This is a genomic window from Streptomyces sp. 840.1, from assembly GCF_003751445.1.
Taxonomy (GTDB): domain Bacteria; phylum Actinomycetota; class Actinomycetes; order Streptomycetales; family Streptomycetaceae; genus Streptomyces.
Genome location: NZ_RJUU01000001.1, coordinates 1,536,609 through 1,591,029 on the forward strand (window position 1 = coordinate 1,536,609; position 54,421 = coordinate 1,591,029).

A 54,421-nucleotide genomic window follows, 5' to 3' on the forward strand; every position below is an offset into this window, starting at 1 on the left:
CTGTCCTCGGCGAAGCTCTCGGAACGGTACTGCTCGCGCATAGCGGCCGGATCGGTGGTGGAATCGGAGGAGGAATCTGCGGTGGACACACGCTCATCCTGCCGCAGCCGCCGAGTCTGCCCGGCGAGGAGGGCCGCCAACCGTTCCGGGAGTGATCCGGGAGGAATCCGGGAGAGATCCCGGGGAGAACGGGGAGCTGTGCCGGATGTCACGCTTCCCGGTCACGTCGGAACCCGCCAATATCGTGAGGCGGGCCCGTCACGGCCCGCCCGCAGCCGCCGATCCGAGGGAGCCGCCTGATGTCCGACTTCGTACCCGGACTCGAAGGAGTCGTCGCGTTCGAAACGGAGATCGCCGAACCCGACAAGGAAGGCGGTTCGCTCCGCTACCGCGGGGTCGACATCGAAGACCTTGTCGGCCACGTGTCGTTCGGCAATGTCTGGGGGCTGCTGGTCGACGGGGCGTTCAACCCCGGTCTGCCGCCGGCCGAGCCCTTCCCGATCCCGGTCCACTCCGGTGACATCCGGGTCGACGTGCAGTCCGCGCTGGCGATGCTCGCGCCCGTGTGGGGCCTGAAACCGCTCCTGGACATCGACGAGGAGACCGCGCGCAACAACCTGGCACGGGCGGCCGTCATGGCGCTCTCGTACGTCGCCCAGTCGGCGCGCGGGCAGGGGGTGCCGATGGTCCCGCAGAGCGAGATCGACAAGGCGCACTCCGTCGTGGAGCGGTTCATGATCCGCTGGCGCGGCGAGCCGGACCCCCGCCACGTGAAGGCCGTGGACGCCTACTGGACGTCCGCCGCCGAGCACGGCATGAACGCCTCCACGTTCACCGCCCGCGTCATCGCCTCCACCGGCGCCGACGTGGCCGCCGCGCTGTCCGGCGCGGTGGGGGCCATGTCGGGCCCGCTGCACGGCGGCGCACCGTCCCGCGTCCTCGGCATGATCGAGGAGATCGAGCGGACCGGGGACGCCACCGCGTACGTCAAGAAGGCCCTGGACAAGGGTGAGCGGCTGATGGGCTTCGGCCACCGCGTCTACCGCGCCGAGGACCCCCGCGCACGCGTGCTGCGGCGCACGGCCGAGGAGCTGGGCGCACCGCGCTTCGAGGTGGCCCAGGCCCTGGAGAAGGCCGCGCTGGAGGAACTGCACGCGCGCCGCCCGGACCGGGTGCTGGCGACGAACGTGGAGTTCTGGGCGGCGATCATGCTGGACTTCGCCGAGGTCCCGGCGCACATGTTCACGTCGATGTTCACGTGTGCCCGTACGGCGGGCTGGTCGGCGCACATCCTGGAGCAGAAGCGGACGGGCCGCCTGGTGCGGCCGTCGGCGACGTACATCGGCCCGGGGACGCGCAGCCCTCGGGAGATCCCGGGGTTCGATCAGCTGGCGGACCTGGGCAACTGACCGCCCGGAGCCGGGCAACACATCGGGGGCCCCGCCTCGTCGAAGGGCGGACGGCCATCGGCGGCCACCGGCTCCACGACCCGGCGAGCCGTGCCGCAGCCGTCGCACGCCTGTGGCATGCCTGTGTCATTTCCTGCCCATTCTGAGATGCGTCAGAAGCGGTGCGGCGACGGACCCCGTCGCCGCGCCGCTCCGGCACGTCCGGCCGAGTGGCCGAGTGCTCTGTCCAGTTGTTGAACGCATCGGCTGCCCTGTCGGGCGGCTCTCTGTCAGTTAGGTCGAAATGACACACAAGGGACGCATACTCCTCGCGGCTGCTCTCACCACCATGGGGCTCGGGCTCACAGCCTGCAATGACAGCGACGACTCGGCCTCGGCACCGGACTCGCCGTCGGCTTCCGCCCCGGCCTCGGCCGACCCGGCGGCGTCCGACTCGGCGGCGGCGGACCCGAGCAGCCCGTCCGCGGACCCCGGCGACGACGGTGCCGCCCCGGTCGGTGACGTCACCGCGCCGGGCACGAAGCTCAAGGTCGGCGAGAAGGCGGTGCTGCCGTTCAAGTACGGGACCGACAAGAAGGGCACCATCGCCGTGACCGTCACGGCGATCGAGAAGGGCGCGGAGGCCGACATGGCCGGATTCGGCGCGAAGGCGAAGGGCATGACGCCCTATTACATCCGGATGAAGGTGGAGAACGTCGGCGGCACCGACCTGTCGTACTCGTCGCTGAAGCTGCGCGGCGAACTGGCGGACGGCGGCCCCACGGGCATCGTGCTGATCGGCGACCTCCCGGGCAAGTGCGACAACGACGGGGCGCCGCAGGACTTCAAGGCCAAGGGCGCGTCGTACGAGTCCTGCTCGCTCAGCGCCACGAAGACGGCGCCCATCGCGGCCGCCTCGTTCGACGAGGGCGACGCGTACAGCGACAGCCCGGTCCTCTGGACCAACTGAGCATCCCCTCCCGTGCCTCGCGCGCCGGGCGTCCCGTCCCCGACGGAACGCCCGGCCGGAAGGAACCTCACGTGACCTCCCGCCTCGAAGACCTCGTCCGGCAGATGGACGGTGGCACGGAGGAGTCCATGGACGCGCGCGCCGAGCTGATCCACATCGGGCGCCCCGCCGTTCCGGTCATCGTCGACGGCCTGATGTCGCTCGGCCGGTTCGGCCGGCTGACGGCCATCGAGGTCTTCGAAGCGGTCGGGGACGTGCGCTGCGGACCCGCGTTGACCGGACTGCTCGTCAGCGAGGACAGCACCGAACGGGAGTGGGCCGCCACGGCCCTCGCGGACCTGGGCATCAGGGACGCGGTCGGGCCCCTGCGGGACGCGTACCGCGCCTGTGTGCGGCGGGCGACGCCGCCGGACCTCAGCGAGCCGGTCGCCTTGCGTGCGGCCCTCGCCGGCCTCGGCGCCCGCCAGCCGGTCCTGCCCGCGTCGATGGAGGGCCTGCGCGCCACGACGCCGCCGGCGATCGGTCCCGCGTGGCCGGCCGTCCACTGCGACGCGCTCGTGAACGCCCTCGCCGGCCTGGACCAGGTCGTCCTGCACACCGCGTTCTGGGCCGCGGACGGCGACGCCGTCCACCTGGTCCACGGCCCCCGGCTGGACTGGGACCTCGACTGGACGTCGCCGTGGCCGGAGTTGGTGGAATCGGCCCGCGAGTGGGCACTGCTCGAAGCATCCGACACCCCCGCCGGCGAGAACATCGTGGTGACCGCCGAATGGATCGACCGCACCGATCTCCATCTGTGACCGCCGCTGTCCATTCGGGCGCCGGAGCGCGGGGCCCGAATGGACAGCGCCCACAGAGAGGTCAGAGGATTTCGATGTCCTTGACCTTCGGCGGGTTGTTCGGGAACGTGATGTCGGTCCACCGGTTGATGCGCACGGAATCGCCGTTGGCGTCGTAGTAGATGAGGTCGTTGTTGCCCGTCGAAATGCGATCGACCCACCAGTTGCCGAAGCCGGTCCGGCCCTTGTTGGCGTAGCAGTCCACGCTGGTGCGGCCGTCCAGGTGGGACCAGACCTTCAGGAAGTTCTCCCCGCCGCGGCACTCGACGTGGTCGATCGCGAAGGCGTTGCTCGTCGGCGTGACCATCGTGACCGCCGCGGTGGCCGCGATCGCCACACCCACGGAACGGGCGATCCTCTTCGTCTTTGAAATCACAAGATCTCCTTCATCCGATATTCTGCATTCGGCATTCAGATTCGAACGGGAGAGCCATGCCGCCGCGAGCGAACAGAGGGACGTCGAAAACCCGTCCGATCGCTGCGAATTACCTTTACTCCCGTTCCCCTTTCCTGCATGACGAAGATCGCGCAAGGTGGCTGCACATAGCAATCACCCGCGACTCCAGGTCTGGAAATAGACCCTTAAATGTCCAGATCGAGATGTGCGGGCGCTTTGCCGGAATTTCGCCGTTGCGGGAGTTTCGATGCGCCCGGAGCTCGTCGTCCTGGTGACCGAGCCCTGCATCGCCAAGGCGCACAGCCCGGCGTTCGCGTACTACCGCGACGGGCGCCTGATCACCGCCTTCAGCTTCGAGACCCTGTCCCACTCAGTGGGCGACGAGCCCGGCCTGCTGACGGGCGGCTACTCCGCCCGGCCGTCCCCGGAGTCGAAGTCCTCCACGAAGTAGCTGTCGTGCCGGATACGGAACTCCTTCAGCTCCTCGGGGCCGCGCTGCGACATCTCCGCGACCTGCTCGAAGTACTCCTCGCGCGGGGCGCCCGGGGAGAAGAGCATGAGCATGGACATGGGGGCGTCGGTCACGTTCTTGAACGCGTGCAGACCGCCGACCGGCACGTACAGGAAGTCGCCCTCGCGGCCGGTGACCCACTTCTCGCCGTTGAAGAGCTCCAGTTCGCCGGAGAGGATGTAGAAGGACTCCGACATGGCCCGGTGGAAGTGAGTCTTCGCTCCGGCCGAGCCCGGTCCCAGCACGCCTTTGTAGAGGCCGAATTCGCCTCCGGTCGATTCCTGCGTGGCGAGGTAGCTGGTCGATCCCCCGGGCGACGAGACCTCCGGCGGGGTGTCGGCCGGCCGGAAGGACGCGTTCACTTCGCCCCCGGTGCCGTGGTAGCGGGGCTCCGGGTACCGCATGCTCTCGATGTACGACATCACGCACTCCTTCTTGGCAGGTTCAAGAAAAGAATGTCCGTCCGCTCCGGGCTGCCGCATCGGGCCCGCGAACGATCCTCGCGGGCCGGGGGCCGAGGTCCGGCGCCCTAGGACGCGGCCGGGAAAGCCGTCAGCGGTCGCTGCCGAGCCGCCCGCGTTCTCGTCCTCGAACCGGGTCTCGGCGATGCCGAAGTTGCGACGGAGAGAAAGGCTGCGCAGGCTGGAACGGGACGGGACCGACGTACCCCCCCAGTCTTGCCCGACGGCCCACCCGGTCGGACCGGTGGAGCCACCGGTCGGCTGTGAGGGCGGGCAAGCCGCGTGCGACGTCCGGCTCGAGGCCACGACGTACCGGCCTGGCCTGGGTCGCGCGTTGACGACTGCGCCCACTCGCTGCGGCGCGCGACGGCGCGGTCAATCACGCGGTCCGCACGCCCACCGTCGCGGGCGAACCCGGCCCGGTGGGGGACCGAGTCCCTCCGCAGGCCTGCGGAGGGACGGAGCAGGACAGGAACAGCCCTGGTCCGTGAGCGGACCCGGGCGCGAACCGGAGGAGGCCGGACCCATGGCACACCACCACAAGGCCAACCGAACCGTCGAGGGCGACCCCGACCACGGCCACGGCCGAGGGATGCCCCGGCGGCCGGACGAGGGCGAGATGCGGAAGCGGACGGCGCGTGACCAGGAGGAAGCGGGCCGCTCCGCCGAGCATACGGAGAGCCCCGACGAGGTGTACCGGGCCGCGCAGGACGAGGTTGACCGCCAGACGGAATCGGGCGAGATGCCCTCGGCCGCAGGCACCCGGAAGGACCGCGACCCGTTCCCTCCCACCAGCCACGGAAAGCAGTAGACGGGTTGCCCGGGTCCCTCGGCCGATCAGCCGAGGGACACGATGGTCGCGACCGTCGGCCCGTCGGGCGCGTCGCACCGAATCACCCGGTCGCTGTCCCACCAGCGCGCGACCGAGCGGGCTGTCGGCCGTGCCCAGCGTCCGGCACAGCACCTCCGGCATCACCGCGGTCCGGAACGGCTACCGCGTGCCGTGTCGTCAGCGGCCGTCAGTCGCGCACGACCTCAGCGTCGCCGCGGACGCCGCTGCTCCGCGGAACGGTCCGGTTCAGCCCGCCAGTCGGGCGAGGGCCAGCGTGTGCGCCTGGCCGAGGGAGTCGGCGGCGGCGCAGGGGACGTCCGGCTGCACGCCGACTCCCTCCCAGTTCGTGCCGGACACGGGGTTGACGGCGCGGCCGAAGGGGACGGTGGCTTCGAGATGCGGGTGCACGGTCCAGCCCTGGCACGGGTGCGCGCCGCCCCGGGTGCTCTCGCCGACGACCACGGCGCGGCCGAGCTGCTGGAGGTCGTACGCCAGCTCCTCGGCGGCGGAGAAGGTGCTGTCGCTCGTCAGCACGTACAGCGGCTTTGTGCCGCCGAAGCGCGCGCCGGGAACGTGCGGCGGGCTCCAGGACTGTTCGGTCCGCTCGCCGCCGCGCCAGTACATGGTGTTGAGGTGGGTGCGCTCGTCCAGCAGGTATCCGCAGACGAAGGCGACCGTGTCCGGGTCGCCGCCCCGGTTGCCGCGCAGGTCCACGATCAGCGCCTCGGCGCGGGAGGCCAGGGTGAGGGCGGCGCTCAGCGGTTCTGCGGCCCACTCCAGCGGGAACAGCATCGGCGCGAGCTCCACCGCGGCGACCCCTCCGTCGAGCAGTTCCACCCGGGGCACGCCGCCCAGCGAGGTGTCGAAGTCCCGGCGCATGGCGTCCAAGGTCGCCGCCCCTTCCTTCGGGGGCACCGGCTCCGCGTGGTGCTTCAGCCTCAGGTGCCGGTCACCGTTGCCGGACTGAAGGTCCGCGGTGACCAGACGGGACAGCTCCTCGGCGTCCTCGACGTCGTACGCGCCCTCGGCAAGGCGTCGTTGGAGCAGGGCCGCTATCTGTTCGGCCGTCTCGGGGAAGACGTATCGCTCGGTCAGGAGCCGGACCGTCTCGTCGATCACGAGGGCGGGCTGAAGCTTCGTCGGTGTCGTCATGGGAGGGAGTACAGCACCCCACTTGCGAAAGCGTCAAAGCTTTTAGACACTTTCGGTATGCGAGATCAGCCTTCCCACTCACCGCCCCCCGAGGACATCCTGGAGATCGGCGCGCCCGAGCAGTTCGCCGCCCTCGCCCACCCGTTGCGTCAGCGGCTGCTCTTCGCCCTGGGCCACCGGCCCGCCACCGTCAGCAGGCTCGCGGTCCAGCTCGACGCGAAGAAGGGCAACGTCGCCCACCACCTCAAGGTGCTCCGCGAAGCCGGGCTGGTCCACATCGCGGAGACCCGCCAGGTCCGCGGCGGCACCGAGCAGTACTACCAGCGCACGGCCCGCCACATGGTCGTCGCCGAACCACAGGCGGCCGGCACCGCCGCGATGCTCGCCGCGGTTGCCCAGGAGCTGGACCGCTCCCCGGTCGAACCCCTCTTGACCCTGCGCCATCTGCGCCTCAGCCCCGCGAAGGCGAGACAACTGGGAGAGGCCCTCGCCGGACTGGTCGACGACGCCGAGGAGGACGGCGCGGAAAGCGGGGCGGAGATCGGGGAGGAACAGCCTGTGCACGGCGCGTTGGTGGTGCTCTACCAGCAGGCCCTGCCGACCAGTACCATCCCGCCCGCCTAGGGCCTGTCTTCTTCAAACTGCCGTCGTCGCCCGAAGGGCGGTCGGGCGGCGCCTCAGCTGCTGACGTGCGCGGTGAACGCGGACCAGGCGGTGGGCGGGAGGGCGAGGGCCGGGCCGTCGGGGTTCTTGGAGTCGCGGACGTGCACGGCGGCGGGGTGCGCGGCGACTTCGACGCACTGGCCGCCCTCGCTGCCGCTGTAGCTGGACTTGAACCACGTGCGTTCAGTGCTCATCGTTCCCCCAGCTCTCCCAGCTCTCCCAGCTCTCCAAGCAGACGGTCCAACAGGCCCAGAAAATCTGTACAGGTCCCCTGTCGTCGGCCGGTCCGGCCGCGAGGCTCCTGGTCCGAAGCTCGCAGCTCGGGTCCCGAGCCTCGGGCTTCGGGAGGGGTGGTTCACTCGTTCGAGCGCACGCAGGGGTGGGTTCGGCCCGGGGCTCGGAGCTTGGGACCCGGGCTGCGAGCCCCGAGCTCCGAGATTCGAGCGCCTTCTTTTAACCGGTAGGGAAAGAAGGGTGGTTGGGAAAACCTCCCCACCTCCCAGACCCGCCCCCCGGCTCGTCCCCCTGACCCGCCCCTGACCTGTCGCGGGCAGCAAGTATGACTAATGGTGACGGCTTGCGACAGAGCGTGGCGACTGTCTACGGTGCGAGAAACTAAACGACCCCGACGCGGTGTAATCAGCACCGAGCCGGGGTCTGACCTCAAGATCGGGAAAGACGATCCGTGGCTGTTCAGAACTTTAGTCCCGCCCTGCCCGCGTCCGCTGTGTCGCCCCCGCACCCGATGTCCCATCCCGGTTACGGCAAGCGCACCGTGCCGGACGAACTCCCGCCCCGCGCTGATAATTTCGCGCTGTTGCCGTTGCGGGAGCGGTATGTCGCCGGGTTCATCGAGCGGCTGCCCGAGGGCGCCACGATGAGCGTGAAGGCCCTCGCCAAGCAGATCCCGCTCTACGGACAGCAGGCCGTCGGCTCGGCGCTGACCGCGCTGTCCGTGGCCGGGCACCTGCGGCGCGTGCGGTGTGCGGTCGGCGAGGGCGACCAGGTGCGGTGGGTGTTCAGGACCTACTGGTCGCGGACCCCCCGGGGCGACGCGTGGTGGGCGGCGCACCTGGCCCCCGGGAGCGTGAACCAGGAGGACTGCGCGCCCGTGGCGATGGCGGAGGCTGAGCCCGTGGAAGCTGCGGTGGCGGTGCCCACGCAGCGACCCCCCGAGCCGGAACGGCCCGCGCCCGCACCCGTGCCCGTACCGACGTCCCCGTCGTCCCCGTCGCCCCCCTCGCCCGCGTACCTCGCGCTCGCCGGGCTCGGACGGGTCGATGCGCGCCTGGCGCTCTCCGCCGCCGACTGCACGGCCATGGAAGCCCTGGCCCAGCGGTGGTTCGCACGCGGCGTGGACGCCGACTACCTCACCCGTGCCCTCACCGCCGGACTGCCCGCCCACGTCGACTCGCCCCTCGGCCTCGTCCGCCACCGCCTCACCACCAAGATCCCGCCCGCACTCCCCACCACCCCCACACCGCCACCCGCCAACACCCCCACCCGCCGCGTGATGATGGAGTGCACCCAATGCGGCACCCCCGGCCGCCCCGAAGCACTCCCCGACGGCCTCTGCCACCCCTGCCGCGAACCCGCACCAACCCCCGGCACCCCGGCGGAACCGGCAGACCCCGCGAGCCGGCCCGCCGAACGCGACGTCACCACCCTCGTCGCCGGACTCCGCGACCTCCTCAAATCCCCCTGAGGCGTGCGATCAGCGGGAGGCCGGGAGTTCGTCGGTGGCGCGGTCGGCGGGTCCGTACGGCGTGACCGGCGTGGTGGCCGGGCGGGTGCGCAGTCCGAAGGCGCTAATCAGCGCGGCGAGCAGAACTGCGACGAGGGGAACCCACAGAGCGGCCCGGTAGCCGTCGAGCAACGCGGCGGGTGAGGCCGACGAGGTGGCCGAGACGTTGACGGCGGTGACCGTCGCGAGGCCGATCGCGGCGCCGAACTGGAAGGAGGTGTAGAGCAGCCCGCCCGCCAGGCCCTGCTCCTCGTCCTTTACGCCCTCGGTGGCGACGATGGTGAGCGGCCCGTAGGCGAGGGAGAAGGCGGTCCCCAGGATGATCAGGCTGGGGAACATCGCCAGGTACGTCCAGTCGGCGCCGACCGGCAGGAACAGGGCGTAGGCGAGTGCGGCGAGGAGCAGGCCGCCGAAGATCACCCGGGCGTTCCCGAAGCGGTTCACCAGCCTGGGAGTGAGGACCGGGGAGAGGATCGCGTCGACGCCGATGACGATCATCGCGAAGCTGCTCCGGAGGGTCGACCAGCCGCGCAGTTCCTGGAGGTACAGGACGACCAGGAACTGGAAGCCGAAGAAGGCGGCCGCGAAGAGCAGTCCGGCGAGGTTGGCGCGGACCAGGGCGCCGCCTCGGAAGATACCGAGGCGGACCAGCGGGGACGCGGAGCGGCGCTCGATGACGATGAACGCCACAAGGCCGGCGAGGCCCGCGCCGAGTGTGCCGAGGGTCCAGGCGAGGCCTGCGTGGGTGGCGCGCTCCACGCCGAGGACGGTCAGGACGATCGCGGCGGTGATGCTGACGCCACCGGCCAGATCGACGCTCCGTCCGCCGCGGTCGGGGCGCGGCGACTTGGGCACGATGGCGAGCGCCGCGAGCAGGATCAGCGCGGAGAGCACGACCGGGGCGAAGAACACCCAGCGCCAGTCGACCGCCGTGAGCAGCCCGCCGACGACCAGTCCGATCGAGAAGCCGCCCGCCGCGGTGCCGGAGTAGACGAGCAGCGCCTTGTTGCGCTGCGGGCCCTCGGCGAAGCTGGTGGTGATGATGGACAGGCCGGCCGGAGTCATGAAGGCGGCGGCCACTCCGGTGACGAACCGGGCGAGGATCAGCAGCCACCCTTCGGAGGCGAAGCCGCCCAGACCGGAGAAGAGCAGGAAGACCAGGAGCCAGAAGACGAACATCTGGCGGCGCCCGAAGAGGTCGGCGGCGCGTCCGCCGACCAGCATGAAGCCTCCGTATCCGAGGACGTAGGCACTCATGATCCACTGGAGGGAGCCGGTGGACAGGCCGAGGTCGGCACGGATGGACGGCAGGGCCACATTGAGCATGCCCACATCGATGCCCTCCAGGAAGATCGCACCGCACAGGACGAGCAGGACGCCCCACTCGCGTGTGCCCAGAGCATCCGCTGATTTCTGACGACTCATGTCGGTTCGGTTCCTTGATGGCGGGAGGAAGGCTCTCGGTTCGCTCACCATCGGGCCGGGCGTGTGGGGGAACAACGGCGAAGATCGCAATGTTCGTTCAACCAGGCTTACCGATCCGATGTGACCTGGGGGAACGTCGATGGAACGCGATGAACTGGAGTGCTTCCTCCTGCTCGCGGACGAGCTGCACTTCGGCCGTACGGCTGACCGGATGCGGCTGTCCCGGGCCCGGGTGAGCCAGCTCGTGCAGCGTCTTGAGCGCCGCGTCGGCGCTCCGCTGTTCATTCGTACCAGCCGCCGTGTCGCCCTCACCTCGCTCGGCCGGCAGCTGCGCGCCGATCTCGAACCGCACCACCTCGCCATCGAAGCCGCCCTGGCACGGGCCGTCACCACCGCGCACGGCATCGACACCGTGCTGTACGTCGGCTTCTCGAACCCGCTGACCGGCGAGATCGTCATGAAGGCGACGGAGGCCTTGCGCGTCAGCCACCCCACACTCGCCGTCGAGTTCTGTGAGGTGCCGCTCGCCGATCCCTACGGGCAGCTACGCAGGGGCGAGTACGACATTCAGCTCACCGAACTACCCCTGAATGAACCGGACTTGCACGGCAGCATCACATTGATGAGGGAGAGGCGCGTCCTCGCGATCGGCTCGGCCCATCCGCTCGCCGCCCGGGACTCGGTGTCCCTTGAGGATCTGGCCGACGTGCCGCTGCTCACGATCGACGGCAAGGTGCCCGACTACTGGCTCGAACACCATGTCCCCGCGCACACACCGAGCGGCCGGCCGATCGCCCGCGGCCCCGGCATGACCAATATGCAGGAGGCGCTGATGCTGGTCACCAGCGGCAAGGGCGCGCTGATCGCACCCGCGCACACGGCGACGTACCACGCCCGCCCCGGTGTTGCCTATGTCGGCTTCGCGGACGCGCGACCGACCGGTTACGGCCTGGTGTGGCGGGCCGGGAACCTCAGCGGTGCGGCGGAGGCCTTCGCCGGAACCGCCCGCGAGGTGGCGAGGGTCATGGCACAGGGCGGGCCCGGCCTCTCAGCCGACGTGTGAAGCCCGCGCCCGCCGTCGTTGCCCCCCGTGCGGTCAGGGGCGGCTCAGCCCCCATGTCTGCAGGACGTACGGGCGCCCCTTCTCCTCGCCCTCGATCAGGGGTACGTCGAGCAGGCTGAAGCCCGCCCGCGTGGCGACCCCGACGCTCGCGGCGTTGTCGGCCTCCAGCTCCAGGATCACCTGTTCCACCCCGAGCTCCTCGAAGGCGTACCCGGACATCACGCGTACCGCCCGTGCCGCCAGACCGTGGCCCCGGTGGGCCGGGCCGACCGCGTAGCCGAGCTCTGTGCCCTCGGGGGCGCGGCGCAGCATCACCTCGCCGAGCGGGGCGCCGCCGTCGACGGTGATCGCGAGCAGGATGGTCGAGCCCTCCGTCCGCAGCCGGCGGGCCTTGTCCAGGCGGGCTCGGGCGGCCGCCTCGTCGAACGGCGAGACGATCGGGGTCCAGTGCGCGACGTCGGGGTGGTCGAACAGAGCGGGCATCGCGGCCAGGTCCGACTCCGTCCAGTCGCGCAGGACGAGGCCCTCCCCCGTGAGCTCGATCCGGTCGGGAAAGGGTGCTGCGGTGCTGCTCATGACGCGGGGCCTCCCTGGCCTGTTCAGGACGGGACAGGATATCCACGCGCGGCACGGGGCACCCCGAGGGCCGTGCCCCGTGCCGTGCCCTGCCGGGCTCCGTGGAGCCGTTTCCCTGAACGACGAGCCCTTTGAACCGCCTTGTGGCATCGCCCCCGGCGGCCCGGGAAGCGGCCTCGGAACGCTGCCATAATGCTGACCGACCACAACCGGACCGGGAGGCGTGGCGGGTGATCGAGGCGATGGCCCACGGACCGCTGCCCGCCGGGGTGGCCTTCGCCGAGGCCTTCACCGACGCGGGGGACGCGGGCTCGATACGGCTGTTCCCCGAGGAGGAGGCGTACATAGCGGGTGCTGTCGAGAAGCGCCGGCGGGAGTTCACGACGGTGCGCGGCTGTGCGCGTCAGGCCCTGCGGGAGCTCGGCAGGCCGCCCGCCCCGCTGGTGAGCGAGGAGCGGAACGCGCCCCGGTGGCCGGACGGGCTGGTGGGGAGCTTCACGCACTGCCTCGGCTACCGGGCCGCGGCGCTGGCGCCTGCCGATGCGTTCTGCGCCGTCGGGATCGATGCCGAGCCGGACGCGCCGCTGTCGGCGGAGGTCGCGGCCCGGATACTGCTTCCCGTGGAACGGGACGCCGTCGCGGCGCTGGAGCACGCCGGGCCCCCGGTGGCGTGGGACCGGCTGGTGTTCTGCGTCAAGGAGGCCGTGTACAAGGTCTGGCACCCGCTGACCGGCCGGCAGTTGTCCTTCTCGGACGTCGCGGTGGAGCCACGGGCGGACGGTACGTTCACGGCGCGGCTGCGGGTCTCTGCGCCGCCCGCCGGCGGCCTGCCGCCGGCGTTGTTGCAGGGGCGGTGGGCGGCCCGGCACGAGCTGCTGACCGTGGGCATCGCCGTCCCGGCCCCGGGCGCGGCCGGGGGCTGACCGGGTACCGCCGCTCCCGGCGTGCCCGGCAGCCGCGTCATCGCGTCCCGCTGCCCAGCGCTTCCTCGATCATCGCCGCCCACTGCTCCACCACCCGGCGGCGGCGGGCGGTGTCGTCGGTGAGGACGTTGGCCAGGCCCAGGCCGCGTGCCATGTCCAGGAGCCCCTGGACCGTTTCGCGTACGCCGGGGCGGTTCTCGTCGGCGTGCAGGAGGCCGACGGCGATGCGGTGGGTCTCGCGGCCCACGCGGGCTTCGAGTTCGGTGACGCGGGGGCGGAGCTGCTCCTCGTTGGAGGCGGCGACCCAGAGCTGGAGGGCGGCGCGGAAGAGCGGCCCGGTGTAGAGGTCGACGAGGGCGGCGACGACCGATGCGCGGTCCTGGTCGGGCAGGGCCCGCAGGGCGGCGGAGCGTTCCTCCGCGACGTACTCGACGGCGGCGGTGAACAGGTCCTCGCGGGTGGGGAAGTGGTGCTGGGCCGCGCCGCGCGAGACCCCGGCGCGTTCCGCGACGACGGAGACGGTGGAGCCCGCCCAGCCGTGTTCGGCCAGGCAGGACACCGCGGCTTCCAGGAGCCGCTTGCGGGTGGCCCGGCTGCGGTCCTGCTTGGGGCCGGGGCTTCTGCCCTGTGTCACCACACCCATGCGGGATCCCGTCGTTCGAGGAAGGCCGTCATCCCCTCGCGGGCTTCCTCGGAGGCGAAGAGGGCCGCCGATCGGGCGATGACGTCGTCCGCGTGCTGGTCGAAACTCTCCAGCACACTAGCCGCGACCAGCTCCTTCGACGCCCGCAGCCCCTGTGGGGAGGCCCGGCGCAGTCCGTCGAGCACGGGGGCGAGTGCCTCGTCCACGTCCCCGTCGGCGGCCAGCGTGATGAGGGAGATCCGGGCGGCCTCGGCGGCGTCGAAGCGTTCGCCGGTGAGGTAGTAGCGGGCGGCGGCGCGCGGGTCCATGCGCGGCAGCAGGGGCATCGAGATGACGGCCGGGGCGAGGCCCAGGCGGGATTCGGTCAGCGCGAAGGAGGCGCCGGGCCCGGCCGCCGATATGTCGCAGGAGCCGAGCAGTCCGAGGCCGCCGGCCCGGACGTGGCCGGTGACCCGGGCCACGACCGGTTTGGGCAGCGCGACGATCTGCCGCATCAGCGCGACGAAGGCCGCCGGGTCGGCGGGCGCGGTGAGGTCGGCGCCCGCGCAGAAGGTGTTGCCGGTGTGGGTGAGGACGACGGCCCGGACGGCGTCGTCGGCCGCGCACGCGGCGAGCGCGGCCGAGAGCTCGCCGACCAGTCGCGCGGACAGCGCGTTGCGGTTGGCCGGCGAGTCCAGGGTGAGGGTGGTGATGCCGCGCTCGTGCGTGGGGGCGGCCAGGGTCATGGGGTCTTCTCCGGGGTGTCGGGGGCGGTGCGGGCCTTCTCGCGGTCGCGCAGTTCGCGGCGCAGGATCTTGCCGGAGACGGCGCGCGGTACGGCGTCGATGAACTCGACCTGCCGGATCTTCTTGTACGGGGCGACGCGCTCGGTGACGTAGGCCATCACGTCGTCCGCCGTGAGGTCGACGGGGGCGACGGTCCCCCGGCGGACCAGGAAGGCCTTGGGGACCTCGTTGCCGTCGGCGTCGTACACGCCGATCACGGCGGCGTCGGCTATGGACGGGTGGCCGAGCAGCAGTGCCTCCAGCTCGGCGGGGGCGACCTGGTAGCCCTTGTACTTGATGAGTTCCTTGACCCGGTCGACGACGAACAGCCAGCCGTCCTCGTCCACCCGTCCGATGTCCCCGGTGTGCACCCAGCCGTCGGAGTCGATCATCGCGGCGGTGGCGTCGGGGCGGCCGAGGTAGCCCTTCATCACCTGCGGGCCGCGGATCAGGATCTCGCCGTCGGTGCCGGTTCCGGCGTCCTCGCCGGGGGCGTCGAGGGAGACGATGCGCATCTCGGTGTTGGGCAGCAGCGTGCCGACGGCCCCGGGCGGCGGGTTCTCCGCGGCCAGCGGGACGACGTGGGTGCCGGGCGACAGCTCCGTCATCCCGTACGCCTGGCGCACGGGCGGCAGGCCGAGGCGGCGCGAGCAGGCGGCGGCGAGTTCGGCGTCGAGCGGGGCGGCGGAGCTGACGATGTACTCCAGCGAGGACAGGTCGTACCGGTCGACGACCGGGTGCTTCGCGAGGGCCAGCACGATCGGCGGGGCCACGTACAGGCCAGTGATGCGGTGCGTCTCGATCGCGGTGAGGAACTGGGCGAGGTCGAAGCGCGGCAGGACGACGACGGTGGCGCCGGTCCGCAACGGTGCGTTCATCAGGGCGGTGAGCCCGTAGATGTGGAAGAAGGGGAGCACGGCCAGGATGCGGGCGTCGGTGCCCATGGGGACGAAGGGGCGCAGCTGCTCCAGGTTGGTGGCCATGGAGCGGTGGGTGAGCATGACGCCCTTGGGGATGCCCGTGGTGCCGGAGGAGTACGGCAGGGCCGCGATGTCCTCGGCCGGGTCGATGGTGATCATCGGCTCGGGGGCGGTGGTGGCGAGCATGTCGAGGACCGAGGTGTGGCCTTCGGCCCGGTCGCAGACGAAGATCTCCTCGATGCCGCCGACGAGTTCGGCCGCGCGGCGGGCGGTGTTCAGGAGCGGGGACACGGTGACGATCCAGCGCGCGGAGGAGTCGCGGAGCTGCCCCGCGAACTCCTCGGCCGTGGCGAGCGGGTGGGCGGTGGTGACGGTGGCTCCGGCCCGGGTGGCGCCGAAGAAGACGGCCGGGTAGGCGATGGTGTTCGGGCTGTGCAGGGCGAGCACGTCGCCCTTGACGAGTCCGGCGGCGGCCAGTCCCGCGGCGATCTTCCGGTGGAAGGCGTCGAGCTGCCGGTAGGTGAGCCGGCTGTTCTCGTCCGTGCCGTCGATCAGGGCGACCCTGTCGCCGAACTCTGCGGCGGCCTGGCCCAGCACCGCGTCGTGGATGGCCGTGTCGAGTGGCAGGACGTCGGGGTAGTCGCTCCGGAACACGTGCGCCATGACGGGGAGTCCCTTCGATGCGGAATGGCGGGGCGGCAGCGGCGGGAGACGGGCCGCCGCCCCGTACGACGCGTGGCGAGATGGCGTGCGGCGCCGGGCCGGGGCCCGGCCGCCCCGCGGTGGGTGCGGCGGGTCCCGTACGGCGTGGAGGGACAGAATGGCGGCTGTCAGTACGACTTGGGGAGACCCAGGGACTGATGGGATACGTAGTTCAGGATCATTTCCCGGCTGACCGGGGCGATCCGGGCCACCCTGGACGCGGTGATCAGGGAGCCGAGGCCGTACTCGCGGGTGAGTCCGTTGCCGCCGAGGGTGTGCACGGCCTGGTCGACCGCCTTCACGCAGGCCTCGCCGGCCGCGTACTTGGCCATGTTGGCGGCCTCGCCCGCGCCGATGTCGTCGCCGTCGTCGTAGAGCCGGGCGGCCTTCTGCATCATCAGGCGGGCCAGTTCGAGTTCGATGTGGGCCTGGGCGAGGGGGTGCGCGATGGCCTGGTGGGCGCCGATGGGCTCCTTCCACACCTGGCGGGTCTTCGCGTACTCGACGGCGCGGCCGAGCGCGTAGCGGCCCATGCCGATACCGAAGGCGGCGGTCATGATGCGTTCGGGGTTGAGGCCAGCGAAGAGCTGCAGGAGGCCCGCGTCCTCGTCCCCGACCAGCGCCTCGGCGGGCAGCCGTACGTCGTCGAGTACGAGCTCGAACTGCTTCTCCGGCGCCTGGAGTTCCATGTCGATCTGCGAGCGCTGGAAGCCGGGGGCCTCGCGCGGGACGATGAACAGACAGGGCTTGAGCTTGCCGGACCTGGCGTCCTCGGTGCGGCCGACGATGAGTGTGGCGTCGGCTATGTCGACGCCGGAGACGAAGACCTTGCGGCCGGTGAGCACCCACTCCTCGCCGTCGCGGCGGGCGGTGGTGGTGATCCGGTGCGAGTTGGACCCGGCGTCCGGCTCGGTGATGCCGAAGGCCATGGTGAGGCTGCCGTCCGCGAGGCCGGGCAGCCACTGGCGCTTCTGCGCCTCGGTGCCGAAACGGGCGATGACGGTGCCGCAGATGGCGGGCGAGACGACCATCATCAGGAGCGGCGAACCGGCCGCCCCCAACTCCTCCAGAACAATGGAGAGTTCGGCCATCCCGCTGCCTCCGCCGCCGTACTCCTCGGGGAGGTTCACGCCGAGATAGCCGAGCTTGGCGGCCTCCGCCCACAGCTCGCGGGGGTGGGCGCCGTCGCGGACGACGGAGGTCATGTAGTCGCGCCCGTACCGCTTGCCCAGGGCGGCGACGGCTGCGCGCAGGGCCTGGTGCTCTTCGGTTTCGAGGACGGTGCTCATGCGGTCTCCTCAGCAGGTGCGGATGCGGTTTCCGTGACGACTGCGTGGTCGGGCCGCTCGGTGACGACGGCGAGCAGCGCGCCGACCTCCACCTGAAGGCCGGTGGTGGCGTGCAGGGCGGTGAGGGTGCCGGTGGCGGGGGCGAGGATGCGGTGCTCCATCTTCATCGCCTCCAGCCAGATCAGCGGCTGCCCGGCCGCGACGGCGGCTCCGGCGGCCAGCCCCTCGGCCAGGCGGACCACGGTGCCGGGCATCGGGGCGAGCAGGGAGCCGGGCTCGGTCCGCTCGGCGGGGTCGGTGAACCGGGGCAGGGCGGTGAAGGCGTACAGGCCGGTGGCGGTGTCCACGTACCGCCGGTCGCCGTGGCCCCGGATGTCGAAGTGCCGGGTGACACCACCGGATTCGAGGCTGACGCGGGCCCGCCCGGCGGAGACGACACGGATGCCGTCCGTGCCGAGGGTCTGGCCGTCGCAGGCGCCGTCCGTGCCGAGGGCCAGGCCGTCGCGGGTGGGGCGGTAGGCGATCTCGTACTCGGCGCCGTCCGGTTCGCTGCGGTAGCGCCTGAGCTGGGGCTGCGAGGGGAGGTTGCGCCAGGCGCCGAAGCGGGCGGGGCCGGCCGGGGTCCCGCCGCCGGTGCCCGGCGCGGTGCCGCCGGAGGCCTCGGCGACGGCGGCGGCGGTCGCGGCCAGTCGCACCGCTGCCTCGTCGGGCGCGGGGGTCAGGGCCGCCAGGTGGCGTGCGTAGAAGCCGGTGTCAAGGCGGGCCGCCACGAAGTCCGGGTGGCGCAGGGAGCGCACGAGGAGGTCACGGTTGGTGACCGGGCCGTGCACGCGGGCGCGTTCCAGGGCGCGGGCCAGCAGGCGCACGGCCTCGGCGCGGGTGGGGGCGTGGGCGATGACCTTGGCGATCATCGGGTCGTAGTGCACGCCGATGGTGTCGCCGCCGGCGTACCCGGTGTCCAGGCGCACGCCGGGCTCGTCCGGCACCTCGAACGAGAGCAGCGCCCCGGTCTGTGGCTGCCAGTCGCGGGCCGGGTCCTCGGCGTAGAGCCGGGCCTCGACGGCGTGCCCGGCGGGCTGCGGGGGCCCGGCGGCGGGCAGCGGTTCGCCCTCGGCGGTGCGCAGCTGGAGGGCGACCAGGTCGAGGCCGAACACGGCCTCGGTGACCGGGTGTTCGACCTGGAGCCGGGTGTTCATCTCCAGGAAGTACGGCCGCCCGTCCTCGGTGACGAGGAATTCGACGGTGCCGGCGCCCCGGTAGCCGACGGCCCGTGCGGCGGTCACCGCGGCGGTGTGCAGCCGCTCGCGCAGCCCGTCGTCCAGGCCGGGTGCGGGGGCCTCCTCGATGACCTTCTGGTGGCGGCGCTGGAGGGAGCAGTCGCGGGTGCCGAGCGCCCAGACGCCGTCGTGCGCGTCGGCCATGATCTGGACCTCGACGTGCCGGCCGCGCTCCACGTACGGCTCCGCGAAGACCTCACCGTCTCCGAACGCGGACAGCGCCTCGGCGGCAGCGGCGGTCAACTCGCCTTCCAGGTAAACCAGTTCGCGTACGATCCGCATGCCCCGGCCGCCGCCGCCGGAGGCCGCCTTGAGCAGCAGCGGCAGGTCCTCGGCGTGGGCCACGGCCGGGTCGACGGGGGCGAGGAGCGGCACCCCCGCGGCGGCCATCAGCTCCTTGGCGCGGGTCTTGGACGCCATCAGCTCGATGGCCTTGACCGGCGGGCCCACCCAGAGCAGCCCGGCGTCCTGGACGGCGGCGGCGAAGCCGGCGTTCTCGGAGAGGAAGCCGTACCCGGGGTGGACGGCGTCCGCGCCCGCCGCGAGGGCGGCGGCCACGACGAGGTCGCCGCGCAGATACGTGTCGGAGGGGGCGGCCCCCGGCAGCCGTACGGCGGTGTCGGCCTCCCGTACGTGCAGGGCGCCGGCGTCCGCGTCGGAGTACACGGCGACGGTGGCGATGCCGAGGGCCCGGCAGGTACGGAAGATCCGGCAGGCGATCTCGCCCCGGTTGGCGACGAGCAGAGTGGTGATCATGGTGTGGGCCCTCACATCCGGAAGATGCCGAAGCCGCCGCGGGCGCCCTCGACCGGTGCCGTGTGGATCGCGGACAGGCACATCCCGAGGACGGTCCTGGTGTCGCGCGGGTCGATGACCCCGTCGTCGTACAGCCGGCCGGACAGGAACATCGGCAGGGACTCGGACTCGATCTGCTGCTCGACCATGGCGCGCAGTCCGGCGTCCGCCTCGTCGTCGTACGGGCGTCCCTTCGCGGCGGCCGAGGCGCGGGCGACGATCGACAGCACCCCGGCCAGCTGCTGCGGGCCCATGACGGCGGACTTGCTGCTCGGCCAGGCGAACAGGAAGCGCGGGTCGTAGGCCCTGCCGCACATGCCGTAGTGCCCGGCGCCGTAGGAGGCGCCCATCAGGACGGACAGGTGCGGGACCTTCGAGTTGGACACCGCGTTGATCATCATCGCGCCGTGCTTGATGATGCCGCCCTGCTCGTACTCCTTGCCGACCATGTAGCCGGTGGTGTTGTGCAGGAAGAGGAGCGGGATGTCGCGCTGGTTGGCGAGCTGGATGAACTGCGCCGCCTTCTGCGACTCCTCGCTGAACAGCACGCCCTGCGCGTTGGCGAGGATGCCGACGGGGTAGCCGTGCAGCCGGGCCCAGCCGGTGACCAGGCTCGTCCCGTAGAGCGGCTTGAACGCGTCGAAGTCCGAGCCGTCGACCAGCCGGGCGATAACCTCGCGCGGGTCGAAGGGCACCTTCAGATCGCCGGGGACGATGCCGATCAGCTCGCCCTCGTCGTATTTCGGCGGCTCGGCGGGCCCCGGATCGGCGTGCGCCTTGCGCCAGTTGAGACGGGCGACGATCCGCCGGGCCTGCCTCAGCGCGTCCTGCTCGTCGGCGGCGAAGTGGTCGGCAAGGCCGGAGGTGCGGGCGTGCATCCCGGCGCCGCCGAGCGACTCGTCGTCGCTCTCCTCGCCGGTGGCCATCTTCACCAGCGGCGGGCCGCCGAGGAAGACCTTGGACCGCTCCTTGATCATGACGGTGTGGTCCGACATGCCGGGCACGTACGCCCCGCCCGCCGTGGAGTTGCCGAAGACGACGGCCACGGTCGGGATGCCGGCGGCGGAGAGCCGGGTGAGATCGCGGAAGAGCGCCCCGCCCGGGATGAAGATCTCCTTCTGCGAGGGCAGATCGGCCCCTCCGGACTCCACCAGGCTGATGACGGGCAGCCGGTTGGCGAAGGCGATCTCGTTGGCGCGCAGGGCCTTCTTCAGCGTCCAGGGGTTGGAGGCCCCGCCGCGTACGGTCGGGTCGTTGGCGGTGATCAGGCACTCCACGCCCTCGACGACCCCGATCCCGGTGACGAGCGAGGCGCCGACCGCGTAATCGCTGCCCCAGGCGGCCAGCGGCGACAGCTCCAGGAACGGGGTGTCCTGGTCGACGAGGAGCTCGATGCGCTCGCGGGCCAGCAGCTTGCCGCGCGAGCGGTGCCGCTCGACGTACTTCTCGCCGCCGCCCTCCAGCGCCTTGGCGTGCGCGGCGTCGAGGTCGGCGAGCTTGCCGAGCATGGCCGCGCGGTTCGCGGCGTATTCGGAGCTCGCGGTGTCGAGCCCGGTGGGCAGGACGGTCATGCGTGCACCTCCGGTGGGAGCAGGGCCACGGGTATCTCCAGGTGGCGTGAGCGGAGCCACTCCCCCAGGGCCTTGGCCTGCGGGTCGAAGCGGTGCTGGGCGGCGACGCCCTCGCCGAGCAGCCCGTGGACGGTGAAGTTCAGGGCGCGCAGGTGGGGCAGGACATGGCGTACGACGGTGAGCGGCGCGGTCTCCGGAAGGAGTTCCCAAAAGCGCTCGACGGTGAGTTCGTGGGCCAGCCAGCGCCAGGCCGCCTCGCTCCGGACCCACACCCCGACGTTCGCGTCCCCGCCCTTGTCGCCGCTGCGGGCACCCGCGACGAGCCCGAGCGGGGCGGTACGGGTGGACTGCCCGGCCGCCAACGGTGCGGGCAGCGGCGGCTGTTCGAGCACCTCGACCTCCCGGGTCCGGGCGGCCGGCTCCTGCGCCTCGCGCCGCCCGTCGGGCAGTACGGCGAGGTGCGTGACGTCCTCGGCCGGTACGTAACGGGCCTCGAACACCCCGTAGGGCGCGCCCTTTCCGGGCGGCGCCGTGACGTGGAAGCCCGGGTAGCTGCCGAGGGCGAGCTCGATCGCGGCGCCGGACAGGGCCCGCCCGACGGCGTCGGGGTCCTGGTCGCGGACGACGAGCCGGAGCAGGGCGCTCGCGGTCTCCTCGGTGCCGGCGTCGGCCCGGTCGGTGCGGGCCAGCTCCCACCGCACCTCGTCCGGCTGCCGCCCGGCGCGCGCGAACGCGTCGGCGATCTGGTCCCTGACGAGCCCGGCCTTGGCCTCGACGTCGAGGCCGGTGAGGACGAAGACGACCTCGTTGCGCCAGCCGCCGAGCCGGGTGAGTCCGGCCTTGAGGGTGGGCGGCGGGGCCTCGCCCCGCACCCCGGAGATCCTGACCCGGTCGGGCCCTTCGGGGGTCAGCCGTACGGTGTCGAGCCGGGCGGTGACGTCGGGTCCCGCGTACCGGGCGCCGCCGGTCTCGTACAGCAGCTGGGCGGTGACCGTGCCGACGTCGACGACGCCGCCGGTGCCGTCGTGCTTGGTGATGACGGAGGTGCCGTCGGCGTGTATCTCGGCGACGGGGAAACCGGGGCGCCGCAGGTCGTGGCCCCGGAAGAAGGAGTAGTTCCCGCCGGTGGCCTGGGTGCCGCACTCCAGTACGTGCCCGGCGACGACGGCTCCGGCGAGCGCGTCGTGGTCCTCGGGCCCCCAGCCGAAGTGGGCGGCGGCGGGGCCGGTGACGAGGGCGGCGTCGGTGACCCGCCCGGTGACGACGACGTCGGCACCGGCCCGAAGACAGGCGGCGATGCCCGCCCCGCCGAGGTAGGCGTTGGCGGTGAGATACCCCTCGGGCACGGGCAGGCCGTCACCCTCGACGTGCGCGACGCGCACGGGCACGCCCACCTTCGCGGCCAGCTCCCGCACGGCGTCGGCCAGTCCGGCGGGGTTGAGGCCGCCCGCGTTGGTGACGATCCGCACCCCGCGCTCCCCGGCCAGCCCGAGCCCCTCCTCCAGTTGCCGCAGGAAGGTGGTGGCATAGCCGCGCGAGGGGTCCTTGAGGCGGCTGCGGCCGAGGATGAGCATGGTCAGCTCGGCCAGGTAGTCCCCGGTGAGGACGTCGAGGGGGCCGCCGGTGAGCATCTCGCGCACGGCGTCGAAGCGGTCGCCGTAGAACCCGGAGGCGTTGCCGATCCGCAGCGGCACGGTCGCCGGCGGCTCGGTCATCGGCGGCACGGTCACCGGCGGCTCGGTCATCGGGCCGCCTTCGGGTCGCGCCCGGGACCGGCCGGCCCGGCGAAGGCCTGCGCGATGCCCAGCCACACCTCGGCGTCGGGTCCCTCGGCGCGCACGGCGAGGTCGTCGCGGTGGGCGCGCTGCGTGACGAGCAGGCAGAAGTCGTGCAGCGGCCCGGTGACCCGCTGGGCCGCGCCCTCGGGCCCGTACGAGATCAACTCGCCTCCGGGTCCCTCCAGTTCCACCCGGAACTCCTCACCCGGCGCCTTGATCCCGCGCACCAGGAAGGCGTAGTCCCGCGCCCGCACCCCGATCCGCGCGACGTGCCGCAGCCGGGCGGTGGGCGTGCGGGTGACACCGACCGCGTCGGCCACGTCCTGGCCGTGCGCCCAGGTCTCCATCAGCCGCCCGGTCGCCATCGAGGCGACGCTCATGGGCGGCCCGTACCAGGGGAAGCGCGTCCCGGCGGGGGCCGCCCGAAGGGCCTCCTGGAGCCGTTCGCGCCCGGTGCGCCAGTGGGTGAGCAGGGCCTCGGGGGCGTACGCCGCCACGACCTCACCGGCCGCGTCGTCGACGAAGCCCTCGGGGTCCCGCATCGCCCTCGCGACCTCGTCACCGAAGCGCCCGGGGTCGGTGACGGAGAGCAGCGCCACCTCGTCCGTCCAGCTCAGGTGGGCCACCTGGTGGGCGACGGTCCACCCTGCGGCGGGCGTCGCCCCCGCCCACTGCGGGGCGCTCAACCCGGCTACCAGCAGGTCGAGTTCCTCGCTCTCGCTGCGCAGATCGTCGAGCACGGCTGAGGCATCGGACACGGTGCACTCCCTCGGGGCGTGGCGGTGTGCCCCGGAGCCTGCCAGCGGGACCCAAAACAATCAAGCATGCTTGCATTATTTTTGACAGCGGCCCCGGGACGACAGCGGCGGCACCCGGTCATCGCCCGGCCGTCACCCGTCCCGGCCGCCGATCTCCACCTGTCGTTCCACCCATGGGTCCAGGTGCGAGAGGCCCCGCGACAGCAGTCTTGAGGGCATGACAACCACGGACTGGATCACCGACATCGCCCTCGTACTGGTCGTCTTCCGGCAGCTGCGGGAGGGCCGGCTGGACCTGAAGACCTTCCTGATCCCGCTGGGGATCGTCGCCTACGTGGCGCACTCGTACCTCCACAGCGTGCCCACCGGGGGCAACGACCTGGTGCTGATCGGCGCGCTGGTGGCCATCGGCGCGGCCCTCGGCATCGCGGGCGGCATCTACACCCGCATCCGGGCCGCCGGCGAGCACCTGCTGATCAAGGCCGGCGTGGCCTCCGCGGTCCTGTGGGTGCTCGGCATGGGCGCCCGCATGGGCTTCCAGATCTGGGTCTCGCACGGCGGCGGCGCCGACGACGTGGCGCGGTTCAGCATCGCCCACCACATCACCACGGATCAGGCCTGGGTCGCCGCCTTCGTCCTGATGGCGCTCACCGAGGTCGTCACCCGGCTCGCGACGATCTACATCCGGAGCCGGCTGGTCGCCCGGCCCGAGGACCGCGCTGCGGCGACGCGGCCCGCGCCGGCCCTCGACCGTACGGTCTGACCGTGAGCTATGGTCACGCCGTGCCCGAAGCACAGAGCGCCCCCGAAGAGCGACACGAGCCCGCAGCGCAGGACGCCCCCGGAACGGGGGCGTCCTCGCGCCGGGAGTCCGGCCCCCGCCCCGTTCCCGGTCAGGACCCCCGTGTCCAGTGGGTCCTGACGCTGTTCGTCATCGGGTCCGCCTTCGCGACGGTCCGCCCGCTCGGCCTCGACGGCCGGGGCCTCGCGGTCGCCGCGCTCCTCGTGGTCAACTCCCTCGCGCTGGCGGCACGCCACCTGCCCGAGGCAAAGGTGCCGCCCCGCGCGGCCCTGGTCTGGCTGACCCTCGGCATCGTGGCGGCGGCCGCCCTGATCGGCGTCAGCCGCAGCGGTTCGAGCTATCTCTTCGCGTACTTCCTCGTGGGCCATGCCGGATTCCGGCTGCCGGTCAGGCAGGCCGTCACCCTGGCGGCGCTCTCCGGCGCGCTGTGCGGCGGCGTCCTGTACTTCCACATCGGCCCCGGCCACCACCTGCTCCCCTGGGTCCTCGGCCTGAGCACCGGCACCCCGGTCGTGATGGGCATCGTGAACCGAGGCCGCCAGCGCGCCATCCGGGCGGCGATCGACGCCGCCGAGTCCGCCGAGCGGGCCGCCCGTGCCGAGGCGAAGGCGGCCGTCCTGACCGAGCGCGGCCGGATCGCCCGCGACGTGCACGACGTCCTCGCCCACTCGCTGGCCGGCATCAACATGCAGCTGGAACTGGCGGACGCGCTGATCGAGACCGGCGACCTGGAGAAGGTCCGTGCGGCGAACCAGAAGGCGCACAGCCTGGTCAGGAAGAGCCTGGAACAGGCCCAGTGGACCGTGCGCGCCCTGCGCGAGGACGCCCTGCCCCTGGTCGGGAGCCTGACCGCGCTGATCGACTCCTCCGGCCACCGCGGCGCCCTCACGGTCAGCGGGACCGTCCGTGAGGTGCCGTCCGGGGTGACCCAGAACCTGCTGCGGATCGCGCAGGAGTCGCTGACCAACGCCGCGCGGCACGCACCCGGCAGCGAAGTCCGGGTGGGGCTGACGTTCGACGCCGCATCGACGACACTGAAGATCCGCAACAGTGCGGCGACCCGGGCGGCGCGTGCGGGCGTCGGCAGCGGAATGGGGCTGATCGGCATGCGGGAGAGGGTCGCCCTGCTGGGCGGGACGATCACCGCGGGCCCGGTCACCGAAGGACCGGACGAAGGCGGCTGGCAGGTGGAAGCGGTGATCCCGGCATGAGCGAATCCGGCAGGAGCGAGTCCGGCATGGGCGAACCCGGCGTGGGCGAGCCCGCGCGGAGCACCCAGCGGTTGCGGGTCGTCGTCGCCGACGACCAGGCCGCCGTACGCGAGCCGCTGGCCGCGGTCCTCGGTCTGGCCGACGACCTCGACGTCGTCGCGACCGCCGCCGACGGGACCGAGGTGCTGGCCGCGGTCGCCGCGGGGCCGGTGGACGTGGTCCTCATGGACCTGCGGATGCCCGTCATGGACGGCACCGAGGCGACCCGGCGGCTCACGGAGGAGCACCCGGACGTGGCCGTCGTCGTCCTGACCACCTTCGCCGACGACGACTCCATCCTGGCCGCGCTGAGCGCGGGGGCCCGCGGCTACCTCACGAAGAACGCCGGTCGCCGCGACATCACCCGGGCGATCCGGGCCGCCGCGGCGGGACAGTCCGTACTCGACCGCGAGGTCCAGGACCGCCTCCTCGCCACCGTCCGCACGAGGCCCCCGGCCCCCGGACAGCCACTGCCCGCCGACATCACGCCCCGCGAGCGCGAGGTCCTCACGCTCATCGGCCGGGGCCTGCCGAACCGGGCCATCGCGGAGCAGCTCTTCATCAGCGAGGCCACGGTGAAGACGCACATCAACAACCTCTTCGCCAAGGCGGACATCAAGGACCGCGCCGACGCCGTCCGCCGCGCGATCGGAGCGGGCCTGGCCTGACGGCCCCGACCCGACGGGCCGGCCTCCCCGGCCCTGCCCCGACCGCCCCCCGGCGAAGCCGGTGTTCAGCTCGCCGGGGTGGCGACCATGCCCTCGATCTCCTTGAGCACGAGATCGGGGCGGTCCTTCGGGACGTCGTGGGAACTGCCCTCGGCGGTGACGAGCGTCCGGTCGGGCCCGCTCTTGACGAAGAGGGTGGCGGCGTCGCGCCAGCGCTGGGCGTCCACGGGGGACGCCTCGAGCGGGGTCTTCTCCGAGACGATGTACGTGGCCGGCACTCCGTCCGGCCAGACGACCTTGTGGAAGGCACGGTGCATCGGGACGTAGCTCGCCGCGGTGGACAGGAGCTGGCGGTTCTTCGGGTCGTCGGGGTCCTTCTTCGCGGCGGCCACCTGGGGCGCGCTCGCCGCCGCGAGACGGGCGATCTCCTCGTCGGTGAAGAGCTGGGGCAGATTGGCGTCGACCAGGACGGCGCCGGAGAGCATCTTCGGGTTCTCCTTCGCGAAGTAGTTCGCGATCTCCCCGGCCTGGGAGTGGGACACCAGGGTCACGTTCCCCCTGACACCCAGCTGGTGCAGCCCCGCTTCGAGGTCACTGACCGCGCTCTCCACCTTCCACGGTCCGGGCACCACGTCGCTCTTGCCGAGTCCGGGCCGGTCGTACGTGATGACGGTGGCGCCGGTGTCCGCGTGGAGCCTGGGGACGAGGTCGTTCCAGTAGGAGGAGTCCTCGCCGCCGCCCGAGTCCAGGACGATCGTGCGGCCGTTGCCCTGGGTGACGTGAAAGGCCACGCGGTGACCCTCGTTGGTGATCATGCGCAGCTTCGACGCGCCCGCCGCGGCCGCCGGAGAGGCCGCCGGGTGCGAGGCGGCGGGCCGGGAGGCGGCGGCCGGGTGCGAGGCGGCGGACTTCGGGGCGGGGTCGCTGTCGCCACAGGCCGTGACGGCACCGGCGGTCAGGGTCAGCAGGGCGAGGGCCGACAGAGCGCGGTACGTGGACCGGTGCTTCGGGGAAAGGCGCGACATGGCTGATCCTTCGGGGACTTGGGGTGCGAGCTGCTTGCAGGTCCAATCATTCGGAAATGCGGCAGGCCGAAGAATCCGTCTGGCACGCCTGTCGGCGGTGGCGTTGAAGCCCGTGGGCACGCGGGGGTTAGCCCCCGAAGACGATCACGGGAGGAGCTGTCCGGCAGCTCCGTACCCCGTGCGAGCCGCACGGGGTACGCGCCGTGAGGGGGAGGGCCGGGCTGCCTCTTCTACTGCCCCCGGGACGCCGCCTCGGCCATCTTCGCCGTGGTGCTGGCGCCGTCCAGAGCCTCGCGGATGATGTCGGCGTGGCCGCTGTGGTGGGCGATCTCCCGGAAGACGTGCCACAGGACGTGGCGCACGGTCCAGGTGATCGGCTCCGGGGGCGACCAGGGGTACGCCGGCAGGGTGACCTGACGGTCGAGATCGGCCTCCTCGCGCACCGTACGGTCGAACTCGACTGCCGCGGCGTGGAATGCGTCGAGCAGCGCGGGCAGGGTGTCCGCCTCGGACATCCGGTTGCCGTCGGGGTCGAGGTCGGCCCACTCGACCTGAGCCGGGGCCGTGCCGTCGACCACGGCCAGCCAGGTCCGCTGCACCTGGGCCAGGTGCTTCACCAGTCCGCCGAGCGTCAGCTCGCTGTCGGTCGTACGGGTCCGGGCCCGCGCATCGTCGAGATTCGCGACGGTGTAGAGAAAGTTGGTGCGCTGATCGGTCATGAGCGCGATGAGATCATCACGTTCCGGCATGGTTCCTCCTGGTTCGGGATCCCGCCCACGTCAGGGTCTGCCTGACGGGTCGCGGCCCGCTCGGCGGCGATGTCAGTGGGCGGGACCGGCGTCGTCCTCACAGATGAGCCCGCCCGCGCCCCGACCGCACTGTGAACGGCGGGCTCTTGGCCAAGCCGTGACCGGCGGCGTCGGTTGCCGGACCTGCGGGCACGGCTCCGCCTGTGGCACATCGCTCCGCCCGCGCCGAGTACGAGGAGTTGCAGTGGTGAGTTCCGACGTCCCGCTGATGGCCGTTCCGACCGGACGGACACCTTCGAGGGGTTCACGCTGCGCCAGGTTCGATCCCGGAGCGCGGGTGTGGCGCATCTGGTGGGCATCCAGTGGCCGCCCCGGGCATTCTGGGCCATGGACCTGACCCGGAGGCCGTGACCGGGCCCCGGGCCCGCGCTCAGGCGGGTCTGCCGGCCGGGCCGCCGACGAGGACGGACCAGCCGCCGTCGACCCGCAGCGTCGTACCGGTGGCCACGGCGAGTACGGGGTCGGCGGCCAGTGCGACCGCGGCGGCGACGTCGTCCGGCTCCAGCATCCGGCCCAGCACGGACTCGCGGCCGAGGAGGGCGACGCGCTCGTCGGTCAGGAGTTCGGCGGTGGCGGGCGTCCTGACGGCCCCGGGGGCGACGACGAGCACGCTGACGCCGTGGCGTGCGCTCTCCGCGGCGACGTGGCGGGCGAAGGTGGCCAGCGCGGATTTCGCGGTGCCGTGCGCGAGCCGGCCATCGCCGGCGTAGTCCGCCGCGGTGCTGCCGAGGTAGATGATCCGGCCCGCGCCCTGCGCCCTCATCGGCCCGAGGACGCGCTTGGTGACGTGGAAGGCGCCGGCGAGCTCGTCGGTGACCTTGGCCGCGAAGTCCGCCCATGACAGGTCGCTCAGCGCGGCGAAGGGCGGCGGGGCGGTGTTGGCGGCCGCGACTACGGTGTCGATCCGGCCGTGGGCGGCGAGAATCCCGGTCACCAGTGCGTCGACGGCGGCCGGGTCGGTGACGTCGGCCCCGGCGCTCGACGCGCTGCCGCCGGTGGACTCGATGGAGCGCACGAGCTCGGCCGCTTCGGCTTCACCGGTGCGGTAGTTGACGATCACGTGGTGGCCGCGCGTGGCGAGTTGCCGGGCGATGGCCGCCCCCAGGCCACGGGCGGCGCCGGTGACGAGTGCGGTCGGTTTCATGCTTCCTCCTCAGGGCGTGAGCAGGTCGCTAACCTAGGGAGAGCGCGGATGCGGCGGAAGGCGCTCACCCTGTGGTGCGGTGCTCACCCGACGGTGAGCGCGCAGTCCAGGGGCCCGGGGGTGGCGTGATGGGTGACGTGTTCCACAAGGACTGCCCGGCGCGCGAGGTGCTGGGACACCTCGCCGGCCGATGGACGATCCTGATCCTCACGGCGCTGCTGGCCGAGCCGCTCCGCTATCACGAGCTCCGCACGGTGGTCGCGGGCATCAGCGACAAGAGCCTCGCGGCCACGCTCCGCTCACTCCAGCAGGACGGGCTGGTGCACCGCCGCGTCGGTACGGGCCAGCCGCCGTCCGTCACGTATTCGGTCACCGGTCTGGGCCGGGGTGCGGCGGCGGCGCTGGAGCCGCTGCTGCAGTGGATCCGTGCCAACGCGACGGACATCACGGCACGCCGCGAGACCTGACCGGGCCCGGCCGGGCCCAGGTGGAGCGAGCGCTCAGGACTCCCGGGCAGGAGGCCGACCGCCGCCCGGCTTCCGCCCGCCGCCCGACTTCCGCCGGCCCCCCACCTGGCTGCGTACCGCGCCCATGCTCGCGCCGATGACCAGGGCGATGGCCAGGGCGTCCGTGGTGGTGAGTGCCTGGTCGAGGATGAGGAAGCCGGCCGTGGCCGCGATGGCGGGTTCCAGGCTCATCAGGATCGCGAAGGTGGGCGCGGGCAGCCTGCGCAGCGCCATGAGTTCGAGGGTGTACGGGAGCACCGAGCTCAGCAGCGCGACCGCCGCGCCCAGGCCGAGCGTGCTGGGCACCAGGAGCTTCGAGCCGGACTCCACGATGCCGAGCGGGAGCGAGAGCAGGGCGGCCACCACCATGGCCATGGCCAGCCCGTCGGCCTGCGGGAAGCGGCGGCCGGTGCGGGCGCTGAAGATGATGTACGCCGCCCACATGGCTCCCGCGCCGAGTGCGTACGCGGCGCCCACCGGATCGAGCCGGTCGAAGCCCCCGCCGCTCAGCAGGATCACCCCGCCCAGCGCGAGGGCCGCCCAGACGACGTTGACCAGGCGGCGCGAGGCGAACACCGACAGGGCGAGCGGTCCGAGCACCTCCAGGGTGACGGCCGCGCCGAGCGGGATGCGGTCGGCGGCCTGGTAGAAGAGCGTGTTCATGCCGCCCATCGCGACGCCGAAGGCGAGCACCGTGCCCCAGTCGGCGCGCGAGTGGCCGCGCAGCTTGGGGCGGCACACGACGAGCAGGACGAGCGCGGCGGCGGCCAGTCGCAGGGTGACGACACCGAGGGCGCCGGCCTTCGGCATCAGCAGGACCGCGACCGCCGCGCCGAACTGCACGGAGAGGCCGCCCGCGACCACCAGGGCGACCGGGGCGAGCGCGACTCCGCGCCCTCCGGCGGGAGCCGGGCCGCCTGGTTCGCCGAGGGCGGTGACCGCCTCCGGCAGTGCGACTGCGGCGGCCGGTTCTGCGGCGGTGCCCTGGTCGTTCACCTGTGGCCTGACTTCCCTAGTTCACGAATACACCGGCCGCGTCGACTCGCGTCAACTCACGTCGACCCACATCGACCGACATCGGCAAGTGCAATATGCTGCACTGCTCAATTGAAGATACTGCACTCACCGCGCGCAGCCCATCCCCTTACCGTAGGCACCTGCGCGTGGCGCGTGAAATGCCGACTGGGCTCCCGTTATGCTTCCGGCGCATGAGTACTGGACAGGGCACGGGCCGGGGCGCCGGACGCGGGGTCGAGCTCCGCCATCTGCGGGCGTTCCTCGCGGTGGCCGACGAGTCCAGCGTCACCCGGGCCGCCGCCCGGCTCCGGCTCACCCAGCCCGCCGTCTCACGGACCCTCGCCGCCCTGGAGCGCCACCTCGGCATCCGGCTCGTCGACCGCTCCACCCACCACCTGGCCCTCACCCCCGAGGGCGTCGTCTTCCGCGACAAGGCGGCCGCCGCCGTGGCCGCGTTCGACGAGGCCATCGACCCCGGCGGGCTGCGGCGGTGGCCGCTGCGGCTCGGGCACGCCTGGTCCGCGTTCGGCCGGTACACCACACCGTTGCTCCGCAGCTGGCAGGAGCGGTACCCGCAGACCCCGCTCGAACTCCTGCGGATCGACGACCGCACCGCCGGGCTGACCCGGGGCGAGGTCGATGCCGCACTGCTGCGCGGCCCGGTCGAGGCGCCCGGCCTCCTCACCGAGGTGCTGTTCGACGAGGAACGGGTCGCCGCCGTGGCGGCCGACGGCCCGCTCGCCGCCCGCCCCGCGCTCCGGCTGGCCGACCTGGCGACCGGCACCGTCGTCCTGAACACCGTCTCCGGCACCACCACCCCCGACCTGTGGCCGCCCGCCGCGCGCCCCGCCGCCACCCTCACCGTCGCCAACACCGACGACTGGCTGACCGCCATCGCGGCGGGCCGGGGCGCCGGCGTCTCCACCGCCTCCACCGCCGCCATGCACCCGCACGCCGGGGTCGCCTACCGGCCGCTCACCGACGCGCCGGCCGTGCCGGTGCTGCTCGCCCGCCGTGACGCACCGGGCCATCCGGCGCTCGCCGATCTCGCCGCGCTGGCCCGGGAGATCGTGGCGCGGGACGTCCCGGAGTAGCGAGCTCCAGGAACCCGCTGCCGTCCGGGGCCCCACTACCCGGCCGAGGGGCCCGCGCCCTCGGCCGGGAACACCAGCCGGAACAGCGCCCCGCCGCCCGGAGCCGCTTCCGCGGTGAGCTCGGCCCCGTGCGCGCGGGCGATCTGGCGGGCCATCGCCAGGCCGAGTCCCGAGCCGGGCAGGGCGCGCGCCGCCTCCGCGCGGTAGAAGCGGTCGAAGACGTACGGGATGTCCTGCGCGGCGATACCCGGTCCGTGGTCGCGGACCGTGAGTTCCAGGGCGGCCGCGCGGACGGCCAGGCCCACCTCGACCGGGCTGCCGGCCGGGCTGAACTTGGCGGCGTTGTCGAGCAGGTTGGTCAGCAGCCGGGTGAGGCGGGCCGGTACGCCGGGGCGGGTCACCGGTCGCGCGGCCGGGTCGGTGTCGAGCAGGAAGGGCACCGCCGGCCAGTGGGCGCGGGCGGTCGTCACCGCGTGCTCGGCCAGGTCCGCCGGCCGTACCTCCTCGAGGAGCGGCCGGGGCTCCTCGTCCCGGGCCAGTTCGATGAGGTCGTTCACCAGGCCCGTCACCTCGCGCAGCTGGCGCCCCAGCGCCCCCGACGCCCTGTCGCGCTGTGCGTCGGTGAGCCGTTCGGAGCGGGCCAGGAGTTCCGCGTTGGTGCGCAGCGCCGTGAGCGGTGTACGGAGTTCGTGCGAGGCGTCGGCGACGAGGCGGCGCTGGGCGGTGACCGACTGTTCCAGCTCGCCGAGCATCGTGTTGAAGCTGGCGGCGAGCCGGGTCACCTCGTCCTGCCGGCCGCCGGCCGGCCCCGGCAGTTCGATGCGGTGACGGGGGTCGCGGGTGGCGGCGATGCGTTCGGCGGTGGCGGTCAGCCGGGTGACCGGCGCCAGCACGGTGCGCGCCACCCAGTAGCCGAGGCCCGCCGCCACGAGCACGCCCGTGAGCCCGACCGAGGCCAGCAGCCCGGCGGCCTGGCGGACCCCTCTCTGCACCGTGTCCGAGCGCAGCGCGACCTGGACGGCCCGCCCCCGGCCCAGGGGCGTGGTCAGCATCCGGACGGGTCTGCCGAAGAGCGTGATGTTGCTGAAGTACGGGGCACGTTCACCCGCCGCGACCTCCCGGACCGGGGCGGACACCGGCAGGAGATACGGTGCGGCCGGGTCGTCGGCCGGTGCGGCGGGGACGATCTGCGCGCAGGCGGGGGCGGACAGGAAGCGGCACTCACCCGCCAGGACGTCCGGCCCCTCGCCCCGGTGCTCCTGGATCAGCCTGGTCGCCGACTGGGTCAGGTTCAGGTCGAGCTGGTGGAACATCTCGTACCGGATCACGAAGAAGGCCGCCGTGCACACGCCGAGGGTGACCAGCGCCACCGCGGCGGAGGCCGCCAGGGCCAGCCGGGTGCGCAGCGGTCGCTGCCGGCGGCGTACCCCGGCCGGGCGGCGGCGACTCATGCCGTGTCCAGGCGGTAGCCGATGCCGTGCACGGTGTGCACCAGCCGCGGCTCGCCGCCCGCCTCCAGTTTCCGCCGCAGGTAACCCACGTACACCGCGAGGGAGTTGGAGTCCGGGCCGAAGTCCTGGCCCCAGACGAGCTCCAGGATCGTCTCGCGCGGGAGCACCTGGCCCGGGTGGCGGACGAGCAGTTCCAGCAGCGCGAACTCGGTGCGGCTGAATTCGAGCGGGCGGCCCGCCCGGAGGCCGGTGCGGGTGGCCGCGTTCAACGACAGGTCCGCGAAGGACAGCTCCTCGTCCGGCGGCAAGGGCGCCGCCCTGCGCAGCAGCGCCCGTACCCGGGCGCCCAGTTCGTCCAGTGCGAAGGGCTTCACCAGATAGTCGTCGGCGCCCGCGTCCAGCCCGTCCACGCGGTCGCTGACCTGGTCCAGCGCGGTCAGGACGAGCACCGGCGTACGGTCGCCGACCGCCCGGAGCCGGCGGCAGACCGCCAGCCCGTCGAGGACCGGCATCATCACGTCGAGCACGATCGCGTCGGGCTGCCAGGACGCCACCTCGGAGAGCGCGGCGAGGCCGTCGGCGGCGCCGCGCACCTCGTGCCCCTCCACGGTCAGCGCGTCCTCGACGGCCGCCCGTACTTCCGGCTCGTCGTCGACTACCAGGATCTTGGTCATGCCGTGAAGACTCTCAAAACGGACTCTTAGAACCTTCTTAGGCCGCTTCGTGAGTGTGGCGCCCATGCGCACACCACTCTCCGTCGTGATCGGTGCGGGCGGCACCGGCGGCCACATCTACCCCGGTCTCGCGCTCGCCGACGCACTGCGCCGGGCCGCCCCCGACGCCCTGATCTCCTTCGTCGGCACCGAGCGGGGCCTGGAGACCGAGCTGATCCCGCGGGCCGGATACCGGCTGCACACCGTCGACATGATCCCCTTCGACCCGTCCCTGGGCGCCAGGCGCTATCTGCTGCCCGCCGCGCTCCTCAGATCCGGTGCGCAGTGCCGGTCCATCCTGCGCGCCCAGGGCGCCCGGGTCGCGGTCGGCATGGGCGGCTACCCGAGCGCGCCGGTCATCCTCGGGGCGCGGATGGCCGGGCTGCCCAGCGTGATCCACGAGTCCAACGCCGTCCCGGGCCGGGCCAACCAGTTCGCGGCCCGGCTCACCGCGAACATCACCGTCGCCTTCGACCGCAGCCGCGCCCATCTGTCCGGCGGGCAGGACGCGGAGACCGTCGGCATGCCGATCTCCGCAGAGCTCGCGGCCCTGGACCGGGCGGCGCTGCGCGAGGAGGCGCGACGCGCCTTCGGGATACCCGACGGCGCCCGGGTGCTGCTGTTCAACGGGGGCAGCCTCGGCGCGGCCCGGCTCACCGAGGCCGCGGTCGGGCTCGCCGCGCGCCGGCGCCACCGGACGGACGTCCACCTGCTGATCAAGACCGGCCCCGCGGCGCTGGAAGCGACCCGGCGGCGCCTCGCCGACGCGGGCGCGGCGCACATCGCCCACGCCGTGCCGTATCTCGACCGGATGGACCTCGCCTACGCGGTCGCCGATCTGGTCGTGTGCCGGGCCGGCTCCGCGACCGTCGCCGAACTGGCCACCGTCGGGGTGCCCGCCGTCCTCGTGCCCTACCCGCACGCCCCCGGCGACCACCAGACGCACAACGCCCGCGTGCTGTCCGACGCGGGCGCCGCCCACCTGCTGCCGGACGCCGAGGCGACCGCCGACCGGCTGTCGGCCCTCGTCGAACCGCTGCTCGCCGAACCGGCCCGGCTCGCCACGATGGGCCGCGCCGCCGATCCGGGCTGTCACGGCCGGGCGGCGGACCTGCTCGCCGCCCGGGTCATCCGTCTCGCCACCCCTTCGTACGACATGGAGAACTCCGCATGAGCATCAACTGGAACGGCCGTACGGTCCTGGTCACCGGGGCCGAGGGCTTCATCGGCTCGACACTGGTCGACATGCTGGCCGACCGGGGGGCGAAGGTCCGCGCGCTGGTGCACTACAAGCCGTACGCGGAGAAGGGGCACCTCGCCCGCCACCTCGACGACCCGCACGGCCCCGTCGAGATGATCGCCGGTGACGTGGGGGACGCGGGGCGGGTGATGGACGCCGTGGCGGGCTGCGACACCGTCTTCCACCTTGCCGCGCTCATCGGCATCCCCTACAGCTACGACTCCCCGGGGGCCTACGTCCGGACGAACGTCGTCGGCACCGAGAACGTGGCGGAGGCCTGCCGCCGGCACTCGGTCCGCAGGCTGCTGCACACCTCCACGAGCGAGGTGTACGGAACCGCGCTGACCGCCCCCATCAGCGAGACCCACCCGCTGCAGCCGCAGTCCCCGTACTCCGCGTCGAAGATCGGCGCGGACATGATGGCGCTGTCGCACTGGCACGCCTTCGAGCTGCCGGTGACCGTGGTCCGGCCGTTCAACACCTACGGTCCGCGCCAGTCCGCTCGGGCCGTGATCCCCACGATCCTGGCCCAGCTGCACGCCGGGGCGACGCAGGTCCGGCTCGGTTCGCTGACGCCGACCCGGGACTTCACCTACGTCACGGACACGGCCGCCGGGTTCCTCGCCCTGGCGGACTGCGACCGGGCACTGGGGCAGTCCGTCAATCTGGGGACCGGCCGGGAGATCTCCATCGGGGACCTGGCGACCGCGCTGATCGCCGCGTCCGGGCGGGACGCACAGGTGGTCGTCGACCCGGCCAGGCTGCGGCCCAGCGGCAGCGAGGTGCAGCGGCTGCTCTCCGACAACACGCGGGCCCGCGAGTGGGCCGGCTGGCAGCCGGAGGTCTCCCTGGAGGACGGCCTGAAGCTGACCTCCCGGTGGGTCGAGGAGAACCTCCGGCTGTTCGCACCCGGCCGCTACCAGGTCTGATCCCCGGACGCCTCCGGCCCGTCCAGCCCCTCTGCCAGCACCTCCGCCAGGTGCCGCGCCCGCACGCCGCCCACCTGGCCCAGCTGCGTCCGGCAGGAGAACCCGTCCGCCAGGATCTCCGTGCCGGGCGCCGCCTCCCGTACCGCCGGCAGCAGCGCGTCCTCGGCGCAGGCGACCGATACCTCCCAGTGGCCGCGTTCGAAGCCGAAGTTGCCGGCCAGTCCGCAGCAGCCGCCGGCCAGCTCACCGGTCAGGCCCGCCCGTTCGCGGAGCCGGCGGTCCGGTCCGTCTCCCAGGACCGCGTGCTGGTGGCAGTGCGTCTGGCCGGTCACCGGGCGGTCCAGGTGCGGGGGCCGCCAGCCGGGGGCGTACTCCTCCAGGTACTCGGCCAGCGTGTGGACCGAGGCGGCCAGTTCCGCGGCGCGCGCGTCGTCGGGCAGGAGTTCCGGCAGGTCCGTGCGCAGGGTGGCCGCGCAGCTCGGTTCGAGGACGATCACCGGGGAGCCGTGGTTGCCGGCCAGCCGGTCCAGGGTGCGGCGCATCACCGAACGGGCCTTGTCCAGCTGGCCCGTCGAGACATATGTGAGGCCGCAGCACAGCCCTCGGGCGGGCGGGGTCACCCGGCGCCCCGTCGCCGCCTCGATGACGCGCACCGCCGCCCGGCCGACCTCGGGCGAGAGGTACTCGGTGAAGGTGTCGGGCCAGACGGTGGCCACCTCGTCGCTGGAGAAGAGGTACGTGCCCCTGCCCCAGCGCCGGTTCAGCCACCGGGTGTACGTCTCCCGTGCCAGCACCGGGATGGAGCGTTCGGGCGTGATCCCGGCCAGCCGTTTGGCGAGCGCCGCGAGCGGCCGCACCCGGGCCGCGGCGTTCAGGGCGCCCGCGAAGGGGGCCGCCAGGCGCAGCCACTGCGGGAGCCGCCCCAGCGCGTAGTGCGAGGCGGGGCGCAGCCGGTGGCGGTAGTGGTGGTGCAGGAACTCGGCCTTGTACGTGGCCATGTCCACGCCCACCGGGCAGTCGCTGCGGCAGCCCTTGCAGGACAGGCAGAGGTCGAGCGCGTCCCGTACCTCCGTGGAGCGCCAGCCGTCCGTGATCACGCCTCCCGCCGGGCCGGCCAGCATCTCGTGCAGCAGCCGGGCCCGGCCCCGGGTCGAGTGCTCCTCCTGGCCGGTCGCGCGGAAGGACGGGCACATCACGTCCGCTCCCGGGGCTTCCCGCGTACGGCATTTGGCGACGCCGACGCACCTGCGCACCGCCGCCGAGAAGTCGCCGCCGTCGTGCGGGTAGCCGAAGGCGACGTCGACCGGTCCGCGCGGCAGCACGTCGAAGCGGAGGTTCTCGTCGAGGCGGGCGGGGCGGGCGAGGATGCCCGGGTTCATGCCGCCGTCGGGGTCCCACAGGTCCTTGAACCGGCCGAAGAGGGTGACCAGTTCGTCCCCGTACATCCTGGGCAGGAGTTCGGCGCGGGCCTGGCCGTCGCCGTGTTCGCCGGAGAGCGATCCGCCGTGGGCGACCACGAGGGTGGCCAGTTCCTCGGAGAAGGTGCGGAAGCGGGCGATGCCGTCGGTGCTGAGCAGGTCGAAGTCGATCCGGACGTGGATGCAGCCGTCGCCGAAGTGCCCGTACGGGGTGCCGCGCAGGCCGTGTTCGGTGAGCAGGGCGCGGAAGTCGCGGAGGTAGGGGCCTAGCCGGGCGGGCGGCACCGCGCAGTCTTCCCAGCCGGGCCAGGCCTCGCTGCCCTCCGGTGTGCGGGTCGCCGTCCCGGCCGCGTCCTCCCTGATCCGCCACAGCGCCCGCTGCCCGGCCGGGTCGGTGACGACGGCGGTGGCCACGGCGTCCGGGGCCGCCGCCCGTGCGATCCGCTCCGCGTGGGACTGCGCCTCGGCGGGTGTCGCGCCGCCCGTCTCGACGAAGAGCCAGGCCGCGCCCCGGGGCAGCAGCCCGGCCGGTTCGCGTACGAGGTCGGCGGCCATGCCCTCGACGGTCAGCGGGTGGTGCGGGAGGAGGCCGGGGGCGGCCTCGGCGGCGGCGGACTCGTCGGCGTAGCCGAGTACGGCGAGCGCGCGGGCCGCCGGTGCCTCGACGAGCCGCAGCGTCGCCTCCGTCACCACGCCGAGCGTGCCCTCGCTGCCGCAGAAGGCGCGTGCGGGGTCGGGGCCGTGCTCGGGCAGCAGCGCGTCCATCGCGTATCCGGAGATGCGGCGCGGGAGTCCGGGGAATCCGGTGCGCAGCAGGGCGAGGTGGGCGGCGACCAGCTCCGCCAGCCCGGCGGGTCCGGGCGCGCCGCGTTCCAGGCGCAGGGTGTCGCCGCCGTAGCGGGCGACGGTCAGCGCGTGGACGTTGTCGGCGGTGGTGCCCCAGGCGACCGAGTGCGAGCCGCAGGAGTTGTTGCCGATCATGCCGCCGATGGTGCAGCGGCTGTGCGTGGAGGGGTCCGGGCCGAAGGTGAGCCCGTGCGGGGCGGCGGCGGCCCGCAGGTCGTCCAGGACGATGCCCGGCTGGACCACCGCACTGCGGGAGCCGGGGTCCAGTTCGAGGATCGAGCGCAGGTGGCGGGTGAGGTCGAGGACGACGCCGGTGCCGGTGGCCTGCCCGGCGATGGAGGTGCCGCCGCCGCGGGGCACCACGGGCACTCCGTGCGCCCGGCAGACGGCGAGCGCGGCGGTGATGTCGTCGGCGTCGCGCGGGGCCACGACGCCGAGGGGCACCCGGCGGTAGTTGGACGCGTCCATCGTCGTCAGGGCCCGTGCGGTGGCGTCGAACGCGACCTCGCCGCGTACGGCCGAGCGGAGCGCGTCGGCGAGTGCGGTGCGGTCGGGGCCGGTTGTTGCCGCGCGGGGTGTCATCCGGCCAGGATGCCGCCGGTCCGGGCCGGTGTGCCGTCCGTGCCTGCGCGTTTCCGCCGAATACGTCAATACGTCTGAATCTGTCGGGCTCCCGAACATATACGCAACAGAGAGCACCACAAGTTCTTCCCAAACAGATCGTCAATTCTCATATAGTGACTCAGACTTGTCTGGGAATAACCTCTTCCAGTTGTCGCATTTGATACCCACCGTACCGACTTGTCCGAACCGTCCCGTCCGCTTTCGTCCGCGTCCCAAGGACTCCGCTTGCGCCCCTCAACCAAGCCGACCGCACTGGCCCTGCTGGTCACGGTGGCCATCACCGGATCCCTGTGTCTCTGGGCCGTCGTGGCCGCCCCCGACTCGGCCAGGACCGCAGTGGCGTGGGGAGCGGGTGCCGCCGCCGTGCTGCTGTCCGCCGCCGTAGCCACCACCGTCCACGCCCGCGCCACGCTGCGCCGGCTGCGGGAGAAGCACGCGGCCGAGAGCAGCCGGTTCACCGCCGAGACCTCCCGGATGGTGTCCGCCTCCGCCTACGACGCCCAGCGCTTCACCGCCGAGACGGCAAGGATGAAATCGGCCGCCGCCGCCGAGACGGACCGGGTCAGCACGCGGGCCGCCGCCGACGCCGAACGCCTCAACGCCGAGATCGCCCGGCTCAAGGCCCGTGCCTCGCGCAGCGAGACCGAGCGCTCCGCCGCCGTCGCCGCCTGCGCCAACGCCGCCGGCCGGATGCAGGCGCTCGCCACGAGCATGCTCGCCGACCTGCGCGACATGGAGAACCGGCACGCCTCCGAGGACGTCCTGGGCGATCTGCTGCACCTGGACCACCGCACCGCCCAGGCGGGCCGGCTGGCCGACTCCATCGCCGTGCTGACCGGCGCCCGCTCCGGACGCCGCTGGGCGAAGCCCATCGTCATGGAGTCGATCCTGCGCGGCGCGATGGGCCGGATCAGCGGCTACCAGCGCATTCGCCTGCACTCCACCAGCGATGTCGCCGTCGCCGGGCACGCCGCCGAGGGCGTCATGCACGCCCTGGCCGAACTCCTGGACAACGCTGCGAACTTCTCGCCGCCCACGGCCGAGGTCCATGTGTACGTGGAGGAGGTACCGGCCGGCATCGTGCTGACCGTCGAGGACAGCGGCCTGGTCATGAGCGATGTGCAGCTGCGCCGCGCCGAGCGCGCCGTGTCCGCGCGGAACCAGGACCTGACCGGCCTCTCCGGCACCCGGCTCGGCCTCGCCGTCGTCGGCCGGCTGGCCCGCAAGCACGGGCTGACGGTCTCCTTCCGGCCGTCGGCACGCGGTGGCACCGGCGCCCTGATGATGCTCCCGCAGGAGATCATCGCCCGGACCCCGATGGCCGCCCCCGCCCCGGCGGCGTCGGCCGCCCCGGAACCCGACGCCCTGCCCCCGGCCGCGCCCCCGCGCGAGCCCGAGCCGGTCCACACCTCCGGAACCGACCGCAGCGGCGACGCCCAGGACAGCTCCCGCACCCAGGAGCTGCGGCGCTCCGACTCCCTGCCTGCCGCCGCCCAGGACACCGCCCCGGACTCCGACACCACCGGCGGCCTCCCCCGGTTCGGCGAGAGCGGCCTGCCCAAGCGCTCCCGCGGCCGCACCCTCGCCGCCGCCGAATCGCGCGCCAGAGCCTCGGCGGAAGCCGACGCCGACGCACCCGACGGACCGAACCCCCGGACCCGTACGTCCGACCCCAAGGCACAGGCAGCCCGCTTCAGCAGCTTCCGCCAGGCCGTACGGCCCACCTCCCCGCACCCGGAAGGCAACACCCGATGACCGCGACCACGGACGAGAAGCTCAACTGGCTGCTGGAGGGGCTCCTTGAGCGCACCCCCGGCGCCCGCCACGCCCTCGTACTGTCCAGGGACGGCCTCAAGCTGTGCCGTACCCCCGAGCTCTCCGTAGACCAGGCTGACCAGCTGGCAGCGATCTCGGCCGGCATCCAGAGTCTGTCGCACGGCGCGTCCGTCGAGTTCGGCGACGGCACCGGCGGCGTACGGTCCGCGATGGCCGAGTTCTACGGCGGTGTGCTGTTCATCGTGGAGGCGGGCGCGGGCGCCCACCTCGCCGTCGTCGCCTCCGAGGACGCCGACGTCGGCCTCGTCGGGCACAACATGAGCGAGCTCGTCGAGCAGCTCGGCGAACACCTCGTGGCCCCGCCGCGCGAGCCCTCCGGGCCTCCCGGCGCCCCCGGGGCCGCCGAGAACGCGGCCGTATGACGTCCCGCCCGCGTCCCGGCCGGGACGACGACCCGGACCGGCTGTACACCCTCACCGGTGGCCGCAGCCGCTCCGACTCGGCCTCCTTCGACCTGGTGACCCTCGTCGTCTCGGAATGCGAACCGGCCCCCGGTATGCAGTCGGAGCACGTCGCGATCCTGCGCATGTGCGAACGGCCCACCGCGGTCGTCGAGATCGCCGCGGGCCTGAACCTGCCCGTCAGTATCGTGCGCATCCTGCTGTGCGACCTGCTCGACACCAGCCGGATCAGCGCCCGCCACCCTCGTACCGCACGCGTCGCGGACCGGCTCCCCGACCCCGACATCCTGGAACAGGTGCTCGTTGGACTCCGCAACCTCTGACCGTGCCGCCCTGCAGGCCACGGCCGACAACGGACTGAAGATAGTCGTCGTCGGTGGCTTCGGGGTCGGCAAGACCACCATGGTCCGATCCGTGAGCGAGATCCGTCCGCTCAACACGGAGGAGACGATGACCCGTGCGGGCGAGGCGGTCGACCACCTCGACGGTGTGCACTCCAAGACGTCCACCACCGTCGCCTTCGACTTCGGCCGGATCACCCTCGACGCACGCTCGGTGCTGTACCTGTTCGGCGCGCCCGGCCAGGAGCGCTTCTGGTTCCTGTGGGACCGGCTGTTCTCCGGCACGCTCGGCGCCGTCGTGCTCGTCGACACCCGGCGCCTCGCCGACTCCTGGTACGCCATCGACCGGCTGGAGCACCACGGCACGCCGTTCATCGTGGCGTGCAACGACTTCGGCGGGCCGCTCCACACCGAGCAGCAGATCCGCGAGGCGCTCGACCTCTCCGAGGACGTACCCCTCGTGGAGTGCGACGCCCGGGACCGGTCGTCCAGCAAATACGTCCTGATCACACTGGTGGAGCACCTGTACGCCCTCTCCAGGGGCACGGCCGGTACCTCCTCCGCCGCAGCCACCCGTCCGGAGACCACGCCGGAGAAGACCCCGGAGCACGCCCCGTGACACAGCCCACCGAACCACCCCCGGGCTGCCCGGCGCACGGCCGCGTGCCGCTGTCCGGGCCGCGGTTCCAGACCGAACCCACCCAGCTGTACCGGGAGATGCGGCGCGACCACGGCGCCGTGGCACCCATCACGCTGGACGGCGACATCCCGGCCTGGCTGGTGCTCGGCTACCGCGAACTGCACCAGGTCACCAGCGACCCGGTGCTGTTCAGCCGCGACTCCGACCTGTGGAGCCAGTGGGAGCGCATCCCCGACGGCTGGCCGCTGCTGCCGATGATCGGCCGCAAGCAGCCCTCGATCCTCTACACGGTCGGCCCCCGGCACGTCGAGCGCGCCCGGATGATCAGCGACGCCCTGGAGGCGGTCGACCCCTTCTCCCTCAAGCGTCACGCGGAGGAGTTCGCCGACGAGCTGATCGACCGGTTCTGCTCCAAGGGCGCCACCGACATCATCGCCGAGTACGCGATGCTGCTCCCCGCCCGCGTCCTGGCACGGCTCTACGGCTTCAGCGACGAGACCGGCGACGCGCTCGTCGGCTCGATCAACGACATGATCGACGGCCGGGAGCGGGCCCTCGCCGGGCAGCAGCACCTGGGCACCTCCATGGCCCAGCTGCTGGCCGACAAACACGCGGCGCCCGACGACGACGTCGCGACCCGGATGCTGGCCGACCCCGGCGGCTTCACGGACGAGGAGATCGCCCAGGACCTGATGGTCATGATGGCCGCCGGGCACCAGCCGACCGCCGACTGGATGGGCAACTCGCTGCGGCTGATGCTCACCGACGACCGGTTCGCCGCCTCGCTCTCGGGCGGCCGGCACAGCGTCGCCGAGGCCATGAACGAGGTCCTGTGGGAGGACCCCCCGACCCAGAACGTCGCGGGCCGCTGGGTCTCGCGCGACACCCACCTCGGGGGCCGCCACCTCCAGGCCGGCGACCTGCTGCTCCTCGGCATCGCCGCCGCCAACGCCGACCCGCAGGTCCGCACCGACGGCTCCGCGCTGACCGGCGGCAACAACGCGTTCCTCTCCTTCGGCCACGGCGAGCACCGCTGCCCCTTCCCGGCCCAGGAGACCGCCGAGGTCATCGCCCGTACCGGCATCGAGGTCCTGCTCGACCGCCTCCCGGACATCGACCTCGGCGTCCCCGCCGAACAGCTCACCCGGCGCCCGTCGCCCTGGCTGCGCGGCCTGACCGACCTCCCCGTCGCCTTCACGCCCACCCCTGCCACAGGACCCGCCAACGGAGGCCAGCAATGACCCGGATCGTCCTCGACCCCTTCGTCGCCGATCTCGACGGCGAGGGCGCCGCGCTGCGTGCCGCGGGCCCGCTCGCCGAGGTGGAGCTGCCCGGCGGCGTGCACTGCTACGCGGTGACGCACCACGCCGAGGCGCGGCAGCTGCTGACCGACACCCGGATCGTGAAGGACATCAACGTCTGGGGCGCCTGGCAGCGCGGCGAGATCCCCCTGGACTGGCCCCTGATAGGCCTCGCCAACCCGGGCCGCTCCATGCTGACCGTCGACGGCGCCGACCACCGCCGGCTGCGCACCCTGGTGGCGCAGGCCCTGACCGTGAAGCGGGTGGAGCGGCTGCGGGCGGGCATCGAGGCGCTCACGACCGCGAGCCTGGACCGCCTCGCGGCCCTGCCCCGGGGCGAGAAGGTCGACCTCAAGGCCGAGTTCGCGTATCCGCTGCCGATGAACGTCATCAGCGAGCTGATGGGTGTCGACGGCGCCGACCACCCCCGGCTCAAGGAGCTGTTCGAGAAGTTCTTCTCGACGCAGACCCCGCCGGAGGAGGTCCCGCAGATGATGGCGGACCTCGGCGCGCTCTTCACGAAGATCGTCGACAGCAAGCGGGCCGAGCCGGGCGACGACCTGACCAGTGCCCTGATCGCGGCCTCCGACGACGGCGACCACCTCAGCAACGAGGAGATCGTCAACACCCTCCAGCTGATCATCGCGGCCGGCCACGAGACGACGATCAGCCTGATCGTGAACGCCGTCGTCGCCCTCCAGACCCACCCCGAGCAGCGCAAGCAGGTGCTCGGCGGCGAGGTGCCGTGGGAGAACGTGATCGAGGAGACCCTGCGCTGGAACACCCCCACGTCCCACGTACTGATCCGCTTCGCGACCGAGGACGTGGCGGTCGGTGACAAGGTCCTCCCCAAGGGCGAGGCCCTGATCGTCTCCTTCGGCGCACTGGGCCGCGACGAGGAGCAGTACGGGCCGACCGCGGGCGAGTTCGACGCGACCCGCTCCCCCAACCGCCACATCGCCTTCGGCCACGGCCCGCACGTCTGCCCGGGTGCGGCCCTGTCCCGGCTGGAGGCGGGGGTCGCGCTCCCCGCGCTCTACGAGCGCTTCCCGGAGCTCGAACTCGCGGTCCCGGCCTCCGAGCTGCGCAACAAGCCGATCGTCACCCAGAACGACCTGTTCGACCTCCCGGTCGAACTGGGCTGAGCAAGACCCCCGGGACGCGTGATCCGGCGTCCACCGACCGGATCACGCGTCTCATCCGACGGACAGGATGCGTAGCCGCCGTACCGAGCGGCTACGCTCCGACTCGTGGCCGACATCCAGATTCCCGCTGACATCAAGCCCGCCGACGGGCGCTTCGGCGCCGGTCCTTCCAAGGTGCGGACGGAGGCGCTCGACGCGCTGGCCGCCACCGGAACGTCCTTGCTCGGTACGTCCCACCGCCAGGCTCCGGTGAAGAACCTGGTCGGCGCGGTACGTGACGGAGTGCGCGACCTCTTCTCCCTCCCCGAGGGATACGAGGTGATCCTGGGCAACGGCGGCTCCACCGCCTTCTGGGACATCGCGACGCACGGTCTGATCGAGTCGAAGTCCCAGCACCTCAACTTCGGCGAGTTCTCCTCGAAGTTCGCGAAGGCCGCCAAGCTCGCCCCGTGGCTGGCCGACCCGACCGTCATCGCCTCCGACCCGGGCACCCACCCGGACCCGAAGGCCGAGGCGGGCGTCGACGTCTACGCCCTCACGCACAACGAGACCTCCACCGGTGTCGCCGCGCCCATCAAGCGCGTCGCGGGCGCCGACGCGGGCTCCCTGGTCCTGGTGGACGCCACCTCCGGCGCGGGCGGCCTGCCGGTCGACATCGCCGAGACGGACGTCTACTACTTCGCCCCGCAGAAGTCCTTCGCCTCCGACGGCGGCCTCTGGATCGGGATCTTCTCCCCCGCCGCACTGGAGCGCGCGGCCCGCGTCCACGCCTCCGGCCGGCACGTCCCGGAGTTCTTCTCGCTGCCGACGGCGATCGACAACTCGCTGAAGAACCAGACGTACAACACCCCGGCCCTGGCCACGCTGTTCCTCCTGAACGAGCAGCTGACCTGGATGAACACCCAGGGCGGCCTGGACTTCACCACCGGCCGCACGGCAGCCTCCTCCGGCCACCTGTACGGCTGGGCCGAGGAGTCCAAGTACGCCACCCCGTTCGTCACGGACCCGGCCAAGCGCTCGCAGGTCATCGGCACGATCGACTTCGCGGACGAGATCGACGCCACCGCCGTCGCCAAGGCCCTGCGCGCCAACGGCATCGTCGACACGGAGCCGTACCGCAAGCTGGGCCGCAACCAGCTGCGCGTGGCGATGTTCCCGGCGATCGACCCGTCGGACGTCCAGGCGCTGACGGCATGCATCGACTACGTGATCGAGAAGCTGTAACCGGTCCTCCGACACGTACGGAACGGCCCTGCACCCGCGATCTGCGCGTGCAGGGCCGTTTCTGCTTCACTCACCGGGGTGACGCGGGGCGTACGGGCCGCGAAGGGTCGGCAGTCCTACGATGATGGCCGCCGGAGGAGCCCAACCCGCCTCGGGAGCAGGAGCCGCAGTCGCAGCCGGGGCCGGAGCGGCGGCCGTCCGAGGGATGACGGCGGCCGGTGGACCGGTCAGGAACTTCGGCAGGCCTTCTGCTTCCTGAGCCAGGCGGCGGCTTCCGTCAAGGGCTCGTTGTATCCGCGGGCCTCGGGGATCTCCACGTCCGCTTCGATGGGTCCGTCGTAGGTCCGCCCGGTCCGGTCGGTCTCGCGGGCCACGGTCAGGATGACCAGCGCACCGTCGGACTGTTCGTACGACACGTTCGCGGTGGGAACGCCCGTGGTCGCCTCCCCGAACGTGCGGGTGTCCGGGCGGCCCCGGAAGGCGATGGTGACGGCCTCCCCGGCGCTCGCCGTCCGGCGGCTGGTCAGGACGGCCACCGGCGGCGCCGGGCGGGTCAGCGGCTTCGCCGGGCCCCATGTGTCCAGGTACTGGCGGGGGGTGCCCTTCGTGAGCGTCCAGGGGGACTTCTTGCCGTCCGCGTAGACGGCGTTCCCGACGGTGCCGTCGCCCAGCACCGATCCGACGGCGGCGAGCGGCCCCCACATGTCGCCGCCGTTGTTGCTCCGCACGTCGATGATCCAGCCGCAGACGCCCTGCCCGTCGAGCGCGGCGACGGTCGCCCGCGCCGAGCGGACGTAGGGGGCGGCTACCCGGTCGGAGGGCTCTGCGGGGAGCGTCAGATGGGCGATGCCGCCCGCGAGCCGGCGGCCCTCGGGGAGTATCAGGTCCTCGGCCGGTGCGTTCAGGGATTCGTCGGCCTGCTCCGGGTCGTAGAAGGTGCTGTGCCTGTCGTTCAGGTCCCGCACCGCCTGGCGGATCGCCCGATACGTCTCGGACGGCGTCTGCGCCTTCCGCGCTTCGGTGAAGGCGTCCTGACGGAGCTTCGGCCAGTCCACGTCCTTGGTGACCAGGGAGTGCTTCTCCATCGTGTCCAGGGCGGAGGTCAGGTAGGTGCGCGCCTTCGGCGACATCCCGTCCCCGGGAGCCGCGTCGGCGTCACCGCCCGCGCCGCCGCCCGTGCATCCCACCGCCGCCGCCAGTACGACGAAGCCGAGGGCCGTCGAGGAGAGGCCCCGGGGCCATCCCCTCATCGCGCGTCCAGCCGCCACCGCACCTCGCCGTCCTCCCACTCGTCCGTCCGCACCAGCCCCGCCGCGGCGGCCACCGCCGCCGACGCCGCGTGGTCGGGGTGGATGTGGGCGACGACCGTACGCACCGCTCCCCCGTCCAGCAGGTGCGCCACGAGGCCCACCGCCGCCTCCTTGGCGTAGCCCCGGCCCTGTCGGCCGGACCCGATCACCCAGGCGATCTCCGCCCGCGCCTCGCCCACGTTCACCGTCGCCTGCACATAGCCGGCCAGGCAGTCGTCATCGCGCACGGCGAGCACCCAGTTCCACCACCGCTCGGCCGGGTCCGGCGAACCGGCGCTCTGGCGTGCGTAGCGGGCCCGCAGGGCGTCCACGTCCAGGGGAGCGCCGCCGGTGAAGGTGTGCAGGGCCGGGTCGGAGAGTACGGCCGCCATCTCGTCCGCGTGCGCCACACGCAGCGGCAGGGCGTCCAGGCGCGGGGTGGAGAAGGGCATCGGCCCGTGGTTCGTCGTCATATGCGGATGATCATACTGTCGGGCCCGGCGGCGGCCAGGAAACGCTCGTCCGGCGGCCCGCCCGGGGATGACACGGCGCCGGGCCTGCGGATCATGGAAGGTATGGACACGATTGCTGAGCTCAAGCCCTTCGTGAAGCAGTACACCGTCCTGCTCAGCACCCGTCGGCAGGACGGCACGCATGCCGACACCCCCGTCAACATCGCGGTCGAGGGCGATCACGCGTACATCCGTACGTTCTCGTCGGCCTGGAAGGTGGAGCGGATGCGCAACCACCCCACCGTGCGCATCGGCCCGTGCACGCTGCGCGGCAGGCCGACCGGTCCGCAGATCACCGCCCACGCCCGGCTCCTCCAGCCGGGCTCGAAGGAGAACACCCACGCCGCCCGGATGATGTCGCGCAAGCACCCGATCGTGCAGGGCGTGCTCGTCCCGCTCACGCACCGGATCAAGCGGGACCGGACCCTGCACTACGAGGTCCGCCCGCTCGAAACGTGACCCCTGTCAGCCCTTGCGGCGTCGCCTGCCCAGGAAGAGCACCAGCCCGATCACGGCCAGGACGCCGAGACCGGTCGCCGTGGTGCCCTTCACCGGCACACCGTCGCCTCCACCGCTGCCCGTACCGGAGGACGACGACGGGGACTTGACGCCGGTACGGCCCGACTCGCCGCCGTTCTTCAGGTCCACCCGCACCACGTCGCTCTGCTCGCCCTCGGAGCCGTACATCAGCGCCGAGCCGTCGGCCGTGTACGTGACCGACTCGGCCTGCCCCAGCAGCGGGGACTCGACCGGGTAGTCCTTGCCGAGCCGGCCGTTCTTGAACACGTAGCCGCGCGCGCTGAAGTACGAGCGCAGCACCAGTTCCTTCCCGTCCGGCGAGAACGCCCCGTCCGTCACCCACGGCACCTCGCCGACCCGCCGGAAGATGTTGTCCGAGCCCGCCGTGAGCTTCGCGGGACCCTCGTAGAGCCCGCCGCCGCCCTCCTTCTTCGAGGCGATGTACACGCGCCCCGTCTTCGGGTGGACCATCAGCGCCTCCGCGTTGCGCGGGCCGTCCGCGTACTTCACATCGAACTGCGTCGCGCGGACCGTCGCGTCCCGCAGCACCTTCGGCTCGGGGAAGCGGTAGATCCAGACGTGGTCCCAGCTGCCGTTCAGGTTGTCCCCGATGTCACCGACGTACAGATTCCCGTCGGGCCCCAGCGAGATCGCCTCCACGTCGCGCGGCTCCCCCACACCCTTCATGGTGATCTTCGCGACGGTCTTCCCGGTCCTGGAGTCGACGGCGAAGACGTACGGCCCGTCGTCACTGTCGTTGTGCGTCCAGTAGATCCCCGGATGGGCCCGGCTGGCGGCCAGTCCGCTGGACTCGGTGATCCGAGGGTCCTTGATCGTGAAGCTGCGGTCGGCCCCGCCGTCGTCGGCCACGGCGGGCACCGCCACCGCGAGGGACAGGAGCGCGGCGGCGCCGAAGGCAGTCAGTCGATAGGAACGCATGGCACAAGTGTCCATCGTCACGTCGCAGGCCGGAGCCATGATCGGCCATGATGACGCCATGCGTTTCATGTTCGTCGGCGATTCCATGACCATCGGGCGCGCCGGCGACTTCACCTGGCGCTACCGCATGTGGCAGCACCTGGAGGCATCCTTCGGCGCCCCGTACGCGATCGTCGGCCCACGCAGCGAGCTGCACGACACCGGCACGGGCACCCCGGTCTCCTATGCGTACGCCGCCGAGGAGTTCCCCGTCCCCGCCCGCGCGCACCTGGCCGGCTGGGGCGAGGGCTGGCTGCACATGGCCCCGGTGATCGCGAACGCCGTCGCCGCACACCGCGCGGACATCCTGCTCGTCTCGCTCGGCCTGATAGACCTCGGGTTCTACACGGACAGCGAGCAGACCGCCCGCAACGCCCGCGCCTTCCTCGCGGCGGCCCGCACCGCGAACCCGCGCATCAGGTGCGTGCTGCTCCCCGTCATACCGAACATCCGGGCCGAGTCCGACGCCCCCTTCGCCGCCGAGTGCGCCCGCTTCAACGAACTCCTCGCCAAGGCCGTGGCAGACCTCGACGAACCGATGTCCCCGCTGCTGCTCGCCTCCCGCCCGCCGGGCTACGACATCCACACGGACACCTACGACGGCACCCATCCCGGCCCGTCCGGCGAACACCGGCTCGCGGGCGCCTACGCCGACGCGATGCACCAGGCGTGGGGGCTGGGCGGGCCGTATGCCCCGGCGCGGGACCGGCCCGAGGCGCCGCCCCTCACTGCCTCGCCGACGGCTTCGCCCGTACGTGCATCCGCTCCCCCTGTGGTCCGAACAGGCTGAGGAACTCCACCGGTTCCGGCCCGACGTTGCCCCACCAGTGCGGGGTACGCGTGTCGAACTCGGCCACCTCGCCCGCCTTCAGCACCAGGTCGTGCTCGCCCAGCACCAGCCGCAGCCGCCCCGACAGCACGTACAGCCACTCGTACCCCTCGTGCACCCGCTGCTCGACCGGCCCAGGGGGGCCCGTCAGTCCGGGCATGACCTGCTTGTACGCGTTCACCCCGCCGATGTGCCGGGTCAGCGGCACGAACGTCATGCCGTGCCGGTTGAACGGGCGGAAGGTGACCCTCGGATCACCGGTGTCCGGCGCGCCGACGAGCTCGTCCAGCTGCACCCCGTACGCCTTCGCCAGCGGGAGCAGCAGTTCCAGGGTCGGCTTGCGGCCGCCGGACTCCAGCCGGGACAGCGTGCTGAGCGAGATCCCGGTGGTCTCGCTCAGCTGGGCCAGCGTCGTGCCGCGCTCCGTCCGCAGCGCGCGCAGCCGGGGCCCCACTCCGGTCAGGACGGACGAGAACTCGTCGTCCGCCGCGCCGCCGTCTTCCACGCCGTGGTGCTCGTGGTGCTCGTGTGCTGCCATTCCTCCATGATGCCTCCGCTTGCCGGTCCGGCAAGCGGCTTTGTCAGGCGACGCTGTCGGACGGCACTGTCAGACGGAGGCCTCGGAGGTGTCGCCGGGGCCGATCATGGACAGTGACAACCGGGTCAGCTCACTGGTCAGCCAGTCACACGGCACCTGGCGCGGACGGCGCCCGTGGTGGGCGAGAAGCTCGTCGACGGAGTGCGTCAGCACCTGCACGACGACCGTGAGATCCCCGCCGAACCCATGGCCCAGTCCCGCCGCGCGCTCGGCCTCACGGGTCAGGAACTCGACCCATACGGAGCGCCACATCGCGAGGTGTTCGTCCATCGCCCGGCTCACCCCGAGCACCTCGACGAACGCCACCCGCGCCGCCTGCGGGTCCCGCGTCACGACCCGCACATAGGCGTCGAAGAGCCTTTGGAACCGTTCCGCCGTCGGACAGGCGTCAATGCCCTCGGCCGAGAGCTCCACTTCGACCGCCCGCATCCCCCCGACCGCCACTTCGTCGTACAGGTCGACGAGCAGCGCCTCACGTGATTCGAACTCACGGTAAAAATCGCGCAGTTGTACATGCGCGGCGGCACAGAGATCCTCCACGGAGGTACGGGAGTACCCGTACACGGCGAACAAGGTACGTCCGGCCGCCATCAGTTGCTCACGGCACTGCACCGGATCCCTCGCCACCCGAACTCCGTCCCATCGGTCAACCATGGCATCCACCACCGGTCCTCCTCAGTTCGTCCAGGCCCCCGGGCCCACTCTCCTCGATCCACCGCACCGGCGGTGGAACCGCCACACCGTCACACCGGCGAACGGCCGTACGCCTCAGCCGGCACCGCCGGTCCCGTCCTTGGCACCGCCGGTCCCGTCCTTAGCACCGCCGGTCCCGTCCTGCGCGAGGACCGCCGCGACCCGCTCCCGCCAGGGCAACGGCTCGGGCTCCTCGACATCCTCGACATCCTCGCCCCGACCGGGTTCGTAGACGGGCCACTTGGCCGAGTGCGCCCGCCACGCGGCCTCCTGCGCGCACGGCGGGCACACCGTCTCGTCACCCCGGGGCCGGAACATGTGCTCCCGCCCCGACCCCTCGCAGGGCACGGGCGGCCGGGCCGCGGACAGCGCAGGCGCGGATGCGGCCGCGCACACCGGCTCCGGGAGCTTCTGCAGCAACCGGTGCCGCAGGAACCCCACGGCCGACCGCACCCCGCTCTCGGGCAACTCACTGACCAGCGCCAGCCGCAGCTCCGCCGCCCGCACCCCGCGCCGCAGCCAGTCGGCAGCGACGTCTGCCAGCCCCCGGGCCTCACGGACTCCGAGGTGGAGCTGGGGGTGGGCGTGCCGGAGGGAGAGCAGTACGTGCTCGGCCTCGACGACCTCGGCGTCCCGCTCCGGGGCCGCTTCACCATCCGGCTCGGACGCTGAAGCCCGGTCCGCTTCGGAGGGTGGGTGGGACGAGTTCTTCTCCTGTCGTTCTTCCACCGGTAGTTGGCCACCGGCCGACCGAGTACCCGGCTGACCGACCATCGGAGAGTGACTGCTCGGTCCCACCTGCGCCGCTTCCGGCCCGGAGTCCCGGAAGCGGCGGGCCTCTTCGGCGGAGATGGCCACGTTGCTGACCAGTTGATCGGTCACCCACAGCCCTCCGTCCCGTTGCCGCCGCCACTCATGCACGAACTCCTGTGCCTTGAGCTGCTCCTTGGCCTTCTGGTAGGCACGCCCGGTGATCCCGAGCCGCCTGGCGTGCTCGCTGAGCGCCTTGTCCGTACGGCCCGGGGGCAGCCCCTGTACGTAGGTGATCAAGATCTTCGCGTCACTGTCGAGCTTCGGATGCCGGATGACATCGTGCGACGCCTTCACATAGCCGTAGGACGGCGAGATAGCATGAAAAAGCATTCTCGGTGGACCTCAAGCAATCCATCGCGGGGTGAAGGCCCTCGGTCGGGTGTTGGTAGCACCTCCGGGGGCCGCCCCATGCGTAGACACACACAGAGCGTGATAACGCGATCACGGTACATCACACTTCTCGGCCTCCACCACACCCATAAGCAGCTCGAACAGCAGTTCCGCGTCCACGAACGGGACTTGGGCGGTGGGGAGCGAACGCCAGTCCAGCGGATACGTCAGCCCCTCCAGCGCGGGCACCCCGACGAACGCCGCCCCCTCCCGCACCATCGCCTCGGCCCCGACAGGCCACCGGAACACGCGGGCACTCCCGGGCGGCAGCAGAAAGTACATGCTCCGCTCCCCGATCCGGGACCGGACGATGGGCCCGGCCTGGAAGTCGGTGAACTGCATGACCTCGTAGGCCACTTGTTCCCCGAGCAGCCCGATGATCCGTACGGCGTCGAAGTGGATCCCGGCATGACGCAGGGCATGCCCGCTCGCGGGAATCCAGGAGGGCATCAGGTCAGGTGAAGATTTCGGTTCCATACGTAAAGCGTCGGCGCCCGCACGTACGGTGACCAGGGACACAAGGCATCCGTGCACGGCTGTGCACTTGGGGGGTGAGCTGTGCACTCCGATGGGCGCAGTGGCAGTAACACAGGGATGTTCGGCACGTTGCTGCGGTTCTACCGCGAACGGGCCGGCCTGTCACAGGAGTCCCTGGGCGCGAAAATCGGTTTCTCGAAGTCGCAGGTCGCGATGGTGGAGCGGGGGGAACGTCCGCCGAAGGGAGACTTCACTCCGCTCGCGGACGCCGCACTCGGCGCGGACGGTGCTCTGACAGCAGCAGCCAAGGAACTGACCTTCAGCCGGGTAGCCTCCTGGTTCGAACCGTTCGCCGAGGAAGAGGCCAGGGCCAGGGCGCGCTACGAGTACGAATCCAACGTCATACCTGGACTGTTGCAGACCGAGGAGCACGCACGCGCCGTGTTCAGCGGAGCCTGCCCGCCTCTCGATGACGACGAGATCGAGGCATTGGTCGCGGGCCGCCTCGCACGTCACTCCATGCTGACCCGTAAACCGGCGCCGGACATCAGTTTCGTCCTGGAATTCAGTGCGCTCCTTCGCCCCATCGGTGGACGGCGCGTGCACCAGGCACAACTCCAACACCTGCTGGAGGTTGGCGAGCTGCGTCACGTGCACATTCAGGTGATGTCACCCCAGCGGGAGACACATGGCGGACTGAGTGGGCCCTTCGTCCTGCTGGAGACCGATGACCGGCGTCGTCTGGCGTACTTGGAGGTTCAGAACTGCAACTTCCTCGTCAGCGAACAGGCCCATCTGGGAACCCTGTTCGCCAGATATGGCATTGTGCGGATGCAGGCTCTCAGACCGGAAGAGTCACGGAAGCTGATTGAGCAGGCAGCAAAGAGACTATGAACACTCACCTCAAGTGGATCAAGAGCAGCTACAGCGGCCCGGAGGGCGGCAACTGCATAGAGGTCGCTCTCTCCTGGACTAAGTCCAGCCACAGCGGCACAAACGGCGGCAACTGCGTCGAGGTGGCCACCTGCCCCCACACCATCCACGTCCGGGACTCCAAGGACATCACCGTCCCCGCCCTCACCCTCTCCCCCGCGGCCTGGTCGGCGTTCCTCAAGCACGCTGCGGTATAGCGCCTGCCGACGTGAGGCGACCCGCTTCGTAGCGCGCCCAGCTCAGGCCCCGCCCGCCTCAGGCTCCGTCCGTCACCCCGCCGCGCGGCTCCTCGCGCGCCGTCCCCGGGTGGTGGCGTTCGCCCGATCGCGCCAGGCGGTCGGCGAACGCGACGACGAGAGTGCGCAGTGCGTCGGGCCGTTCGATGACGAACGGCCGGTCGAGCGAGGCGAGTACCGGCGGCAGCCAGTCGAGCTCCTGCGCCCGTAGCTCGACCCGTATCCACCGCCCGGCACCCGGATCCGCTCCCGCGTCCCCGGGTACGGTCTCCTCCAGCGTCGCCACACT

At 72.3% G+C, this 54,421-nt stretch carries 57 protein-coding genes (2 of these 57 only partly in view); 27 read left to right on the plus strand and 30 right to left on the minus strand.

The window, feature by feature from the left end:
• Positions 1-41: the beginning of a pyridoxamine 5'-phosphate oxidase gene (pdxH, locus tag EDD93_RS07100; RefSeq protein ID WP_123527624.1), read on the minus strand. 604 nt of this gene lie to the left of the window's left edge; the window shows 41 of its 645 coding nt (coding positions 1-41); its start codon is at positions 39-41; the stop codon falls past the left edge of the window.
• Between the two features lie 258 nt (positions 42-299).
• Here pdxH and EDD93_RS07105 point away from each other — a divergent pair, with 258 nt between their 5' ends.
• The 3 genes from EDD93_RS07105 (at position 300) to EDD93_RS07115 (ending at position 3,158) form a co-directional block, all read left to right on the plus strand.
• Positions 300-1,409, plus strand: coding sequence for a citrate synthase 2 (locus EDD93_RS07105; protein ID WP_123524344.1), 1,110 nt, complete (start codon positions 300-302; stop codon positions 1,407-1,409).
• A 283-nt stretch (positions 1,410-1,692) separates the two neighbouring features.
• A complete protein-coding gene (locus EDD93_RS07110) occupies positions 1,693-2,358 on the plus strand; it encodes a hypothetical protein (RefSeq protein WP_123524345.1) in 666 nt (221 codons plus the stop codon).
• A 71-nt stretch (positions 2,359-2,429) separates the two neighbouring features.
• Positions 2,430-3,158 carry a HEAT repeat domain-containing protein gene (locus EDD93_RS07115; protein WP_123524346.1) on the plus strand — a complete coding sequence of 243 codons (729 nt, stop codon included), beginning with the start codon at positions 2,430-2,432 and terminating at the stop codon, positions 3,156-3,158.
• Between the two features lie 61 nt (positions 3,159-3,219).
• Here EDD93_RS07115 and EDD93_RS07120 read toward each other — a convergent pair whose 3' ends face one another.
• Positions 3,220-3,573 carry a beta/gamma crystallin domain-containing protein gene (locus tag EDD93_RS07120; protein WP_123524347.1) on the minus strand — a complete coding sequence of 118 codons (354 nt, stop codon included), beginning with the start codon at positions 3,571-3,573 and terminating at the stop codon, positions 3,220-3,222.
• Positions 3,574-3,841: 268 nt separating this feature from the next.
• On the opposite strand from EDD93_RS07120, the gene EDD93_RS07125 reads away from it, so the two are divergent.
• Positions 3,842-4,045: a hypothetical protein gene (locus EDD93_RS07125; protein WP_123524348.1), complete on the plus strand. Its 204-nt coding sequence runs from the start codon at positions 3,842-3,844 to the stop codon at positions 4,043-4,045.
• Here the strand turns inward: EDD93_RS07125 and EDD93_RS07130 are convergent.
• Positions 4,000-4,527: a cupin domain-containing protein gene (locus tag EDD93_RS07130; RefSeq protein ID WP_123524349.1), complete on the minus strand. Its 528-nt coding sequence runs from the start codon at positions 4,525-4,527 to the stop codon at positions 4,000-4,002. The genes EDD93_RS07125 and EDD93_RS07130 overlap by 46 nt on opposite strands.
• A 565-nt stretch (positions 4,528-5,092) precedes the next feature.
• Between EDD93_RS07130 and EDD93_RS07135 the strand changes: the two genes are divergently transcribed.
• Complete coding sequence (locus EDD93_RS07135) at positions 5,093-5,377, plus strand: hypothetical protein (protein ID WP_123524350.1); 285 nt, start codon at positions 5,093-5,095, stop codon at positions 5,375-5,377.
• Between the two features lie 267 nt (positions 5,378-5,644).
• Here EDD93_RS07135 and EDD93_RS07140 read toward each other — a convergent pair whose 3' ends face one another.
• Positions 5,645-6,550, minus strand: coding sequence for a S41 family peptidase (locus EDD93_RS07140; RefSeq protein ID WP_123524351.1), 906 nt, complete (start codon positions 6,548-6,550; stop codon positions 5,645-5,647).
• A gap of 57 nt (positions 6,551-6,607) precedes the next feature.
• Between EDD93_RS07140 and EDD93_RS07145 the strand changes: the two genes are divergently transcribed.
• Positions 6,608-7,174, plus strand: a complete 567-nt coding sequence (locus EDD93_RS07145; protein ID WP_123524352.1) for a helix-turn-helix transcriptional regulator — start codon at positions 6,608-6,610, stop codon at positions 7,172-7,174.
• Between the two features lie 53 nt (positions 7,175-7,227).
• Here EDD93_RS07145 and EDD93_RS07150 read toward each other — a convergent pair whose 3' ends face one another.
• A complete protein-coding gene (locus tag EDD93_RS07150) occupies positions 7,228-7,407 on the minus strand; it encodes a DUF397 domain-containing protein (RefSeq protein ID WP_123524353.1) in 180 nt (59 codons plus the stop codon).
• A gap of 491 nt (positions 7,408-7,898) precedes the next feature.
• Here EDD93_RS07150 and EDD93_RS07155 point away from each other — a divergent pair, with 491 nt between their 5' ends.
• Entirely contained in the window at positions 7,899-8,918 is a 1,020-nt protein-coding gene (locus EDD93_RS07155) for a MarR family transcriptional regulator (protein ID WP_123524354.1), read from the plus strand.
• 9 nt (positions 8,919-8,927) lie between these two features.
• On the opposite strand, the gene EDD93_RS07160 is transcribed toward EDD93_RS07155, so the two are convergent.
• Positions 8,928-10,382 carry an MFS transporter gene (locus tag EDD93_RS07160; protein WP_123524355.1) on the minus strand — a complete coding sequence of 485 codons (1,455 nt, stop codon included), beginning with the start codon at positions 10,380-10,382 and terminating at the stop codon, positions 8,928-8,930.
• A 139-nt stretch (positions 10,383-10,521) separates the two neighbouring features.
• On the opposite strand from EDD93_RS07160, the gene EDD93_RS07165 reads away from it, so the two are divergent.
• Positions 10,522-11,445: a LysR family transcriptional regulator gene (locus EDD93_RS07165; protein ID WP_123524356.1), complete on the plus strand. Its 924-nt coding sequence runs from the start codon at positions 10,522-10,524 to the stop codon at positions 11,443-11,445.
• A gap of 33 nt (positions 11,446-11,478) precedes the next feature.
• Here the strand turns inward: EDD93_RS07165 and EDD93_RS07170 are convergent, their stop codons facing one another.
• Positions 11,479-12,021 (minus strand): GNAT family N-acetyltransferase, encoded by a 543-nt coding sequence (locus EDD93_RS07170; RefSeq protein ID WP_123524357.1) that lies wholly within the window; start codon positions 12,019-12,021, stop codon positions 11,479-11,481.
• A gap of 230 nt (positions 12,022-12,251) precedes the next feature.
• Here EDD93_RS07170 and EDD93_RS07175 point away from each other — a divergent pair, with 230 nt between their 5' ends.
• Positions 12,252-12,944, plus strand: coding sequence for a 4'-phosphopantetheinyl transferase (locus EDD93_RS07175; protein ID WP_260255647.1), 693 nt, complete (start codon positions 12,252-12,254; stop codon positions 12,942-12,944).
• A 37-nt stretch (positions 12,945-12,981) separates the two neighbouring features.
• Here EDD93_RS07175 and EDD93_RS07180 read toward each other — a convergent pair whose 3' ends face one another.
• The 8 genes from EDD93_RS07180 to EDD93_RS07215 all read right to left on the minus strand — a co-directional run bounded on the left by EDD93_RS07180 (position 12,982) and on the right by EDD93_RS07215 (position 23,441).
• Positions 12,982-13,587, minus strand: coding sequence for a TetR/AcrR family transcriptional regulator (locus tag EDD93_RS07180; protein WP_123524358.1), 606 nt, complete (start codon positions 13,585-13,587; stop codon positions 12,982-12,984).
• Complete coding sequence (locus EDD93_RS07185; protein ID WP_123524359.1) at positions 13,575-14,312, minus strand: enoyl-CoA hydratase family protein; 738 nt, start codon at positions 14,310-14,312, stop codon at positions 13,575-13,577. Before EDD93_RS07185 ends, EDD93_RS07180 begins: the two co-directional genes overlap by 13 nt.
• Positions 14,309-15,934: a 4-coumarate--CoA ligase family protein gene (locus EDD93_RS07190; RefSeq protein WP_123524360.1), complete on the minus strand. Its 1,626-nt coding sequence runs from the start codon at positions 15,932-15,934 to the stop codon at positions 14,309-14,311. Before EDD93_RS07190 ends, EDD93_RS07185 begins: the two co-directional genes overlap by 4 nt.
• Before the next feature lie 167 nt (positions 15,935-16,101).
• The gene (locus EDD93_RS07195) at positions 16,102-17,262 is read right to left on the minus strand and encodes an acyl-CoA dehydrogenase family protein (RefSeq protein ID WP_123524361.1); all 1,161 of its coding nucleotides are present in this window, start codon (positions 17,260-17,262) and stop codon (positions 16,102-16,104) included.
• Positions 17,259-19,295: a biotin carboxylase N-terminal domain-containing protein gene (locus EDD93_RS07200; RefSeq protein ID WP_123524362.1), complete on the minus strand. Its 2,037-nt coding sequence runs from the start codon at positions 19,293-19,295 to the stop codon at positions 17,259-17,261. The genes EDD93_RS07195 and EDD93_RS07200 overlap by 4 nt, the downstream gene beginning before the upstream one ends.
• Before the next feature lie 11 nt (positions 19,296-19,306).
• The gene (locus EDD93_RS07205; protein WP_123524363.1) at positions 19,307-20,905 is read right to left on the minus strand and encodes an acyl-CoA carboxylase subunit beta; all 1,599 of its coding nucleotides are present in this window, start codon (positions 20,903-20,905) and stop codon (positions 19,307-19,309) included.
• Positions 20,902-22,620, minus strand: coding sequence for an acyclic terpene utilization AtuA family protein (locus EDD93_RS07210; RefSeq protein WP_123527626.1), 1,719 nt, complete (start codon positions 22,618-22,620; stop codon positions 20,902-20,904). The genes EDD93_RS07205 and EDD93_RS07210 overlap by 4 nt, the downstream gene beginning before the upstream one ends.
• 26 nt (positions 22,621-22,646) lie before the next feature.
• Positions 22,647-23,441: a TIGR03084 family metal-binding protein gene (locus tag EDD93_RS07215; RefSeq protein WP_123524364.1), complete on the minus strand. Its 795-nt coding sequence runs from the start codon at positions 23,439-23,441 to the stop codon at positions 22,647-22,649.
• 217 nt (positions 23,442-23,658) lie between these two features.
• Here EDD93_RS07215 and EDD93_RS07220 point away from each other — a divergent pair, with 217 nt between their 5' ends.
• From EDD93_RS07220 to EDD93_RS07230, 3 genes are read left to right on the plus strand one after another with little or no spacing between them, the layout of a single operon-like run.
• Complete coding sequence (locus EDD93_RS07220; RefSeq protein WP_123524365.1) at positions 23,659-24,204, plus strand: hypothetical protein; 546 nt, start codon at positions 23,659-23,661, stop codon at positions 24,202-24,204.
• 20 nt (positions 24,205-24,224) lie between these two features.
• The gene (locus EDD93_RS07225; RefSeq protein ID WP_123524366.1) at positions 24,225-25,454 is read left to right on the plus strand and encodes a histidine kinase; all 1,230 of its coding nucleotides are present in this window, start codon (positions 24,225-24,227) and stop codon (positions 25,452-25,454) included.
• A gap of 26 nt (positions 25,455-25,480) precedes the next feature.
• On the plus strand, positions 25,481-26,161 hold the full coding sequence (locus tag EDD93_RS07230) for a response regulator transcription factor (RefSeq protein ID WP_123524367.1): 681 nt from the start codon (positions 25,481-25,483) through the stop codon (positions 26,159-26,161).
• A gap of 65 nt (positions 26,162-26,226) precedes the next feature.
• On the opposite strand, the gene EDD93_RS07235 is transcribed toward EDD93_RS07230, so the two are convergent.
• From EDD93_RS07235 to EDD93_RS07245, 3 genes are all read right to left on the minus strand, one after another.
• Positions 26,227-27,186, minus strand: a complete 960-nt coding sequence (locus tag EDD93_RS07235) for an alpha/beta fold hydrolase (RefSeq protein WP_123524368.1) — start codon at positions 27,184-27,186, stop codon at positions 26,227-26,229.
• 230 nt (positions 27,187-27,416) lie between these two features.
• On the minus strand, positions 27,417-27,935 hold the full coding sequence (locus EDD93_RS07240; protein WP_123524369.1) for a DinB family protein: 519 nt from the start codon (positions 27,933-27,935) through the stop codon (positions 27,417-27,419).
• Between the two features lie 430 nt (positions 27,936-28,365).
• The gene (locus EDD93_RS07245; RefSeq protein ID WP_123524370.1) at positions 28,366-29,139 is read right to left on the minus strand and encodes an SDR family oxidoreductase; all 774 of its coding nucleotides are present in this window, start codon (positions 29,137-29,139) and stop codon (positions 28,366-28,368) included.
• Positions 29,140-29,267: 128 nt separating this feature from the next.
• On the opposite strand from EDD93_RS07245, the gene EDD93_RS07250 reads away from it, so the two are divergent.
• On the plus strand, positions 29,268-29,606 hold the full coding sequence (locus tag EDD93_RS07250) for a helix-turn-helix domain-containing protein (RefSeq protein WP_123524371.1): 339 nt from the start codon (positions 29,268-29,270) through the stop codon (positions 29,604-29,606).
• A 33-nt stretch (positions 29,607-29,639) separates the two neighbouring features.
• Here EDD93_RS07250 and EDD93_RS07255 read toward each other — a convergent pair whose 3' ends face one another.
• On the minus strand, positions 29,640-30,641 hold the full coding sequence (locus EDD93_RS07255) for a DMT family transporter (protein ID WP_123524372.1): 1,002 nt from the start codon (positions 30,639-30,641) through the stop codon (positions 29,640-29,642).
• A gap of 212 nt (positions 30,642-30,853) precedes the next feature.
• Here EDD93_RS07255 and EDD93_RS07260 point away from each other — a divergent pair, with 212 nt between their 5' ends.
• Positions 30,854-31,756, plus strand: a complete 903-nt coding sequence (locus EDD93_RS07260; protein WP_123524373.1) for a LysR family transcriptional regulator — start codon at positions 30,854-30,856, stop codon at positions 31,754-31,756.
• Positions 31,757-31,791: 35 nt separating this feature from the next.
• Here EDD93_RS07260 and EDD93_RS07265 read toward each other — a convergent pair whose 3' ends face one another.
• Complete coding sequence (locus tag EDD93_RS07265) at positions 31,792-33,207, minus strand: cell wall metabolism sensor histidine kinase WalK (protein WP_123524374.1); 1,416 nt, start codon at positions 33,205-33,207, stop codon at positions 31,792-31,794.
• A complete protein-coding gene (locus EDD93_RS07270) occupies positions 33,204-33,881 on the minus strand; it encodes a response regulator transcription factor (RefSeq protein ID WP_123524375.1) in 678 nt (225 codons plus the stop codon). The genes EDD93_RS07265 and EDD93_RS07270 overlap by 4 nt, the downstream gene beginning before the upstream one ends.
• A gap of 64 nt (positions 33,882-33,945) precedes the next feature.
• On the opposite strand from EDD93_RS07270, the gene EDD93_RS07275 reads away from it, so the two are divergent.
• Complete coding sequence (locus tag EDD93_RS07275) at positions 33,946-35,094, plus strand: glycosyltransferase (RefSeq protein ID WP_123524376.1); 1,149 nt, start codon at positions 33,946-33,948, stop codon at positions 35,092-35,094.
• A complete protein-coding gene (locus EDD93_RS07280) occupies positions 35,091-36,089 on the plus strand; it encodes a GDP-mannose 4,6-dehydratase (RefSeq protein WP_123524377.1) in 999 nt (332 codons plus the stop codon). Before EDD93_RS07275 ends, EDD93_RS07280 begins: the two co-directional genes overlap by 4 nt.
• Here the strand turns inward: EDD93_RS07280 and EDD93_RS07285 are convergent.
• Complete coding sequence (locus EDD93_RS07285; RefSeq protein WP_123524378.1) at positions 36,077-38,935, minus strand: FAD-binding and (Fe-S)-binding domain-containing protein; 2,859 nt, start codon at positions 38,933-38,935, stop codon at positions 36,077-36,079. The two genes, EDD93_RS07280 and EDD93_RS07285, sit on opposite strands and share 13 nt — an antisense overlap.
• A 267-nt stretch (positions 38,936-39,202) precedes the next feature.
• Between EDD93_RS07285 and EDD93_RS07290 the strand changes: the two genes are divergently transcribed.
• The 7 genes from EDD93_RS07290 to serC all read left to right on the plus strand — a co-directional run bounded on the left by EDD93_RS07290 (position 39,203) and on the right by serC (position 45,865).
• Positions 39,203-40,732, plus strand: a complete 1,530-nt coding sequence (locus EDD93_RS07290; protein WP_123524379.1) for a sensor histidine kinase KdpD — start codon at positions 39,203-39,205, stop codon at positions 40,730-40,732.
• Positions 40,729-41,175, plus strand: coding sequence for a roadblock/LC7 domain-containing protein (locus EDD93_RS07295; RefSeq protein WP_123524380.1), 447 nt, complete (start codon positions 40,729-40,731; stop codon positions 41,173-41,175). The genes EDD93_RS07290 and EDD93_RS07295 overlap by 4 nt, the downstream gene beginning before the upstream one ends.
• On the plus strand, positions 41,172-41,537 hold the full coding sequence (locus EDD93_RS07300) for a DUF742 domain-containing protein (RefSeq protein ID WP_123524381.1): 366 nt from the start codon (positions 41,172-41,174) through the stop codon (positions 41,535-41,537). The genes EDD93_RS07295 and EDD93_RS07300 overlap by 4 nt, the downstream gene beginning before the upstream one ends.
• Positions 41,518-42,174: an ATP/GTP-binding protein gene (locus tag EDD93_RS07305; protein WP_260255648.1), complete on the plus strand. Its 657-nt coding sequence runs from the start codon at positions 41,518-41,520 to the stop codon at positions 42,172-42,174. Before EDD93_RS07300 ends, EDD93_RS07305 begins: the two co-directional genes overlap by 20 nt.
• Entirely contained in the window at positions 42,171-43,436 is a 1,266-nt protein-coding gene (locus tag EDD93_RS07310; RefSeq protein WP_123524382.1) for a cytochrome P450, read from the plus strand. The genes EDD93_RS07305 and EDD93_RS07310 overlap by 4 nt, the downstream gene beginning before the upstream one ends.
• A complete protein-coding gene (locus EDD93_RS07315; RefSeq protein ID WP_123524383.1) occupies positions 43,433-44,641 on the plus strand; it encodes a cytochrome P450 in 1,209 nt (402 codons plus the stop codon). Before EDD93_RS07310 ends, EDD93_RS07315 begins: the two co-directional genes overlap by 4 nt.
• Positions 44,642-44,746: 105 nt before the next feature.
• Complete coding sequence (gene serC / locus EDD93_RS07320) at positions 44,747-45,865, plus strand: phosphoserine transaminase (RefSeq protein WP_123524384.1); 1,119 nt, start codon at positions 44,747-44,749, stop codon at positions 45,863-45,865.
• A gap of 227 nt (positions 45,866-46,092) precedes the next feature.
• Here serC and EDD93_RS07325 read toward each other — a convergent pair whose 3' ends face one another.
• Positions 46,093-47,115, minus strand: a complete 1,023-nt coding sequence (locus tag EDD93_RS07325; protein WP_260255649.1) for a S41 family peptidase — start codon at positions 47,113-47,115, stop codon at positions 46,093-46,095.
• Positions 47,112-47,627: a GNAT family N-acetyltransferase gene (locus EDD93_RS07330; protein WP_123524385.1), complete on the minus strand. Its 516-nt coding sequence runs from the start codon at positions 47,625-47,627 to the stop codon at positions 47,112-47,114. The genes EDD93_RS07325 and EDD93_RS07330 overlap by 4 nt, the downstream gene beginning before the upstream one ends.
• Positions 47,628-47,729: 102 nt before the next feature.
• Between EDD93_RS07330 and EDD93_RS07335 the strand changes: the two genes are divergently transcribed.
• Entirely contained in the window at positions 47,730-48,125 is a 396-nt protein-coding gene (locus EDD93_RS07335) for a PPOX class F420-dependent oxidoreductase (RefSeq protein WP_123527628.1), read from the plus strand.
• Positions 48,126-48,131: 6 nt separating this feature from the next.
• Here the strand turns inward: EDD93_RS07335 and EDD93_RS07340 are convergent, their stop codons facing one another.
• Entirely contained in the window at positions 48,132-49,124 is a 993-nt protein-coding gene (locus tag EDD93_RS07340) for a WD40 repeat domain-containing protein (RefSeq protein ID WP_123524386.1), read from the minus strand.
• Here EDD93_RS07340 and EDD93_RS07345 point away from each other — a divergent pair.
• On the plus strand, positions 49,123-49,953 hold the full coding sequence (locus tag EDD93_RS07345; protein WP_260255650.1) for a GDSL-type esterase/lipase family protein: 831 nt from the start codon (positions 49,123-49,125) through the stop codon (positions 49,951-49,953). The two genes, EDD93_RS07340 and EDD93_RS07345, sit on opposite strands and share 2 nt — an antisense overlap.
• On the opposite strand, the gene EDD93_RS07350 is transcribed toward EDD93_RS07345, so the two are convergent.
• The 4 genes from EDD93_RS07350 to EDD93_RS07365 form a co-directional block, all read right to left on the minus strand.
• Positions 49,889-50,530 carry a helix-turn-helix domain-containing protein gene (locus EDD93_RS07350; protein ID WP_123524387.1) on the minus strand — a complete coding sequence of 214 codons (642 nt, stop codon included), beginning with the start codon at positions 50,528-50,530 and terminating at the stop codon, positions 49,889-49,891. The genes EDD93_RS07345 and EDD93_RS07350 overlap by 65 nt on opposite strands.
• Before the next feature lie 69 nt (positions 50,531-50,599).
• A complete protein-coding gene (locus tag EDD93_RS07355) occupies positions 50,600-51,181 on the minus strand; it encodes a TetR/AcrR family transcriptional regulator (protein WP_398903045.1) in 582 nt (193 codons plus the stop codon).
• 177 nt (positions 51,182-51,358) lie between these two features.
• Positions 51,359-52,426 (minus strand): hypothetical protein, encoded by a 1,068-nt coding sequence (locus tag EDD93_RS07360; protein WP_260255651.1) that lies wholly within the window; start codon positions 52,424-52,426, stop codon positions 51,359-51,361.
• 111 nt (positions 52,427-52,537) lie between these two features.
• Complete coding sequence (locus EDD93_RS07365) at positions 52,538-52,963, minus strand: hypothetical protein (protein ID WP_260255652.1); 426 nt, start codon at positions 52,961-52,963, stop codon at positions 52,538-52,540.
• A gap of 117 nt (positions 52,964-53,080) precedes the next feature.
• Between EDD93_RS07365 and EDD93_RS07370 the strand changes: the two genes are divergently transcribed.
• Both EDD93_RS07370 and EDD93_RS07375 read left to right on the plus strand, forming a co-directional pair.
• Positions 53,081-53,857, plus strand: a complete 777-nt coding sequence (locus EDD93_RS07370) for a helix-turn-helix transcriptional regulator (protein ID WP_123524390.1) — start codon at positions 53,081-53,083, stop codon at positions 53,855-53,857.
• Complete coding sequence (locus EDD93_RS07375; protein WP_123524391.1) at positions 53,854-54,093, plus strand: DUF397 domain-containing protein; 240 nt, start codon at positions 53,854-53,856, stop codon at positions 54,091-54,093. Before EDD93_RS07370 ends, EDD93_RS07375 begins: the two co-directional genes overlap by 4 nt.
• A gap of 58 nt (positions 54,094-54,151) precedes the next feature.
• On the opposite strand, the gene EDD93_RS07380 is transcribed toward EDD93_RS07375, so the two are convergent.
• A protein-coding gene (locus EDD93_RS07380) for a YafY family protein (protein WP_123524392.1) crosses the window boundary here: on the minus strand, positions 54,152-54,421 show its 3' portion. It continues 774 nt past the right edge of the window; only the last 270 of its 1,044 coding nucleotides appear in the window; its start codon lies beyond the right edge, outside the window; its stop codon occupies positions 54,152-54,154.

Coding starts and splice junctions, on each gene's coding strand:
- EDD93_RS07335 (WP_123527628.1), top strand. CDS start 47,730: ATGGACACGATTGCTGAGCTCAAGCCCTTCGTGAAGCAGTACACCGTC.
- EDD93_RS07260 (WP_123524373.1), top strand. CDS start 30,854: ATGAGTACTGGACAGGGCACGGGCCGGGGCGCCGGACGCGGGGTCGAG.
- EDD93_RS07165 (WP_123524356.1), top strand. CDS start 10,522: ATGGAACGCGATGAACTGGAGTGCTTCCTCCTGCTCGCGGACGAGCTG.
- EDD93_RS07105 (WP_123524344.1), top strand. CDS start 300: ATGTCCGACTTCGTACCCGGACTCGAAGGAGTCGTCGCGTTCGAAACG.
- EDD93_RS07220 (WP_123524365.1), top strand. CDS start 23,659: ATGACAACCACGGACTGGATCACCGACATCGCCCTCGTACTGGTCGTC.
- EDD93_RS07195 (WP_123524361.1), bottom strand. CDS start 17,262: ATGAGCACCGTCCTCGAAACCGAAGAGCACCAGGCCCTGCGCGCAGCC.
- EDD93_RS07355 (WP_398903045.1), bottom strand. CDS start 51,181: ATGGCGGCCGGACGTACCTTGTTCGCCGTGTACGGGTACTCCCGTACC.
- EDD93_RS07210 (WP_123527626.1), bottom strand. CDS start 22,620: ATGACCGAGCCGCCGGCGACCGTGCCGCTGCGGATCGGCAACGCCTCC.
- EDD93_RS07145 (WP_123524352.1), top strand. CDS start 6,608: ATGCGAGATCAGCCTTCCCACTCACCGCCCCCCGAGGACATCCTGGAG.
- EDD93_RS07185 (WP_123524359.1), bottom strand. CDS start 14,312: ATGACCCTGGCCGCCCCCACGCACGAGCGCGGCATCACCACCCTCACC.
- EDD93_RS07125 (WP_123524348.1), top strand. CDS start 3,842: ATGCGCCCGGAGCTCGTCGTCCTGGTGACCGAGCCCTGCATCGCCAAG.
- EDD93_RS07365 (WP_260255652.1), bottom strand. CDS start 52,963: ATGGAACCGAAATCTTCACCTGACCTGATGCCCTCCTGGATTCCCGCG.
- EDD93_RS07370 (WP_123524390.1), top strand. CDS start 53,081: ATGTTCGGCACGTTGCTGCGGTTCTACCGCGAACGGGCCGGCCTGTCA.
- EDD93_RS07295 (WP_123524380.1), top strand. CDS start 40,729: ATGACCGCGACCACGGACGAGAAGCTCAACTGGCTGCTGGAGGGGCTC.
- EDD93_RS07205 (WP_123524363.1), bottom strand. CDS start 20,905: ATGACCGTCCTGCCCACCGGGCTCGACACCGCGAGCTCCGAATACGCC.
- EDD93_RS07245 (WP_123524370.1), bottom strand. CDS start 29,139: ATGAAACCGACCGCACTCGTCACCGGCGCCGCCCGTGGCCTGGGGGCG.
- EDD93_RS07350 (WP_123524387.1), bottom strand. CDS start 50,530: ATGGCAGCACACGAGCACCACGAGCACCACGGCGTGGAAGACGGCGGC.
- EDD93_RS07140 (WP_123524351.1), bottom strand. CDS start 6,550: ATGACGACACCGACGAAGCTTCAGCCCGCCCTCGTGATCGACGAGACG.
- EDD93_RS07345 (WP_260255650.1), top strand. CDS start 49,123: ATGGCACAAGTGTCCATCGTCACGTCGCAGGCCGGAGCCATGATCGGC.
- EDD93_RS07180 (WP_123524358.1), bottom strand. CDS start 13,587: ATGGGTGTGGTGACACAGGGCAGAAGCCCCGGCCCCAAGCAGGACCGC.
- EDD93_RS07315 (WP_123524383.1), top strand. CDS start 43,433: ATGACCCGGATCGTCCTCGACCCCTTCGTCGCCGATCTCGACGGCGAG.
- EDD93_RS07160 (WP_123524355.1), bottom strand. CDS start 10,382: ATGAGTCGTCAGAAATCAGCGGATGCTCTGGGCACACGCGAGTGGGGC.
- EDD93_RS07170 (WP_123524357.1), bottom strand. CDS start 12,021: ATGAGCAGCACCGCAGCACCCTTTCCCGACCGGATCGAGCTCACGGGG.
- EDD93_RS07330 (WP_123524385.1), bottom strand. CDS start 47,627: ATGACGACGAACCACGGGCCGATGCCCTTCTCCACCCCGCGCCTGGAC.
- EDD93_RS07235 (WP_123524368.1), bottom strand. CDS start 27,186: ATGTCGCGCCTTTCCCCGAAGCACCGGTCCACGTACCGCGCTCTGTCG.
- EDD93_RS07250 (WP_123524371.1), top strand. CDS start 29,268: ATGGGTGACGTGTTCCACAAGGACTGCCCGGCGCGCGAGGTGCTGGGA.
- EDD93_RS07325 (WP_260255649.1), bottom strand. CDS start 47,115: ATGAGGGGATGGCCCCGGGGCCTCTCCTCGACGGCCCTCGGCTTCGTC.
- EDD93_RS07300 (WP_123524381.1), top strand. CDS start 41,172: ATGACGTCCCGCCCGCGTCCCGGCCGGGACGACGACCCGGACCGGCTG.
- EDD93_RS07135 (WP_123524350.1), top strand. CDS start 5,093: ATGGCACACCACCACAAGGCCAACCGAACCGTCGAGGGCGACCCCGAC.
- EDD93_RS07360 (WP_260255651.1), bottom strand. CDS start 52,426: ATGCTTTTTCATGCTATCTCGCCGTCCTACGGCTATGTGAAGGCGTCG.
- EDD93_RS07190 (WP_123524360.1), bottom strand. CDS start 15,934: ATGGCGCACGTGTTCCGGAGCGACTACCCCGACGTCCTGCCACTCGAC.
- EDD93_RS07200 (WP_123524362.1), bottom strand. CDS start 19,295: ATGATCACCACTCTGCTCGTCGCCAACCGGGGCGAGATCGCCTGCCGG.
- EDD93_RS07150 (WP_123524353.1), bottom strand. CDS start 7,407: ATGAGCACTGAACGCACGTGGTTCAAGTCCAGCTACAGCGGCAGCGAG.
- EDD93_RS07110 (WP_123524345.1), top strand. CDS start 1,693: ATGACACACAAGGGACGCATACTCCTCGCGGCTGCTCTCACCACCATG.
- EDD93_RS07285 (WP_123524378.1), bottom strand. CDS start 38,935: ATGACACCCCGCGCGGCAACAACCGGCCCCGACCGCACCGCACTCGCC.
- EDD93_RS07340 (WP_123524386.1), bottom strand. CDS start 49,124: ATGCGTTCCTATCGACTGACTGCCTTCGGCGCCGCCGCGCTCCTGTCC.
- EDD93_RS07275 (WP_123524376.1), top strand. CDS start 33,946: ATGCGCACACCACTCTCCGTCGTGATCGGTGCGGGCGGCACCGGCGGC.
- EDD93_RS07375 (WP_123524391.1), top strand. CDS start 53,854: ATGAACACTCACCTCAAGTGGATCAAGAGCAGCTACAGCGGCCCGGAG.
- EDD93_RS07280 (WP_123524377.1), top strand. CDS start 35,091: ATGAGCATCAACTGGAACGGCCGTACGGTCCTGGTCACCGGGGCCGAG.
- EDD93_RS07230 (WP_123524367.1), top strand. CDS start 25,481: ATGGGCGAACCCGGCGTGGGCGAGCCCGCGCGGAGCACCCAGCGGTTG.
- EDD93_RS07130 (WP_123524349.1), bottom strand. CDS start 4,527: ATGTCGTACATCGAGAGCATGCGGTACCCGGAGCCCCGCTACCACGGC.
- EDD93_RS07265 (WP_123524374.1), bottom strand. CDS start 33,207: ATGAGTCGCCGCCGCCCGGCCGGGGTACGCCGCCGGCAGCGACCGCTG.
- EDD93_RS07270 (WP_123524375.1), bottom strand. CDS start 33,881: ATGACCAAGATCCTGGTAGTCGACGACGAGCCGGAAGTACGGGCGGCC.
- EDD93_RS07240 (WP_123524369.1), bottom strand. CDS start 27,935: ATGCCGGAACGTGATGATCTCATCGCGCTCATGACCGATCAGCGCACC.